Raw genomic sequence first — 57,135 nt, forward strand, 5'->3', positions numbered from 1 at the left:
GGTTATGGTTCAGTCTAAGATGATCATGCTCTAGCAATTGGGTGCATTCGGCACGTGCCGGCGCGCCGCTGATCTCGGCCGTTGGCGCAAGCACCCAGATCCTGGCCTCGCCGCCTTCGCGCGGCGGGGCCATTTTTTTTGTGCGGCAAAGCACAGGGTACGGGCATCCTATCCCCGCTGCTCTTGCTCTGTCCGACCTCTCCCTTTGCGCGAGAGGCGGGGGCGAAAGCGCCCTCCGGCAAGCTGTGACAGCCAGGGTCCGGACCCCTAAAAGGAATAGACCAGCGATGCCCTGCTGATCGTGGTGGTGCGGGTGCCGAAGTCCGGTGTCTTTTCGTTGCGGTAGCTCATCTGCAGGCGCGCGGCGAGCGGGCCGACGACCTTGGCGGTCAGAGCCGTCTTCGCCTCGGTCGTGCCGTAGCCCCCGCCTTCGATGACGACCGAGCCGCCGCTGCTGCTGGTCACCGATGGGCTCAACTGCCAGTCGAAGCCGACCGTGGCGCGCGCGCCGAAGGCCGTGTCGGTCATGCCGTCGAGACTCCTCGATTCCCGAGCGGAAGGGCCGCCCGCGATATTCAGCACCGCATCCTCCCCGAGATCGATCCGGCTGCCGAGGCCCAGGCTTTGGGTGAACCGATAGCGATAGCCGGACAATGGATCGCGCTCGAACGAGAGCAGCGCCTTGGCGAAGGTCGGACCGTCGGCGATCTCGCGGCCGACCTCGTAGGAGGCGAGGTAGCGTTCGACCGAAGATTGGCCGCTCGTCTTGTTGAAATCGACCGAGCCGATGAAGAGATGCGACCATGGACCGTGCGATGCGTTGAACTTGGCTGAAACGAGTGCATTGGCGGTGTCGGTGGCGGCGTCCGCATAGGAGAAGCCGAGCTCGATCTGCCCGTCCAGTTTCGCGGCCGCTTCCGCAGGCGGGGTCTCGTCGGCCGCCGCCGTGACAGTCGGCGCGCTGGCTGTCGGGGCTCCAAGCGATGGCGCCGGCTTCGCGGCCGCCTGGGCAGCTTCCGTCTTCGCCTTCAGTTCCGCAATCCGAGCGTCGATCTCGTCGATCGATTCCGGATAGGCGCGCTTGAGCGTAGCAGCGAGCGCCTCGCGGCCCGCTTCATTCTCGCGCTCCCATGTGCGAGACAGCAGGCTGGCCGCGTCCCCCGGCAGGGGATCGGCCAAGGCAGGAGTCGCCGCCATGCAGAGCCCGACCATCAGCAGCGCCGGTTTCATGTTTGAATCTCCGTGAGCGAGGGAATGACCTGGAAAAGCTCGTAAAGTGCAGGCCCTTCCTAGCATAGAGGCATAATAGCCGCCGATCCGCAACGCCCCGGCGACGGCTGGCCGTCTGGCTGCCTCCATTTGTCCCTCGGCGACTTTGCGGGAATCCGGGCGCAAGTTGCGCCGCACATCTTCGGCCTGAGCGCGCTCGTCATCCTCGACGTGGTCCTCGACCGGCCGGGCATGGCGAATGCGTGGCTCTCGCAGCCTCGACGCGTCCCGTGCGTTGGCATCGCGTTGGGCAAGGAGAGTGCGGCAATGGCGACGACGCTGCGGACCGGAGAGATGGTGCGGTGGAACTGGGGATCGGGGCATGGCGAGGGCCGGATCGTCCAACGGTTCGAGCGCCGGGTGCAAAGGACGATCGAGGGCGCCAAGGTGATCAAGAACGGCTCTTCCGAAAATCCGGCCTTCCTTCTCGAACAGGAGGATGGCGGCAAGGTTCTCAAGCTCTCGAGCGAATTGTCGAGGGGGAAATAGCCCGGCTATTCCGCGATCGCCGGCTGATGTTGCCCGCCCGGCGACTTCCGTTCTATTGAGGTCGGCCAATCACCGGCCGAAGGGAACCGCAATGAGGATTGCCGCCAAACTGACCGCCATCGCCGCGTTCGTGCTCGTCGCGGGCTGCGAGGTCAATGTCGACAACAATCTGGAAGCGAGCGTCGAGAATCAGGCGGATGCGCTTGGCCAGGATCTCGAAAGTGCCGCGTCCGATGCCGGCAACACGATTGAAGGCGCCGCCGATGCGGTCGGCGACCAGATGGACGCCATCGGCGACAATATCGATATCGACATCAATTTGAACGCGGACGGCGACGAAGCTGCCGCCAACACCCAATGAGGAGCGGGTTCCGACCCTGAAGCGGGCGCCCGGCAGCGCCCGTCTCGCTTCCCAAACATGACTGCGGTCGCTTCCATGCTGTGGCGCAGGCTGGATGGTTCCGGCCATGACGCCGCGATCCTCGTCTCCGGGGCCTCCGGCTGGATCCTGCAGGGCACTGCTGTTTTCGCCCACGAAGCAGGGGGTGCATGCCTTTCCTACCGGGTTGATCTGGATGGCGAATGGCGGAGCCGTGCCGGAGCCATTGAGGGGTTTGTCGGGACGCGTACAATCAGCCACGCAATCGCGCGGGAAGCGAACGGCTGGTCGCTGAACGGCAAGATCGTGGATGGAATCGGCCACCTCCTGGACCTCGATTACAGTTTCACGCCGGCAACGAATTTCCAGCAATTGCAGCGGATAGGGATCGGCGCCGGCGCCGCAGCCGAAATTCCCGCTGCCTGGTTCAACCTGGAAGATGAAAGCCTGACCGAACTGCCGCAGCGATACGAGCGGCAGAGCGATCGCCAATACGCCTATAAGGCGCCGAGCCTCGCCTTCGAAACGGACCTCGTCATAGCCCCGAACGGCTTCGTCAGCCTTTATCCTCCTTATTGGGAAGGAGCGTAGGCATCAGCCACGCCTCGCGCGGTGGTCGCTCTTTCGAATCTGGCCCCGTGCCGATCGAGAGTGCTGCCTTGGCTGGCGCGCCGGGATGGAGCGGAGCCAGTTGCACAGTGAAATCGGAAGGGAGGATGAGATGAGCATGGTTCGAGTCGGCGGTTTCGCGATTTCGCTCGACGGCTATGCTGCGGGGCTGGCGCAGAGCCTGGAGGATCTGCTCGGCAAGCGCGGCGAAGAGCTTCATCAGTGGATGTTTCCCACCAGAATGTTCCACGCCATGGTCGGCAAGGAAGGCGGCACGGAGGGCGTCGACAACGATCTGGCATATCGGCGATGGACGGCTTCGGCGCCTTCATTTTGGGCAGGAACATGTTCGCACCCAGCCGCGGGACGTGGCCCGATGATGGCTGGAAGGGCTGGTGGGGCGACAATCCGCCTTATCATGCGCCGACCTTCATCCTCACCCATCACCCCCGCGAGCCGATCGAAATGGAAGGAGGAACGGTTTTCCACTTCGTCACCGGCGGGATCGAGGACGCCTTGGACCAGGCGAAAGCGGCTGCGGGCGGGCGTGACGTGAAGATAGGCGGCGGTGCCGCCACCGTGCGGCAATATCTGAAAGCGTGCCTGATCGACGAATTGCATATCGTCGTCTCGCCGGTCCTGCTCGGCGGCGGCGAGCCGCTGTTCGCCGGCCTCGATTTGCCGGCCCTCGGCTACCGGGTTTTCCAGCGGCAGGAGGGCGAAGGCGCGACCCATTTCATGGTCGGGCGGAGGTGATGCAAGAAGGCGCCCCGACCGGAACCGGGACGCCTTCCCCTCGCAAGTGCGGTCGGTTCTGGGCCGACCGCCCTACTCTGTTAGCGGCAACGCATTCCGCCGCGGTCGATTTCGCGACCGAGCAGGGCGCCGGCGCCGCCGCCGATCAAGGTACCGACCAGGCTGGATCGGCCATTGTCGAGCGAATTGCCGATGAGCGCGCCGACCGCGCCGCCGATGATGAGTCCGGTCGTGCCGTCCGAGCGGCGGCAATAATAGCGGCCGTCGCGTCCGCGATAGATGCGGTCGTTTCGGCTCAGCCGGCGCTCGCGATAATAGCGGCCGTCCCGGTAATAATCGTCGGCATAATAATGGCTATAGCCGGGTTCGTACCGGTTGTAATCGTAACGGCGATAGTTGCGCCAGTCGCGGCGGACGTTGCGGCGATATTCTTGCCTCGCCTCGCGCAGGTCCTGGCGGCAGTCGCGCCGTTCCCGATTATATTCACGGCGACTGTCGGCGTCACGAAGGTCCTCGCGGCAATCCCTTTGGGCTTCGCGCACGTCGCGCTGATATTCGCGCTGGGCGCGGGTCTGGGCCTCCGCGGGCGCCGCGGCAAATGGCAAGGCCGCGCTCGCCATCGCGGCTGCAAGAATCATGTTACGCATAGTCCTACTCCTGAAACCGGCCCACATTTGCGGGCCATTGCTGAGAACGAAGAGCTGCGAAGGAGGTTTCATTAACCCGAAACAACGACTGGTTCAGAAAGAAATAGCGCTATTCACAATTACTTATGAGCCAAAGTAGTGACGCAGGATCAGGCCGGCCGCAGCGCAGGCGCCGAGCACGGGAAGCAATCCGGCGCGGAAACGGAACATGGCGGCCAGGGCAGCGATGGAAAGCAACAGAGCGAGCGGATCGATGCTGGACCAGACCGGCAGATCGAAGCGTATCGGCCCGAAGCTCCGCTGGGTCGATTGCCCGAAAAGATAATGAAGCGCGAACCAGCAAGCGAGGTTGAGAATTACGCCGACCACAGCGGCCGTGATCGCGGCCATCGCTCCGGCCAGTGCCCTGTTCGCGCGCAACCGCTCGACATAGGGGGCGCCCAGGAAAATCCACAGGAAACACGGGGTGAATGTCACCCATGTGGTGAGGAGGCCGCCGAGCGTCGCGGCGAGCAGTGGCGAGAGATCGCCGGGATCGCGATAGGCGCCAAGGAAGCCGACGAATTGGGTCACCATGATCAACGGCCCGGGCGTGGTTTCGGCGAGCCCCAGGCCGTCGAGCATTTCGCCCGGCCGGAGCCACCCGTAATTTTCCACCGCCGCCTGCGCGACATAGGCGAGCACGGCATAAGCGCCACCGAAGGTCACCACCGCCATCCTGGAAAAGAAGCCGGCAATGTGGGTGAAGACGCTGTCCGGGGCGAGCAGGAACAGCAACAGGAGTGGGGTCAGCCAGAGAATGAGCAGGATGGCGCCGATGCGGATCGCCCAGGCCCGGTGCGGGGCCGCATGGGCCGGGATCGCCACTCCGAGCGCGCTTTGCGCATCGGAAACGATCGACCCGCCCGCCTCACCGTGTCCGCTCGTGACGAAGGCCGACCTGCCGCGGTGGCTGGCGGCGTAGCCGACCAGACCGGCGCCGAGGACCACGATCGGAAAAGGGGTTTGGAAAAGAAAGAGGGCAAGGAAGGCAGCGGCGGCGGTGGCGCGGCGGGCGGGATTGCCCAAGGCGCGGCCGCCGATGCGGAACACCGATTGGAAAACGATCGCAAGCACCGCTGCCTTCAGACCGAAGAACAGAGCCGCGATCGGTCCGGTGCCGCCCCACAGCACATAAAGCCAGCTCAAGACCATGATCGCGACCAGGCCGGGAAGGATGAAGAGAGTGCCGGCGACCAGACCGCCCTTGGTCTTGTGGAGCAACCAGCCGATATAAGTGGCGAGCTGCTGTGCCTCGGGCCCGGGCAGCAGCATGCAGAAGTTGAGCGCGTGGAGAAAACGTTCCTCGCCGATCCACTTCTTTTCCGCGACCAGGATCCGGTGCATGACCGCAATCTGGCCGGCCGGGCCGCCGAAGCTCAGGGCGGCGATCCGCACCCAGACCCGCACGGCTTCGGCGAAGCTGGGGACGTTATTCAGTGCCGGGACGGGATCCGGATCAGCAACGGCCATCGCCCTTCATTCCTGTCCCCGGCAGCGTGCCAGCGTGCCGGCCTTATTTGGCGGCAGGCGAGCTGATCCGTTCGGAATGGATGAATTCGATGATCCAGCCCTTGCCGGCGCGGCGGAGGACGCCCGATTCCTGCCAGGTGATCGGCGTTTCGTCGATATTCCCGGGGTTGAGCCAATGGGCCCAGGCGAAGTTGCAATCGACATTGGCTTCCACCTTGTCGATGCCGAATCCGATCTTGCGGCCCTGCTTCTGCGCGCCCTCGATCATGTCGAGAAGCTCGGGCCCAGCGAAATGCTTGCCGACGTCGAAGGCGTGGAAGCCGGGCGTCGTCATCTTACGGGCATCGGCAATGTCGCCGCGCTCTATCGTGGCGAAGAAATTCTTGATCGTGGCTTCGACGTCGGCGGTATCCGACGCCTTGGTCGCGCAGGCCGGGGTCCCGGCCGTCGCCGGCACCGCCGTGACCAGCAAGACGCATGAGGCCGCCGTCAACATGGATTTGCGCATCATCTTCCTTCCAATCCTTCGTTGGGGCGAGGAAGCACGCGCCGGCGGGCGCCGTCAAGCGGCCTTGGCCATGACGCTAATTGGCGGGTGAGGGCGGGATCTTCTCCGAATGGAGGAACTCGAAGATCCAGCCGTTGCCGGCGCGGCGGAGCACGCCCGATTCCTGCCAGATGGTCGGTGCGCCGTCGATCGCGCCTTCATTGACCCAATGGGCCCAGGCGATGTCGCAATGGATGACGGTTTCGACCTTGCCGATGCCGAATTCGAGCTTCAGCCCCTGTTTCTGTCTGTCTTCGACCAGGTCGAGCAGCGCCGGACCTACGAAATGCGTTCGGGCGTCGAAGGAATGAAAGCGCTCGCTGGTCAGCTTGCGCGCTTCGGCCATGTCGCTGCGCGCGATCGCCGTCAGAAAGGTCTTGACCGTCCGCTCGACATCCGGTGCGTCCGAGGCCTTGGCGGCGCAGTCCACGCGCGCCTGGGCGATTGCCGGCAAGCCGAACAGTGCGGCCGCGATCAATATTGCCTTGCCCATCCCATCCCCCTTGGTGACGTCGCGAGCAAGCATCGGACGGAGGCAATAGTCAAGCGCGAGCCGATCGCGAAAAATCCTCTTGCACCGGCGCTACAGATGTAGCACAAGCTACAAATGTAGCGCCGGAAAGGTGAGAGATGCTCAGCAAGTTGCCGCCCCGCGAACGCCAGATCATCGACCTTCTCTATCAGCGGAGGGAAATGGCAGTCGCCGACATTTGCGCCTCGCTCGCCGATCGCCCGAGCGGATCCGCCGTCCGCACCATGCTGAAGCGGCTGGAAGACAAGGGCTATGTCCGTCGCACCGATTCCGACCGCGGCTATCTCTACAGCCCGGTGGTGGCCGACAGCGTTGCCCGCAAGACGGCGCTGAGCGAAGTGGTGCGCGTCTTCTTCAACAATTCGCCCGCCGGGGCCGCGACGGCCTTGCTGGGCATGTCCGATCGGCTGGATTCGTCGGAGCTGGACGCGCTCGAAGCCATGATTGCCCGCGCCCGCGCCGCCAAGGGAGAGAAATGATGGACTTTCTTCTGCCGCTCGCAGCCAAATCGTTGCTGATCGCCGGGGCGACCCTTGTGCTTCTGAAGCTGATGCAGAGGCGGTCGGCCTCGGATCGCAGCTGGATCGCCCATCTGGGCCTGACCGCCTTGCTGCTACTGCCGGCCGGAACCCTGATGCTGCCCACGCTCGATATCACAGGCCCCGCTTTTCTTACGGTCGCGGCCGCCGAACCGGTTCTTGCGGAACCGGCCCTGCCGGCGACTTCGACCGCTGGCCCAGAGGCTTTAACGGCCGCCTCACCTTCCGATGAAGGCTTGGCGTCCGTTTCGGCATCCCCTGCCGTTTGGGGCCTCTGGGCCTATTTCGTGCCGGTTGTCCTGCTTCTCCTGCTTACCCTTGTCGCCTTGCTGCGGCTGGGGGCGCTGAAGGCGCGGGCCAACGTGCTGGTCGACGGGCATTGGCTTCAGGCCCTTGCCCGGGCGCAGCGGCGCATGGGGTTCAAGAACGGCACCGCCTTGCTCACCAGCGATGATCTCGGTTCCCCGATCAGCTGGGGTTTGATGCGCCCGGTCATTCTGCTCAACAGCGGCGCGACCGAGGCACGGGGCGAGGCGGAAGCCATCATCGCCCATGAGCTCGCCCATATCGCACGGCTCGATTGGGCGAAACTGATGCTGGCGCGGGTGACGACCGCCTTGTTCTGGTTCAATCCCCTGGTGTGGCTGCTGGCCCGCGAGGCGCATCAGCTGCGCGAGGAAGCGGCCGACGATGCGGTGCTTGCTGCCGACATCGAGGACACCGATTATGCGAACCTGCTGGTTGGGATCGCCCGGCACGAATGCCGGGGTTTGCTGCTCGGCGCCCATGGCGTCGCGCCAGGGCGCGGATCGCTTGCGCGGCGCGTCAAACGGGTGCTCGACGTCGCGCTAGAACGCGCGCCTGGCGGCTGGCGCTGGAGCAGCGCAGCGGCCTTCTTCGCCGCAGGCATGGTGGTGCCCGTCGCCGCGTTGCAATTGGTGGCGCCGGCCAGGGCCGGGGCGTCCGCCGACCTCCAGTCCTTACCGATCGCGCGGCCCGCGCCGCGCGCCCTCGACATGGCCGCGCCAGTCGGGCGCGCTGACGGCGGGGCTATGGAGGCGGACCCGGAGCAAGCCCGGGACAACCATGTCCGCCTTGCGGAGCGCGATATTGTCCAAGCCGCGGCTCCTGTTCCAGATTCCAATCCCGGTCGCGACCGCGACCGCGATCTTGACCCTGATCCCGGGGCCAACATCATTTTCGACGCCGATGCCGGGATGATGCGGATCGAGGCTGATAGTGCTCGGATCGCGCTTCAAGGCCGGGCGTTGGCGCAGCGCATGGAACATGATGCGGCCAAGCGGGCGATCAAGCTGAAGGCGCTTGGGGCCAACCGGGAATATGTCGCGGCCATCCGGCGGTCCGCGCCCCAATTCCGCGACATGGAAGATGATGAGCTGGCATCCTTCAAGGCGTTGGGGGTGACGCCCGAATATATCGTGGCGATCCGCCGCATTGCCCCTGAATATCTCGACATCAGCGCCGGGGACCTGATGGCCTTCCGGGCGGTCGGCATCACGGCCGAGGAGGTCCGCCGCTATCGGCAGGCGGGCCGCCGCGCGCCGAGCGCGGACCAGATCGTGAGCATGAAGGTGATGGGCGTGAGGCCCGAGGACCTGGATCGCGACGACGGGTCGTAACAGCCGCGCCCGCGGCGAACTGAACTTCGAACATACTGAAATACAGGGGAAATCGAAACGCCCGCATCCGGGCGACGGGCGGACTTTGCCTGAAACTCAAGGAGAAGATCGATGTACCGACTGTTCGCATTCCTGGCCGTCTTGGCTTTTTCGGCCGCGGCCGTCACATCCGCCACCAGTCCGGACAGGCCCGACACCGTAAGTTTCACCCTGCAACCGGAAAGCACGAGCGGGCAGATCAAGGCCCGCTTCTACCGGGACGACAATCAGACATGGTCGACCCGATTTTCCGCGACCGACCTTAGCGGGTTGGACGTTGATCGCTTCCACGCAGCCGGCAGCGGTCCCGTGCAGGTCGCGCTCGTCCGCGAAGCCGGCCGCCTCGATTGCGCGGGCCGCGGCGGGGATTCGGAAGCGTCCGGATCGTGCCGCTTCGCCAGCGATCCGGACTTCCTGGCTTTCCTCGATCGCCACGGTATCGAGCGTCCGGACGACAAGGATGAATTCGCGCTGGTCGCGGTCGATGCTCGCCGGTCCTTGGTGGAAGCGCTGGACGCGGCCGATTATCCGACGCCCGATGTCGACAAGCTGATCGCGCTTGCGGCGCTCGGTGTCGATTCCGCTTATATCGCGGACCTGGCGCGCGCCGGCTATCGCCCCAGCACATTGGACGTACTGGTCCAGTTCAAGGCCTTGGGCATCAGCGCGGACTTCATCCGCGGCTTCGCGTCCGGTGGTTACGGGGATCTTTCACCCGAAGAGCTTGTCCAGTTCCGGGCGCTCGGCATCGATGCCGGCTATATCGCCGGCTTCGAGCGGCTCGGTTATCGGGATCTGGACGTCCACGAGCTCGTGCAACTGAAGGCCCTCGGCATCACGCCGGACGATGTCCGTTCTTTCCAACGCGACGGAGAGAGCCTGCCCTCGCCCGAGAAGCTCGTTCGCATGCGGGCACTCGGCCACATGTTCGGTGCGCGCCGTTAGTGGCCGGGCATTCGACTCCGGCTTTGCTCGGCACATGTCGCCCGCTATTATCGATCCCGGGTGCCTGGTTGGGACTCATGGCCCAGCCGCTGGCGGCGCAATTGCCGTCCGATCCCGCCGTGGCGATGCCGCCGGTGGTGTCGCAGGCGGGCGGGAGACAGGTTTTCACGCCTGCCGATTTCGCCCGTTTCGCGCCCAGGAATGCGCTCGACATGCTGCGCCAGGTGCCGGGCTTCACGATCCGTGAGGCCAAGGAGGAGAGGGGCCTGGGGCAGGCGTCGGAAAATGTGCTGCTGAACGGTCAGCGCGTGCCGAGCAAATCGGGCGGCGCCGTCGCCGAGCTGCAGAAGATCCCGGCCACAGGTGTCGAGCGGATCGAGATCGTCGACGCTGCGACGCTCGACATTGCCGGCCTGTCGGGCCAGGTCGCCAATATCGTCGCGAAGAGCCGCAAGGGCGGCGGCCAGTTCAACTGGTGGCCGGAATTCAGGGCCCGTTTCACCGATCCGCTCTTCACCCGCGGCGACATCAGCTATTCCGGACAGGCCGGCCGGCTCGAATATGCCATCGGCGTCAACAATCCGGGTAATCGCAGCGGCGCCGGCGGCGGCACCCGCATCCTGGATCCGCAGGGTGTTCCATTCGAGTTTCGCCACGATATCTGGCACACCCATAGCGACGAGCCGAAATTCAGCGCCCGCTTGACGCTCGACGGAACGGGTTCGTCCCTCGCCAATCTCAACCTCGCCGTCACGCCCCGCTGGTATGATTATTGGGAGACGGGCGAGCGTGTCCGGCCGGGCGGCGTCGACCAGCATCGCGATGTCCACCAGGAGCGCGACGGCTATACTTACGAGATTGGTGGTGATTATGCGTTCGATCTCGGCCCGGGCCGGCTGAAGCTGATCGGTCTCCGCAAGTTCGAACATGAGCCGCTGGTCACGACCGCCATCACCCGTTTCGCCGATTCGTCGCCCGCGACCGGGGACCGGGTGTCGCGCGACGGACGCTATGGCGAATGGATCGGTCGCGCCGAATATGGCTGGCGGATGGCGGGCGGCGACTGGCAGGTGTCGGCCGAAGGCGCGTTCAACCGGCTGGACAGCGTCACCCGCATCTTCCTCCTCGACGCGGACGAAGACTTCGTTGAAATTCCCTTCCCGGCGGGGACGGGCCGGGTCCAGGAGGATCGTTACGAAATGCTGGTGACGCACGGCCGGCCCTTGTCGCGTGCCTTGACCCTGCAGGCGGTGCTCGGCGCGGAATATTCGAAACTCGGCAGCGCAAGTGGCATCGGCAGCCTGACGCGCAATTTCATCCGGCCGAAGGGCAGCTTGTCCCTCGCCTGGCAGCCGAACGAGGATCTGGACGTAAGCCTCAGAATCCGGCGGCGTGTGTGGCAGCTCGATTTCTACGATTTCCTTGCCTCGGCGAACCTGATCGAGGGTCAGGTCAATGCCGGCAATATCGATCTCGTCCCGCCGCAAAGCTGGGAGCTGGAAGTGGAGGCGACCCGGAAGCTCGGCCGGTGGGGAACGACGAAACTGCGTCTCTATGGCAACCGGATCGACGATATCGTCGACATCGTGCCGATCGGCGTGGACGGGGAATCGCCGGGCAACGTCCACAAGGCCGTTCAACATGGTGTCGAATGGAAAAGCACATTCCTGTTCGACACGATCGGCTGGAAAGGGGCCAAGCTCGATACTCTGGTCCAATTCCAGCGATCGCGGCTGGACGATCCGCTGACCGGCGCGCGGCGCCGGATCAACAAGGATCTGGTGCGGATGATCGATCTCACCTTGCGGCACGATGTTCCGAACAGCTCCTGGGCCTGGGGCGGCAATCTCAACCATGGCCATTATTCGCTGACCTACCGGCTGACCGAATTCGGCCTGCTCGAGGAAGGGCCGGTCTGGCTCAATCTCTTCATCGAGCATAAGAATGTGTTCGGGTTCACGGTTCGCGCGCGTGCCGCAAACCTCCTCAACGCCCGCAGCCGCTGGGACCGCATCGTCTATACCGGCCGCCGCACCGGGCCGGTCGACTATATCGAGGACCGCAACCGGATGATCGGACCGATCTTCGATTTCTCGGTCCGGGGCAATTTCTAGTCATCCTGGTCAGGATCGATGGTCCGTTGCGACTATCGTCGTTGTGAGGCAGCTTGCGGCTCATGACACGGATCGAACAGAGAGCTGGCGTTACGGGCGCCGATGCCGTCACCTTCGCCGGCCCACTGCTCGTGTGGCGCACCGAAAAATATGGCGACATGGGCTATGTGATGATTACCGGGGCGGCTGCCGAAGCGATCACGGCACATGAACTGATGCGAAGGCTGGAGTTGGGGCGGCGGCGCGGCTTCGGCTCCGTCAAGGTGAATGCGATCGTCGGCGACAGTAGCTGGTCCACGTCCGTCTTCCCGCAAAAGAAAGGCAGCTGGTTCCTGCCGGTGAAGAAGGCCATTTGCCGCGTCGAGGGCTTGGAGGCGAATGACGAAGTCGCGGTGGAGCTCGAACTGCTTTAGTTTGAACACTTCGGACGCGGTGGAAGCGGCCGTCCCATTTTCTTGATGCACTTGCGCGCTACCTGCGCTAAGTGCCCATCCGTGGATCGTACGAACATCCTTCTTCCGAACCTTAGCGCCCGCCTCGGCGGCCTTGCGCTTGCGCGACTTATAGGCGGCCGCCGGGACTGACGGCTGCCCGGCGGCGGCATTTTGCCGAAGCCCTATTTTCAAGCACAAGTTCGAAGAAGGAGGCGCATCATGCTGCGCGACCCGTCCGTAAAATATCGATCATTCCCCACTATCGACATGCCCGACCGGCAATGGCCGTCGCGCACCATCACCAAGGCGCCGCGCTGGCTCTCGACCGATATGCGCGACGGCAACCAGGCGCTGATCGACCCGATGAACGCCGAGAAGAAGTTGCGTTTTTTCGAGATGCTCGTGCGTCTCGGCTTCAAGGAAATCGAGGTCGGCTTCCCGTCCGCCGGCGCGACCGAGTTCGATTTCATTCGTTCCCTGGTGGACGCGGATCGCATCCCCGACGATGTGTTCGTCCAGGTGCTGACGCAGTCGCGCCGCGACCTGATCGAGAAGAGCTTCGAAAGTCTCGCCGGTGCGCGCACCGCGGTCGTCCACCTCTACAATGCCGTTTCCCCGGCCTGGCGCCGGATCGTGTTCGGCATGGACCGCGAAGGCATCAAGCAGATCGCAATCGACGGCGCGAACATCCTGCGCGAGCAGGCGGAGAAATATCCCGAAACCGACTGGCGGTTCGAATATAGTCCGGAGACCTTCTCGACCGCCGAACTCGATTTCTCGCTGGAGGTTTGCGAGGCGGTGATGGACGTGCTCGAGGCGAGCCCGGAACGGCCGGTCATCCTCAACCTGCCGGCCACGGTGGAGGCCGCGACGCCCAACATCTATGCCGATCAGATCGAATGGTTCTGCCGCAACCTCACGCGCCGCGACAGCGCGATCATCTCCGTCCATCCGCACAATGACCGTGGCACCGGCGTCGCCGCCGCGGAGCTTGCCGTCATGGCCGGCGCGGATCGGGTCGAAGGCTGCCTGTTCGGCAATGGCGAGCGGACCGGCAATGTCGATCTCGTGACGCTGGCGCTCAACCTCTACACACAGGGCGTCGATCCGGGCCTCGATTTCTCCAATGTCAGCGAGGTCGTCGGCACCGTCGAATATTGCAACCAGCTGCCCGTCCATCCGCGCCATCCTTATGCCGGCGAACTGGTCTTCACCGCCTTTTCGGGCAGCCATCAGGATGCGATCAAGAAAGGTTTCGCGGCCCAGGCGCAACGCAACGACCGATATTGGGACGTGCCCTATCTGCCGATCGATCCGGAGGATATCGGCTGTTCCTACGAGGCGGTGATCCGGGTCAATTCGCAATCCGGCAAGGGCGGCGTCGCCTGGATCCTCGAGCAGGACAAGGGCCTGAAACTGCCCAAGCGGCTGCAGGCGGATTTCAGCCGTTACGTGCAGGAGAAAGCCGACGCGGTAAGCCGCGAATTGAACGCCGCCGACATCTGGGAGACGTTCGAGGCGGCCTATCATCTGGGGGGAGGCCAGCCCTTTCAGCTGATCGACTATCGCGAGGATTCAGGAGCCGGCGGTGCACGCAGCTTCGTAGGCCGGATCCTTTCCGACGGGCAGGAGCAGACGGTCAGCGGCCGCGGCAACGGTCTCCTCTCCAGCGTGCTCGCTGCCTTGCGCGACGGCTATGGCATCGAGCTTGAGATCGCCGATTATCAGGAACATGCGATCGGCCACGGCACCGACGTGCAGGCCGCCGCCTATGTCGAATGCAAGGGCTGCGATGGCCGCAACCACTTCGGCGTCGGCATCGATACCGACGTTGCGACGGCGTCGGTCAAGGCGATATTGAGCGCGGCCACGGCGGCGCGAGGCTAGAGCGCGCTGCCTCAGCGTGACGCAATTCACCCGCTCCAAACCTTTGTCATCGCATCGTGAAACGCCGAAAACCGGTACCCACTTTTCGGCACGATGCTTCAGACGGGATTCCTCCCCCGGGCGACTTGCATCGACCGGGGGAGGAGGATCAGCCCGGGAGGCGGCGCAGGATCGCCCACAAACGCGGTGACACAGGTCTCGCTTCGGCGCTATGATCGCATCATGCTCCTTCTCGACAAGGCGCTCCGGCGGCTGATCCGGCGCGGCCAGCTCAAGATCGTGGACCATGACGGCCGGACCTATTCCTATGGCACCGCCGATCCCGACCTCAATCCCGTTTCGATCCGTTTCACCGATGCCGGCGTGTCGCGGGGAATCGCGCGCGATCCGGGTCTCGGCGCGGCCGAGGCCTGGATGGACGGCCGGCTGCTGATGGAAGAGGGCGAGATACTGGATCTCGTCACGATCATCCGCCGCAATCGCCGCTGGGAGGAAAGGAAGGGCAAGGCCGGCTTCATGCGCCATGGCAGCAGGATCAAGTCCCGGCTGGAACAATTGAACTGGCATCGCCGCGCCCGCCGCAACGTCGCCCATCATTACGATCTCGGGGACCAGCTCTACACGCTCTTCCTCGACCGCGACATGCAATATAGCTGCGCCTATTTCACCGATCCCGCCAACGGCCTGGATCAAGCGCAGGAAGACAAGAAGGCGCATATCGCCGCCAAGCTGGCGCTGAAGCCGGGACAGCGTGTGCTCGACATAGGCTGCGGCTGGGGCGGCATGGCGCTCTATCTCCATGCCAAGACCGGCGCCGATGTGACTGGAATCACCTTGTCCGCGGAGCAGATCGCCACCGCCAGGCAGCGTGCGAGCGAAGCCGGCGTCGCCGACAAGGTAAGATTCGAGCTGATCGACTATCGCGACGTCACCGGGACCTTCGATCGCATCGTCTCGGTCGGCATGTTCGAACATGTCGGGCCGCCATTTTACCGCACCTTCTTCCGCAAGTGCCGGGAATTGCTCGCGCCGGACGGCGTCATGCTGCTGCATACGATCGGCCGGATGGGGCGACCGGGGACGACCGACCGTTTCACCGAGAAATATATCTTCCCCGGAGGCTATATTCCCGCTCTGTCGGAAATCGTCGGGGCCAGCGAGCGCGAACGGCTGATCATGACCGACTGCGAGACGCTGCGGCTCCATTATTATTACACCATTCGTCACTGGTACGATCGTACGAAGGCACACGAGGCTGCACTGGTCGACCTGTACGACGCGCGCTTCTACCGGCTCTGGCTCTTCTATCTCGCCGGCGCGATGACGATGTTCAGCGAAGGCGGCATGGTCAATTACCAGCTCCAATATGCGCTCAGCCGCCGCACCCTGCCGCTGACGCGCGATTATATGGGCGAGGCGGAAGGGGCATTGCGGACTTCCGCCTGGGCCAAGAATCCCCGTTCAAAATGACCTGCACTCATTTCGCTTGCGTCATGAATGGAAGGGGCAGAAACGGAAGTCTCCGCGAAGGCTGAGCGCGGGCCCGTCGCGCTCGGCGTTGAGAACCGTGTTTCGTCGACGCCAGCTCGGGGGAGGATGTCCATGGCTCGGACAAAGAGAGGCGAGATGACGTGCCGCCGTCGCAATATGGCGAGGATCACCCTGTTCGTTCCGCTGATTTTCCCCGCCGCAGCTATCGCGCAGCCGGGATTGTCGCGGCCCGTCTATGTCGCGGTTTCGGTTCCGCCGGTGCCGGCCCGTCTCTGCTCCGAAACGGAGAAGAACGAGGTGGTCCGCCGGTTTGCCCAGGAATCGGCGAAGGCGTTCGGCAATCGCGTGGAAGCCGACGAATATGCGATGCGGCTCAGCCAGGAATATGTGCGGCTGACGCAGGCTGGACGAGGAATTCAGCCGGAGCTTCAGGAAGCGCGCAACGCCGCCGCCGTAGAGGTGCGGGAGCGCGCACGCCTTGCCGACGAAGCCCTTGCCAGGCTGGAGGCCGTCGCAGCGCTGAAAGTCGCGGATTGCGGTAGCGGGGGCGATGCCGCTGTCGCGGCGGCTTCGCCGCCAGTCGATCCGGCCCTCGTCGCTGCGGCGGGGCAAGTGCCGACGGCCGCATCCTCGCCGGCGGAGCGACGCCGTGCCGCCGAAGCATTGTTGGCCAGGATCGCGCCGCTCCAGGTGGAATCGGCGGATGCCCGGCGCATTTCCCAGGGGTTGAAGCTGCTGCTCGACCGTGACCAGATCCTGCAGGATGCCGGCCTGGAAGCGGCCATCGCCGCCATAGAGCAGGCGGCGGCCGGTCCCGGCCGGAAGCGGGCATGGCAGGCGCTCGGTGCGGAAGTGCTCGACCGCGCCCGCCATTTTGCGGCGATGATGGCCGCCGGCGATTATGATGCCGAAGATGCAGCGCGGCTCTTGAACATGACCAAATATGCCGCGCAATTGCTGGACGATATCCGCAAGCCCGGAGGTGCCCTGACCGGGGACAATGCCGGCAAGGTCACCCAATTCCTCGCCGCCGCTTATGGCGCGGCTGCAGTCTATCACGGCACCGAGCAGGGCGATGCGCGCGTGATCATGGATGGGGTACGCGACCTCTTCAGCATGTCGCCGATACTGGCCTCGACCGTATGGACGGCGGTCGATGTGCCGGGGGAGGTCGCCGGCGCGATGGTAAACGTCAGCAAGAAAGGCATGGACCAGGCGTCGGAAGCGATGGACGAGATCACCGCCGCCATGGCGGGAGATCCGAACGCGGTCGGCCGCGCTATCGCCATCTCGCGCCAGCTCGAACAGACCCTGTCCGGCGCCAGCTATGGCAAGGCCATGCGGGAGGCGATCACCAGCCGCATCATCGACCGCATCCCGGGCCTTCGTGCCGTGGTGGCCTGGTGGGCGGCCGACGGCCATACACCGGTCGCGGCGGCACGGCCGGTAAGCATGAAGGTGGTCAGCGGCTTCCCATGGCATTGGTCGGCCAGTCATCCGACCGTCAACGACCGCGACATATTCGCCTGCGGCCCCAGCCGCTATCGCAGCACGGTCGGCGTCGACGGCACCGACATCTATGCCGATTCCTCGCCGCTCTGCGTGGCCGCAGTCCATGCCGGCGCCATCGACTGGCGGGGCGGCCGCTTCCGGGTCCGCTTCATGGCTTCGGACGGATCGCCACTGGTCGCCAGCCTGCGTCACGGCATCCAGAGCGGCAGCTATAGCGGCTGGCGTCGCCGGTTCATGGTCGAGCCGGTACGTTGACGGGGTTCGTGTCGTTCGGATTGCCCGTGGTGGACAGGACATGAAACGCGACCAGGAGCCTGGTCGTTCGAGGTGGAAGCGCTTTGCGCTTCCGCCGATGAAGAATTAGGCCCCATTCAAATCATAGTTAAGCCGATGCAGTCCGCCCTTCAGGTGAGCGGTTGGTCAGGCTTCGTCCGGATCAGCAAATCGTCGGTGACATGCATCAGCAGAAGTGGTTCGGCCGCCGTCTCTTCGATCGCATCGACGAAGGCGGCGCGGGTGGCGGGCTCGTCATAAACCATCTTGGCATCGAAGGCGGCGCGCCACGTGGCCTCGTCCGGCCATTCGGCGACCCCCACGAAGCGTCCGTCCGGCGTCCTGTGCAGGCGAGAGCCCAAGCTGCCATATCTGGCATTGATGAGCTCCGTTCCGCGGCGCCAGGCGGCGCGAAACTGCTCCTCCTTGCCAGGCTTCACGCGCCACCAATAGGCCGCCACGAACATGTCTCTCTCCCAGCGACGGAAGGTCGCATTGGAGAGGAAACGCGGCAAGTGCGGGTTGGCTTCTTCCGACGATCATCTGGATCTGCGATTGCTACCCCGCCTTGCGGGCATTGCGCATCGACCAGAGGATAAGACGGGTCAAGAGCAGCAGGCCGCCCCGGCTTTCCATCGTCCGGACCGTCGCTTCCGAATGGGCTGGGTCGCGATATGGCATTTCGAATCCCCCATATAATGTCTTGGCTCCTAACGGCGCGATGTTGCAGGGCCGTGACGGCGGCCAGCCTTGCGGTGCGCTTGCCGATCGACCGGATGAGCCTGCCGCCGCGCGCGCTTCGGCGCGATTTCGCCTTGGGCCTCATCTTGAGGAGAGCCACCCCATTGCGAGCGGATATCATTGGTGCGAATATCGTGGCGACGGACCGGGTGTGCCGGCCCTTCTTCCGGGGGGATGATCCATGAACCGTTATGATCTGCAATTCCTGTTGCTTGCCACCTTGTCGCTGATCGTCGGTGTCGTTCTCGGCATCGTCATGGCTGCGACGCAGGATTTCCAGCTGCGGCCGGTCCACGCCCATATCAACCTGGTCGGCTGGGCCTCGCTCGCCCTGTTCGGTCTCGCCTATCGCGTCTATCCGGTACTCGCGACGCGTCGACTGGCCAGACTCCATCTGCTGCTGTCGGGATCGGCGGCGGTGCTCATGCCGGGCGGTATCACCTTGGCCGTGCTCGTCCGGTCGGAAGCGCTGGCGATGATTGCCTCTGTGCTGTGGCTCGCCGGCGCGATCGTCTTCCTGTTCCAATTGCTGTCGCTCATGTCGGCGCCGGCACAAAGCCCCAGCCCGGCGGAATGAGGCCGAGAGGGATGCCGCCGGCGCGGCAGGTCCGTTGATCTTATTCTATCGACTGTCAGGCCTGGCGGCGCTTGGAACCGGACTGGTCGGCATCTTCGTTCCGCTGCTGCCGACAATTCCCTTCATCCTGCTCGCGGCCTTCTGCTTCGCCCGAAGCCATCCGCTCTGGGAGGCGCGTCTGCTTCGGTCGCGCTTCGGGCCCGCCATCATCGACTGGCGGGAAACGGGCGCGATCAGCCGGAAGGGCAAGGTAGCCGTCTTGTCGGTGTTCGGCTTGAGCGGAACGGCCGGATATCTGTCCCTGGAGGGCTGGCGGGCCCTGTTGCCAGTCCTGGCATGCGCCGTCGGAGCGATCTGGATCCTGACCCGGCCCACCGCCGTTTCGCGCCCTCCTTCGGACTGAACATTCCCTTCGGACTTCGCCGAAGGAAATGTCGAAGCCTGGCTCCATTCAAATGTTCGGACGACGACTCACGCTTCAGATCGATTCAACCTGCAACGATCATGGTCTATCGCGGCCTTTCCCGCCTCTCGCGGCGTTCTTCCGTCCGCGCGGCGCGTTCGGCGGCGCGGGCGGCCTGCGCCTGCTCGCGTGACGCGCGGGCCTGCTCGCGGGCCTGGCTCTGGGCAGCGCGCTGTTCGGACTGCGCCTGCTGCCGCTGTCGCGCCTGCTGCGCTGCGGAACGCTGCTGCTGTTGCTCGGCTTGGGCTGCCCGGCGCTGCTCCGTCTCCGCACGTGCCTGTTGCCGCCGGGCCTGCGCCTGCTCGCGTTCACGCGCCTGGGACGCCTGGCGCTCCGCCCGTTCGCGCGCCTGGTCCTGCTGGCGGGCCTGGGCGCGCGCGGCATTGGCGCGTTCGGTTTGGCGGACGGCTTGCCGTTCGGCCGCTTGCTGCCGGAGTTCGGCCTGGACCTGCTCGCGCTCGCGGCGGGCCGCTTCTGCGCGGTCTTGCTGCTGGCGTGCGGCTTCGCGCTGCTGTCGCGCGTCGACCTGCTGCCGGCGGGCCGTTTCGCGCTGTTGGCGCTGCGCCTGCTGCCGGGCCTCCGCCTGCTGGCGGCGATCCGCCTGGCGCGCGGCTTGCTGCTGGCGGGCAGCCTCCGTGGGACGGGCCTGCCTTCGCTCGGTGGCCCGTTCTTGACGCTGGGCCTTTTGTGCCTGCCGTTCGGCGCGTCGCGCTTCGGCCTGGACACGGGCTTCGTTGGCGCGCGGGTTGCCGGCGCGGATCTGGTCCTGCCGCTGCCGGGCGCTTTCGGCACGTTCGGTCTGGCGCTGCTGGCGGCGATCGGCGAGTGCTTCGCGCCTTTGCTCCGCGCGATCCTGCGCTGCGTTCCGCCGTTCGGCCTGCGCCCTTCGCGCAAGTTGGGCAAGCCGGGTGCGCTCCTCGGCGACCGCGCGGCGGCGGTCGGCTTCGTTGCCGTTAAAGCCGCGCGCGGGCGGTGCGAACCGGCGTTCGTCGCGGGCCCAACGTTCGCTGGTCCAGGCGGCCGGTATGGCGCGGGGCGGCGGAGGCGTCCGGAAATCCTGCTCGCGCCACGTGGCGAAGCGGACCCGGTCGGCGCGGCGGCGCGCCCGTTCCTGCTCCCAATAGCGGGATTGGCGCGCCGCATTGCGCTCGTGATAGGCCTGCCATTCGAGCTGGCGCTCGCGCGCCTGGCGCCAGCGCGATTGCGACTGGAAGATATCGTGCCGGCGTGCATTCCAGGATCCGGCGATCACCGGCCGGCGGTGGCGGGAGGCCCGATACATGTCGCGGCCCCGATAATAATAACGCGAGGCATAGAGCAGCCGCGGCCCGTAATCGTCATAGGGGACGATGCCGCCATAGGAATCGTAGACGATGGCGAGACGGCCATCGTCATAGCCATAGCCATAATAAGGATCGCGGACGAAATAGGGATCATCCTCGCCCGGCCGGTAATAATAATAGCGATAGCCGTCCTCGAGCGGCTCGGCGAAGGCGAGGCTGTCGTCATAGCCCTGCCAGCCCCACGGCTGGACATCGTCATAAGCGAAGCCGTAATCGGGCGGGGCCTCGCCGATCGCATCCGCATAGCCATAAGCATCGTCGGCATAAGCATAATATTCGCCCGGATCCGCCACCCGGACGGCCTGGATCGGATCGACCGCGGGCAGACCTTCCGCGCCCGGCGCGTAGGCGATCGGAGCCGCTTCACCCGGAACCAGCGGCAAGGTGGCGGGAAGGTCCGGCAGGACCGCTGCCTGGCTTTGATCGTCGGCCGAAGGCTGGGACGGATTGCATCCGACAAGCAGCAGGGCCGCCGCCAGGGCTGCGGCTGCGCTACGCCCATAAAGGCGCGAATGGATGGTCCTGATCATGGCGCTTCACTCCTTGTCGCCTCGAATAAGGGCCAGATTGGCACAATGTTCCTGAACTCGTGCTGGCGTCGCGGTTCATCCTGGAGTCCGTCTGCACAAAGAGCAGATTGGGGATCCGAAGTCGCATTCGTCATCCTCTGGCCGCATTGGCGATCAAGGGCTGGGACGTGATTGTCGGGCAGCGGTGAGCGATCAACGAGGAGCTGATGGCGGAGCCTTGTATCGGAATTTCATCGCTTACGATCCGGCCCGGAGGGCTTTGGCCGGGTCGCGGTTGAAAGCGATACCCAGCGAAAGACTTTCGGCGATGCGCGCCGCTCTGTCCTGGAGCGCCGCGGCACTTTCTGCATCGAGCAATTCCTCGGTCGTTTCCTTCCACAAGGCCAGCCAGCGTTCGAAGGACGCGTCGGAAATGGCATCCGCATGCTTGACGTGTGCCGGCACGGGTCTGCCTTTGTACCGCCCGCTGGTAAGCATCACCGAGGACCAGAAGGCCTGAAGCTTTTCAAGGTGCTCCGGCCAGTCCTGGATAGCATGATCGAAGACCGGGCCGATCAGCGGATCGCGCCGGACCTTTGCATAAAAAGCATCGACCAGCGCCTCGAGCGCTTCTTCGCCGATACCGTCATAGATTGGAGTTCCGTCCGTCATGAAGCGGCTGCTAAGCCGATTCGGGGCCGAGGACCAGCAACACGCAAGGTAAAGCTTGGCGTGGAGCGCGCCGCTGGGCGCATTCTCGACAACCCTATCCCACGCCTTCGGTTCGTTTCGCTACTGCGCCGGCTGATGCGTAATTGCATCCTTCCGTTTCGCTTTAAACAGAGATATTATAATTGATCAAACAAAGGGGAGGGAGGAAGGAATGACCGGAACAAAGGCCGCGAGCCTACAAATCGGGGGATTGCGTACATTGGCGGCGCGCCGGCCGCTTACGACATTCCTCCTCGCCGGACTTTTCATCATCTGGCCCGTGGCATGGCTGATCCCGCTCAGCGCACATGATGTCGTGCCCGGCTTCGGCGAATGGCTGCTGTCTCCATTGATCATCCTCTATTTTCTGATCGTCGTGGGGATCATCTGGGCTGCGGAAGGGAAAACAGGCGTTCTCGCCTTCCTGGCGCGCATCGTTCGATGGCGGTTCGGTATCGGCTGGTGGGTGGCGATCGCCGCGGGCCTTCCTGCCCTGGCAATTTGCTTCAATCTCGCCTTGGGCGCTTCTTTCCGGACCGAGGGATTGGGGGAAGTGCTCCTTCGCCAGGCCTGGGCGGCCGTCGTCACCGGCATGCTTCTGGTCAATCTGTGGGAGGAAGCCGTGTGGGCAGGTTTCCTGCAGACCCGCCTCGAACGCACCCGTCGGATCCTGCCGGCGGCATGGCTGGCCGCCATCCCCTTCGTGATCATCCACATCCCGCTTCAGTTCGTCGGGGCGTTCGACCTCGCCAGCGTCGCCATCGGCATATTGGCACTCTTCATATTCGCCTTGTTCTTTCGCCCGATGATGGCTTTCGCCTTGCGGGGCTCCGGCGACAGTCTCTTGGCGGTCGGCCTGTTTCACGCGGTCTTCAACATCACCAGTTCCCCGACCGGTCTTGTTGCCGCACTCACGCCCGGGGTCGATCCGGTGGGGTCCACCTTGTTTGCCACGGTCGTCATGACCGTCGGCATGGGCCTCGCCGTCCGCACGAAATTATCCCGCGCCTACCGTCTCGAAGTCCTGGAGGCGCGCTGACCGCACCTTCGTTGCGCTTCCGAAAAAGGTTGCTTGACTCCGGTCATCGACGGGAATCAGTTGTGCGGGCCGCAGCAGGGGACCGGCCATGAGCACATCGATCGTCGAAGGTGTCGTCGAAGAGGCGAAGCTGAAGCGGGCGCGGGGCGGCATCAGCATCTTCGACCATATCCGCTTTCAGCTGGACGATGGCGGTACCAGGACCATCAACAAGGCGGTGGTGGCGAAGGATGTGGCAGAGAAGCTGACGCCGGGAAGCCGGGGCCGATTCTATCTTTTCACTGCCTTCGACCTGAAGGGCGTGCACGGCGTCCGCAGCGCCGACGGAGCGTCGGTCTACGGATTTCCGGGCAATAATGAGAAAGTGTTCATATTGCTCGGGATCGTCAATATTCTGTGGATCGCGTTCCGCGTCGCCGTGGATGGGCAGGTGCCGTTTCTGGCCGTGGGCCTCATCATTCTCGCAATCGTCGGCTATGTGTTGATGAGCAAGGGCCGCAGGGAAGCCCGCAAGCAGTTCGATGACGACGAAAGCCAGGCGCCAGCCGCCGTGGATACCGCGCCGAGCGTGATCGGCTGATCTTCGTGAACAAGGTCCGTTCCTTTCGCGATCCTGCACGGCTTGCCGCCTGGTCGCGCTCCGTGCTGGTGTTGCAGATCGCGCTGGCGGTATCGGCAATGGCGGTCGCCATGCTGTTCGGGTCCGGTTTCAATGCCGCGGCGGGCGGGAGCGACCTTTACCATCTGATTCAGCTGGTCATGCTGCTGTTCTTCGTCCTCGGGGGCGGGGTCGTGCTGCGCTGGATCTATGTCGCCAATGCCAATGCCCATGCGCTCGGCGCCGAAGGCATGGCGACATCGCCGGCTCTCGCCGTTGGCTGGTATTTCCTTCCGATCGCGAATCTCGTGCTGCCCTACCAGTCGATGCGCGAGATCTGGAAGGCGAGTGGGCCGGAGCGCGACTGGGAAGCAGCACCGTCTTCGCCATGGATCTTCTGGTGGTGGATGTTCTGGTTGCTATCCTGCATCGCGAGCATTCTTTCCAACCGTCTCGCAGAATATTCCTACGAGGAAGACATGCTGCGGATCACGGAGGCGCTGGCGATCCTGTCCGATCTCGCGCTCATTCCGGCCAGCCTGCTGCTGATGAGAATCGTCGGGCGGATCACCGGGATGCAGCGGGTCAGAGTCTTCGGCGCCCGCCGCGAACGGATCGACGGGCGAGGGTAGGTCTGAACGCTGCAGCCGTTTTCGTGACTGGTTGCGCTACCGGCCATGCAGGCCCGTTGCGGTCCCAACTTCGCGGTTTGTCGCCGGACCTGGCGATCTCGATGCAGGCCTCAGGGCTCCAGTTCGACATTGTAACCGCTGGCGAAGCCCAGGATCTTCGCGGCTTCGGAAACCGTCTTGCCCTTGAAACGGACGGTGCGCGGGCCGATCCGCTCGACGATCGGGAGCCAGGACAGCATTTCCGCCGGACGATAATAATGGAAGGTCACGTCGATATTGGCGGGACCTGCGATCTTGAATGGTTTGTAGCTGGAGATGCGGCTTACCGAGCGACGGGCGGCGTCCTTGATCAGCTTGCGGGCGGCGGCGGGCGTCAGGCTCTCCGCCGAATGGAAGCCGATGGCGCGTTTCACCGCCACGCCCTCCGCCTTCAGCGGCGCCAGTTCATCGACGGTTGCGTCGTCGCCGGTGACGAGCAGGATGGGAACGCCATATTCGCCGGCGACGGCGGCGTTGATATAGCCTTCGGCGGCGGGAACGCCGTTCAGCTTGACCTCGGAAAAGCGGGCACTGGAGATGGTGTGGGCGCGTACCCCGCGCATGTTGGACGCGCTGGCATGATAGCCGATGAACATGGCGCCGTCATACCGGCCACGGTCGATCCCCTCCATCATTCCGAACGGCCGGCCCTGCCCGCGGATCAGGGTCACGTCCTCGGGCAGTTCGTCGATCAGGATGTTCTCCATGCCCCCATGAGAATCGACGATGACGAATTCGGTGGCCCCGGCCTCGCGTGCGCCTTCGATCGCCGCCAGGATCTCTCCGACCATGATCTTGCGGGTGGCCGCATAATCATTGCCGTTGCCGATGATCTGGTTCGGGGAGACGGCGCCGGTCAGGCCTTCCATGTCCACCGAGATGTGGATGCGATAGCCCTGAGCCGGCGTCTGGGCGTTCGCCGCGCCTTGGATCGAGCCACCGGCTAGGATTACCGTAAGCGCGAGCAGGAGATGGCGCGCGGATGATTGCAGATTTCGGATCTTCATCTTGTTTCCCCGTTCGAGATCGTTTGATTCGACCCTAAAAGCCAGGCGCCAAATGTCCAGCAGCCAGGCTTCGGAAAGCCCGATTGGGAGAATCTTGGCACGATCGGGATGATTTCCCTTGTGTATTATATTGGTAACACAATAGATCGGAATGGACTCGGAAGCGATGGGCGGTCGCGGCAAAATCGCCCAACTCTCACTGGAATCGCGATTGACCCGGCGGATCTCTTTCGCTATTTAGCTAAACAACGAAACAACTCCGGTGCGCGTGACGACACGGGCCCCGGCCGGCAAAAGGAGCAAGAGGTGAAGAAATTGAAGATTGCGGCATTGGTCATTTCGGCTTCGGCCGTTGCCACCGTGGCTGCTCCGGCGGCGACTTTCGCGCAACAGGCGGCTCCGGCCGCCGCCCCCGCGGTCCGTCCGCAGCATCCGGTCAGGCCTTATCCCTATAAGGAGGTCGAAGCCTCCTATGACAATAAAGCGCGGCCGGGCGTCCATCTGGCGGGCACGCTCACCGTCCCGCAGGGCAAGGGTCCGTTCCCGGCCGTCCTGCTCATCACCGGGTCCGGCCCACAGGACCGGGACGAGACCATCTTCGGCCACAAGCCGTTCCTGGTCCTGTCCGATCATCTGACCCGGCGCGGTATTGCCGTGCTGCGGGTCGACGATCGCGGCATCGGCGGTTCCACCGGCGCCGGGCCGAACGATACCAGCAATGATTTCGCGACGGACGTGCAGGCGGGCATCGACTGGCTGAAGACACGGCCTGAGGTGGACGCAAGCCGGATCGGCCTGGTCGGCCATAGCGAGGGCGGACTGATCGCCCCGATCGTCGCCAAAGACAATCCCGACGTCGCCTTCGCGGTCCTGTGGGCCGGCACCGGGGTCAGCGGCGCCGACGTCATCGTCGAGCAGGTCCGCGCCGTCACTGCTTCGACCGGCGCATCGGCGGAAGCCGTCACCGCCGCCGCCAACCAGCAGAAGGCGCTTGTCGATGCGATCCTGGCCGCCCCGGACCAGGATACGGCCTATCAGTCGGCCCTGCAGATCGTCACCGCGGCAGGCCAGACCGAGGAGCAGGCCGGTCCGGGCATCAAATTCCTGACCGGAGCATGGTTCCGCAATTTCCTCGTCTATGATCCGGCGCCGACACTGAAGGCGCTGGACATACCGGTGCTGGCCTTGCTCGGCGGCAAGGACGTGCAGGTCCTCGCGTCGCAGAACGGACCGGCGATGAAGGCCGCGTTCGCCGGCAATCCAAGGGCCAAAGTGATCGAGCTGCCCAACCTCAACCACCTGTTCCAGAACGCGACTAGCGGAAGTCCGATGGAATATGGCACCATCACGGAAACGATGGATCCCGCCGCGCTCAAGTTGATGGGCGACTGGATCGTCGAAGTGACCGGCGCGGGAGCCAATGCCGGGCAGTGATCACAGCCAAATGAATTGTATTATCCTGATCCGGAGTCTATATGCTCCGGATCAGGAGTTAAAATGGCCTCTGCCGCTTCCTATCCTGCCGGTCGGTTCCGGCCTTCGCCGCTGGTCGATCTCACCGCGAAATCGGACCGCGAGCGGCTGAGTCCTGCCGCGATAAGGACCTTCTTCAACATAATGGAGCATTGGGAGGTCCGCGACGAATATGCGCGGCTGCTTCTGGGCGGGATTTCGAACGGCCCCTATTATGCCATGAAGAAGGATCCGGAACGTGTGCTGGATACCGATCGTCTGCTTCGCATTTCCTATCTGGTCGGCATCTTCAAGGCGCTGAACATCCTTTATTCTAAGAAGCTGGCGGATGCCTGGATGACGCTTCCCAATTCCAATCGGATCTTCGGCGGCCAGACCCCTCTTCAATATGTGGTGAAAGGCGGCCTTCCTGCCCTGCAGACGGTCCGCCGGCTGCTCGACGCCCGCCGTGGCGGGATATGAAGGAACCGCCTGTCCGGCTCATCCGCCAATATGATACGCACAGGCTGATCCCTTCAAAATATGGCGCTGGCGGCGACAGCGTCCTGGTCCGCGTGGCATCGGGCGACGACGACCTCCAGGCGATCTTCGATCTCGATCACGCCACCAACGACCGGCTGCTTGGGGAAAACGACCTGCTGCCCGGCATCGACACGCACGAATTGCTGTTCGCCCTTCCTTATTCCAGCATCGTCAATGCCGCTTTCTGCCATGCCCAACCGCTCGGGAGCCGCTTCAACGGTCCCGACCGTGGGGCATGGTATGCCGCCTTCGAGCTCCATACGGCGCAGGCCGAGGTCGCATTCCACAAGGAAGTGGAGCTGGCGGAAATCGGCTGGATGGAAGAGGCGATCACCTATGACGACTATCTTGCGGACTTCAGCGGTGACTTTCACGATTTGAGGGGAGCTGCGGAATTCGACGCCTGCCTGAATCCCCTTTCCTATGTCGCCGGCCAGGATCTAGCCGAGCAATTGCTTGCCGCCGGATCCCTGGGCATTGCCTATCCCAGTGTCAGGTCGAAAAAGGGCAGCTGCCTGGCCTGTTTCCGTCCGGCGCTCGTCACCAACGTGCGCAAGGCATCGACCTGGCGGTTTTCGTGGGATCTGAATGGCAGGCGCGTGGTCGAAGAGGCGACGGTCTGAATAGGACGCCCGAAAGCCCGTTTACATCGGACCGCGGCGCCGATAGGAGGCCCGCCATGTCCAAGACGGCCACCATCACTATTACCCGCAAACCGACCCGCAGCAGCGGGGCGGTGTCGGGTAGGCGCATGGTTTAAGCGCGACCGGACAGAGCCCCGCTGAAGCGCGGGGCTCCGATCATCGAGATCTGCTCCGCGCTCCGCCACGATCAGGAGACGCATGAGCATGAGCAACGATCTTTCCCCTTCCCATAGACCCAATGTCGGCATCGTCGGCGCCACCGGCCTGGTCGGCGAGATGATGCGCGACCTGCTGGCCGAACGCGATTTCCCGCTGTCCTCGCTGCGCCTCTTCGCCTCGGCGCGATCGGCCGGTAAATCCATCGCGTGGAACGGCCGCGAGATCGTTGTCGAGGATGCGGCGACGGCCGATTATGCGGGGCTCGACATCGTCTTCTTCTCGGCCGGCGGATCCACCTCGCGGGAATTGGCGCCGAAGGTCGCCGCAGCAGGTGCGGTCGTAATCGACAACAGCTCGGCCTGGCGCTCCGACCCGCAGGTCCCCTTGGTCGTCGCCGAGGTCAATGCGCATGCGCTGCGCGACCTTCCCAGGGGCATCGTCGCCAATCCCAACTGCACGACGATGGCGGCCATGCCGGTGCTGAAGCCCTTGCACGACCAGGCCGGTCTCAAGCGGCTGGTGGTGAGCACCTATCAGGCCGTGTCGGGCGGCGGCGTGGCCGGTGTCCGCGAACTCGAGGACCAGATCAGCGCGGCGAAGGACGGATCGGCCGCTCTTGCGCGCGACGGCGAGGCGCTGGATTTTCCGGCGCCGGTCAAATGGGCCGTGCCGATCGCCTTCAACGTGGTGCCGCTCAATTATGAAGTCGTCGAGGACGGCTATACCGAGGAGGAGGTCAAGCTCCGCGACGAAAGCCGGAAGATATTGGAGATTGCGGACCTGCCCGTTTCCGGCACCTGCGTGCGCGTGCCGGTTTATTCCGGCCATTCCCTGTCCATCAATGCCGAATTCGACCGCGCCCTGCCGGCAGCGCAGGCAATGGAAATCCTGGCGCAGGCGCCGGGGGTGGAGCTGACGGAGGTGCCCAACCCGCTGGAGGCGACCGGCCGGGACCCGGTCTTCGTCGGCCGCGTCCGCGCCGATCCGACCGTCGAACATGGGCTCGCCTTGTTCCTCAGCAGCGACAATCTCCGCAAGGGCGCTGCGCTCAACGCCGTGCAGATCGCAGAGGAGCTGGTGCGGCAGCGCGCATGAGGGCTTGAAGGCTGACGTGGAGTGCCTGGCGGGCGACCGGGAAAGCGTCCGTTTTTCCCATTGACGGGAAGGCGTGCTTGCCGGATCGATCGCCCTGCACGCCGTATCCGGCGCATCCGTCTGTCCCCTGCAAGGAGCTTCCATGGCCCGTCATAAAGCTGCGCTTGTCGCTGTGACCCTTTTCCTCGCCGCATGCGGGAAGCAGGCCGAGGAGCCCCCCAGGCCCGTCCCCGCCAGGTCGACGCCGTCGGAAACCGCGGAACGTGAAGCCAAGACGCTCGCGCCCGCTTTCCCGGGGCAGACGCGGGCGCCGACCCTCCACTTCGCCGATGTCGCCTTCACGGTCGAGGAGGTGGCGACCGGCCTGGATTCTCCCTGGGCAATGGAATTCCTTCCGGATGGCCGGATGCTGGTGACGGAAAAGAATAAAGGCTTCCGCTTCGTCAGTCCCGACGGCAAGATCTCGGAGCCCGGAAAGGGCGCGCTTGCTCTCGACACCGAAGCCCAGGGCGGGCTGCTCGACGTTGCGCTGGATCCGGACTTCGCGTCCAACCGGCTCATCTACTGGACCTTCGCGGAGCCGCGGCAGGGGGGTAGCGGCACGGCGTTGGCGCGAGGGCGTCTGTCCGTCGGGGAGCGTCCCGATCTCACCGGTGTCGAAGTGATCTTCCGGCAGATGCCGACCATCGAATCCCCGGGCCATTACGGATCGCGCATCGCCTTTGCCCCGGACGGATCGATGTTCGTGACCTTGGGCGATCGTTACGTGCTGCCGGGGCGGATGCAGGCACAGGATCCGAGCAGTCATTTCGGCAAGCTCATCCATATCAACCGCGACGGCTCCATCCCGGCCGGCAATCCCTTCGTCGGCAAGGACGGCGCGCGATCCGAAATCTGGAGTTCCGGCCACCGCAATGTGCAGGGCATCGCCTTCCGGCCCGGCACCGACCAGCTCTGGACCGTCGAACATGGGCCGCGCGGCGGCGATGAGTTCAACCTGATCGAGAAGGGAGCCGATTATGGCTGGCCGACGATCACCTATGGGATCGAATATGACGGCAAAACCATCGGCGAAGGCATTTCCGCCAAGGAAGGGATGAAGCAGCCGGTCTATTATTGGGATCCGGTAATCGCGCCATCCAGTCTGCTCTTCTACGATGGCGACATGTTCCCGGCGTGGAAGGGCAGCGCCTTCTTCGGCGGCCTGGCCAGCACCAAGCTGGTCCGGCTGACGCTGAAGGGGAATAAGGTGGTCGGCGAGGAATGGCTCCTCGCCGATCGGGAACAACGCATCCGCGACGTCCGGCAAGGCCCGGAAGGAGCGATTTATCTCCTCACCGACGAGGGCAAGATCTTGAAGGTCGCCGCTGCGGGGAAGTGATGGAAAGGCCGGCATGAGGATGGACCCGTTCACAATCCGATGGGCCGGCCCCGCCGATCATGAGGCGCTGGGCGAGGTCGTGTTCGACGCCGTGCGGAACGGACGCAGCTTCTACGACGAAGCGCAGCGAAAGGCATGGGCCGCGGCGCCCCCCAAGGGCGAGGCATGGGACGCGCGGCTCGGCGCGCAAGAGATCGTCGCGGTCGAGGCTCCGGGGCGCATCGTCGGCTTCATGAGCCTGGCCGGGCATGGCTATGTCGATTTCGCCTATATCCGGCCCGAAGCGCAGGGAAGCGGCCTGTTCGCGCGGATGCTGGCAATGATCGAGGGTCGGGCCAGGGCCAAGGGCGAGACCCGGCTTTGGGTCCATGCCAGCCTGATGGCGGAGCCCGCCTTTGCCGCCCATGGCTTCGCGCTGGTGCTGCGCGAGCGGGTGACGATCGGCGATCAGCTTCTGGACCGCTGCGAGATGGAGAAATATCTCGATCCTCCGGGCGTCGGATGATCCTGTCGCGCCGGCCGGACGGCCGCGCCTCGGCGCCCGTCCTGGAACTGGCTGGCGCGCTGATTCTGGTCGTGCTGGTCCTGTCGCTGCGTCCGACGGGCTTCGGCGGCGGCGGCGTGGACGACCAGCGATATTTCGACGCCGCTTCGGCCTGGAGCGGGCAGGGGCCAGGCGCGGCCGACAGCCATTGGACGCTGCGCTGGCCGTTCGTCGCGCCGCTTGCCGGCCTGTTCAGCGTCGCGGGTTCCTCCATTCCGGTGGCCTTGCTGCTGCCATGGGTCGCGGCGCTCGCAATTTGCGCCATTTCGTTCCTCGCCGCGCGTCGCCTGTTCGGACGGCGCGTCGCCTGGCTTTGGCTCGGCTTCTTCGCGAGCCTGCCCTTGTTCAACCGGCTGGGGACGAGCTTGTTTCCCGAAATGCTGGAATTGCTGTTCGCCGCCTCATCGCTCTGGTGCTTCTTCATCGGCCGCGATTCCGAACGCCCGCAACCCTGGTTTCTGGCCGCCGGCGTGACGGCGGCCTTGGCGATTCTCACCCGCGAGACTTCGGCTTGGCTGATCCTGGTCTTTGCCGTCTTTCTGCTGTGGAGGCCGGGGGCGAAGCGAGTCTCCTATCTGTGGATCCTCTGCCCCGCTCTTGCCTTGCTGGCGGGGGAACTCGTCTGGTTTCAGGCGGTCGCCGGCGACCCCTTGCATCGCATTCGGCTCGACCTGGGCCATATCAAGGTCCCCAGTACGCAGATGGCCGGCGGGATGAGCGCGGAAAGCAGTGCCGTCCTCAATCCGGCGGTCGGCGCTTCCTGGCGGCCGCAAGGCCTGTTCGACCTGCATTGGGCGCTCAATCCGTGGCTCAACCTGCTGGCGGATCCGAAATTCGGGTTGTTGCCGCTCGCGACGCCCGTCTTGGCCTGGTTCGCATGGCGCGACGGCAACGATTTGGCGCCGGAAGAGCGTAAAGTGCTCCTGGCCCTGGCCCTCATCGCCCTATCGGCCTTCGGCTTCGTCACCTATGTGCTGATGCTGTCCCAGGACCAGCGATATTATCTGCCGGTGCTGTTCGCCTGCGCGATGGCAGCGGCGCTGCTGGCCGACCGCGCGCTGGGAACGTCTCGGAAGTGGGCCGCCGGCATCGTGACCGCGGCGACGATCGCCACCAGCCTCTTCCTCGTCCTGCACCTCAATCGCTATGATGATCATGCCCGCCTCGCGCTCCCGATCCTGCGCGAGCTCCGCCAGCCGGTACATGTTCCGGCGGATGCGTTGGCGAAACTCAACCAGCCGCTGCTGGACGCCCGCCTTTCAGGAAGGGTCGCGAGCGCGCCGGCTCCGCCCGGCGCGCTCGCCATGTCGTTCGATATCGGCCTTCGCTGTACCGATCCGTTGCCGGCGGGCACGATTTTTTGCACCGAGACGCAGCCCACGCCGCTTATCCGAGCTGGCCGATGGGCCGCGCCGGGTTGGAGAATGCCGTTCGCCTTCGGTCAATCGATCGAACGGATGGTGCTGGCCCGGTCGCCCTGACGTGTCAGTTAATCGCGTTCTCGGTCGCATTGGCGGCCGACTGGACATCTTCGCCCGCGCCCTTGACCGTGTTGCAGGCGGCGAGCGCGATCGCGCTCGACATTACAATGATCGTCATGAGTTCCTTGATCTTCATCGGACGTCTCCTTGGCTAGAGCCTGTGATCGACCGAATGATCGTCGCCCGTTTCCGTTCCATGAAGATCGATGCAGCTGCGCCATGCGGGCGGGCGGGCGATCCGGGAGCGATGGCTAGTCCTTGCTTCCCTTCGCAAGGCCTATCGCGAGGCCAAGGGCAATGCCGATGCCGATTCCCATGGCGATATTGTCGAGTGCGATCCCGATGGCGACGCCCAGGGCGATGCCGACAGCCAGGAATCGCGTGTCGAGCTTGGACTTCATCGGATACGCCTCCTCATCGGGCTGAATAGGCGACGATCTTCAGGCGCTCGCCCGGCTTGACCGGATCGTCCTCGGCGCGGCCGTTGAGCATCAGGAAGCGGGCAAGCTTGTTCTCGCTGGCCATGCGGGCCGCGAGGCTCCGAACGGTGTCGCCGGGGCCGGCGCGGACGATGTTGATGAAACGGGGGCGAAGCGACCGGGCCTCGGTTTCGGAAAGGATGCGGAAGGAACGGAACAAGGCATCGGTCGCTGCGGCGGGCGGCGTCGAAGGACCGGAAATGAGGATGAAATGATAGGCATGGCCGTCGCCCGCATCATAGATGGCGAGTGAAAGGGCGACCGGGCCGTCCGGCGTCTGCACCATGACCGGCAGGAACAGGGTCGGCAGTCCATTGACGGTCGAATATCGGGGCTCGCCGGGATCGGCTGCGGTCTCCTTGAGCAATTGGCTCAACACCCTGTCAGCATAAGCGGGAAGCCCGCCTGGTGGAATTGGCCCCCCGGCAAACTCTCCCCGCAGCCCGTCCGGCCCTTCGATCAATATCGCCTGCGGGCTGTTGGTGAGGGTGAAGCCCGGCGGTGCCTCGAACGCGATCCGCATTTCGGGATGGGCGAAGCGGCGGCCGATGACGAAGCCTTGGGCAGGATCGTCACCGTAAAGGAGCCCGTCCAGCTCCTTCAGGTAAGCGGCCTCATTTTCCGGTAGTTCGTCTTCGGCGACGCCGGTTTTCCGGGCTTCGTCGCGGGCCCGCTCGATCCGGTTCTGCGTCAGCGGATGGGTGCGGCCCCATTCGGGGATGGAACGGGCCTCGTCCTGCCCGCGCGTGCGTGCCAGGAATTCCTCCTGCCGCCCGATCGCATTCAGCATGTCGCTGGCCGCATAAGGATCATAGCCGGCCTCGATCAGATAGGAGAGGCCGCGATCGTCGGCCTCATATTCGCTCTTTCGGGAATAACGCAGCGTGAAATAGGTGGCGGCTTCGCCGGCGATGCGGGTCAGCCGATCGGAACCGGTGAGAATGCCCACGGCGAGCACCCCGAGCCCGCGCCAGATCGATCTGTTCTGCTGCCGCTGGACGTGACGGCCGGTGATGTGCCCGATCTCATGGGCGAGTACGGACGCCAGCTCGGCCTCCGAATTGACGATACTCATCAGCCCGCGGGTGACATAGATGAAGCAGCCCGGCACGGCGAAGGCGTTGACGACGTCGCTGTTGACGAGGGTGAAGGTGCACTGCCCATCGAGACCGGCCGCATCTGCCATCTTGCCGCCCAGCCGCGCGACATAAGCGGATTCCTCCGCCTGATAGGGGCCACCGAATTCGGCGAGCAGCTGCGGATGCTGTTCGGCCCCGAACGCGCGGTCCGCCTCCGACACGATCGGCCCTTGATCATCGCCCGCAGCATCGCAGCCGGCGAGCAGCAGGGCGAGGGCAGGGACGAGGAGGGAAAGGGGGCTACGCATGGACCTGTAATGATTGATGGGGACCCTCGGTTTCCCGTGCAAGGGCGATCGCCCGTCCGCGCTGCAATTCCGGGCAAGGTTCGGACCTTGATCCGCCTTCGACGCAAGCAGGATGCCGGCCTCTTAGCGCCGGGCAGGAAGCCAATATAGATTACGACGTTGCCAACCCTTTCAGACTTCGGAAGAACAATGCGGCCTCCACCGAAACAGTATGCCGAGTGTCCAAACCGGCGAGCAAGACGATCAGTGAAGATGTCCTGGCTGTGGACCTTCGTCGCCAGCTCATGTGAACGCCCCGTTGCTGGCCGCTGATACCCCGAACAGACGCTTAGTTTCGCGTTTCGCCAAATTGCTTTCGAGTGTGTCCGAACAGCCATCTTCTCGATTGACCGGCCCCGCGTGGCAGCCTCATTCCTGAGGCACTGGGCTGCGAGCCGGCGAACAATTTCATTCAAGCACGCATGCCCCGTCGAGAATCCGGGGCTTGTTCCCGGCCTTGCCGCGTCAGGGCGACCACGCAATCCGGCGCTTCCGGTCCCGATCGGTGGCCCGTGAAAGACGAAGAAGTCGAAAGAGGAGTAAGAGAATGACGGGGGCAAAATTCTGGTTGGCGGGTGTCGCTTTCCTGCCGGGCATCGTTCATGCGCAGACTGTGGAGAATGTCCGGGAGCCGGTCGGACCGGACAACGACATCGTCGTCACCGCACAGCGCTACGAGCAGCGGCTCCAGGACGTGCCGATCTCCATTACTGCGGTCACGGACGAGGAGATACAGGCGCGTAACGCGAAACTGCTCGCCGACCTGCAATATGCGGTCCCCGGCTTATCGATGTTCGGTTACGGCGTCGGCGCGAGCTATACGCAGCTGCGCGGCGTCTCGAATATCAGCGGCGCCGCCACGGTCGGCATCTATTATGACGAGACCCCGTTCACGCTGTCTTCGGTCGGCCTCGATCCCAGCGCCAAACTGCTGGACATGGAACGCGTGGAGGTGTTGCGCGGGCCCCAGGCGACGCTCTACGGCGAGGGCTCCATGGGAGGCACCATTCGCTACATCCCGGAGGCGCCGCAGCTTGATCGCATCGGCGGCTGGGCCGAAGGCCAATGGTCGGATACCAAGGACGGCGCCAACAATTATGTGCTGGAGGGTGCGGTCAACCTGCCCATCGTCACCGATAAGATTGGCGTGAGGATCGCCGCCAGTTACGAGCGCGTCGGTGGCTGGATCGACAGTGTCACAACGGGCGAAAGAGACATCAACTCCGCGGACCTCTATACGGTGCGCGGAACGCTGCGGCTGAAGCCGACCGATCGCCTGGATGTCTCGCTGCTCGGCCTGTACCAGAAATCGGCTCAAGACAATCAGAACTTCGGCGTCGATCAAACGACTATGGCGGCGCTCGAAACGCCCCTTCGCGATCGTACGATCTTCATCCAGGCCAAGGCCAGCTACGATTTCGATTTCGCGACCCTGACGGGCATCGCCGGCTATATCGATCGGGACAATTCCAACACGCTCGATATCACATCGCTTTATGGTCCGTTCCTGCCTTTGCTCGGCATACCGCCCGGATTCATAACCGCCATCGGCCTCGAAACCGTCTCCGAGTTCAAAGTCTATAATGGTGAATTGCGCCTCGCTTCGCAGGGCGATGGGAGATTGCGCTGGGCTCTGGGCGCGACCTTCCGCAATTTGGAGCAGACCACGACACAAAGCTCGACGACGGCGCCCAACAGCTTGCCCTTCGTCCTGCTTCTTGCCGGAGGGCCGCTCGAGAACAAATCCCATGCCGTATATGCCGAGCTTGGCTACAAGATCGTGCCCAACCTCACAGCGACGGTGGGCGCGCGCTATTATAGCGAGCACAAGACGCAGCGCATCGAAAGCAGCAATCTGGGCGCCACGTCGCTCGATATCGGTGACGGAAAGTTTCATTCGTTCAATCCGCGCGTCAACCTCAGCTACGAATTTTCGCGCGAGGCGATGATTTACGCGAACGTCGCCAAGGGCTTCCGAAGCGGCGGCTTCAACCTGACCTCGGCCGGCGGCGGCGTGATCCCCGTTCCGCCGACCTACGAACCTGACGAAATCTGGACCTACGAAGCAGGCGGCAAGCTCGCTTTGGCCCGCAACAGGCTCGTCCTCGATGCAAGCGTCTATCGCAGCATCTGGTCGGACGTGCAGGCCGTTACCACCGCACCGGGCAGCGCATTGGTCTATATCACCAATTCGGGCCGGGTGACGGGGTGGGGCGTCGACTTCTCGGCGACCGCACGACCTGTCAGGGCGCTGACTCTCAGCGGCACGTTCGGTTGGAACAATCTGGCATATACGACGACCACCGCCGACAAGTTCGAGGGCGATCCGGTCGATGGCGCGGCACGCCTTTCCTATTCGGCATCCCTCGATTATCGGCCGATGCTCACCCAGGCCATGACCGGTATCTTCCGGATCGACTTCCAGCATGCGGGGCGCGGCCAGATCACTGTCCGCAACTATGTGCCGGCGCTTATCCGCGAGCGGCCGGAGCGTGATCTCCTCAATGTCCGCGCCGGGGTTGGTTTCGGACCAGTCGAGCTGACGGTCTTCGCCAACAATCTGTTCAACGAAAAAGCGCCGATCCTTATCGGTCCGTACGGCGCGATCGCCGAGAATATCGAGCAGCGCCCGCGAACCATCGGCATCAGCGCCAGTACCAGGTTCTGACGCCTCGCTTCGGATCGGCAGCGACCGACGTGCGACAGGCGGCACGATCGGTCCACCGGTCTCGATGCATCACGCTGCCGGCGGATTTCCGCTGAAGCCGTCAGGGTTGCCGAAGGAGATTGTCGAACCTTGAGACAGCACATTTTTTCGTATGGACAATCTGGAAATGAAAGCGGCCGACATGTCAGCGCGGTGCGAAATGGATGAGGAAATCGCCGCTCGCTACCAAGCGGCCGAAGCCCTGCTCGACGTGAAGCTCGCGCCGCTGGTGCTCAATGAGAGCGTGCATCCGCATTGGGTGGGGCCGCGCACATTCTGGTATCGGCGTCAGCGGCCGGACGGCGCCGAATATGTCCTGGTGGCCCAAGGCTCGTCATGTCCCGCCTTCGATCATACTGCAGCCGCTGTGGCGTTGCGCGCCGTCACCGGCACCGAATTGGACCGATGGGCGCTTGTCGTCGATGAGATCACGCCCGATGGCGATGTCGTGCTGATTGCGAACAATCGTCGCTGGCAATTCGCAGGAGGAACGGTCGTCGATCTCGGCCCGCTCGAGGTGCCGCAGCCTGAGCTGCTGCTTTCGCCTGACAAGAGCCGCGCGCTGGTGGCGCACGATCACAATCTATATCTGCGCACCCTGAAAAATGGCGATGAGCGCCAGCTGACCGATGATGGGGCGCCAGACTTCGCCTGGGGGAAATATCCCGATTCCGGGCTGCTCGCCGTGGTGCGCCAACGCAGTGGATTGCGCTTTCCCCCGTTCGGGTGGTCATGGTCGCCGGACGGCGCCTTCATCGTCGGCGGTCGCGTCGACGAGCGGCATATCGAGCCATATTCGTTCCTGGAGTCGGTCCCCCAGGACGGCAGCTTCAGGCCCAAGGCCTACCAGGTCCGGCAGCCTCTTACAGGCGAACCGAACGCGACGTTCAGCGCATGCGCCATCGAGGCGGCGACCGGCCGGCAGATTCCGTTCAATCTTCCTGCCGAGCTGATGTCGGAGCTTTCCCTTGTCGAGCCGGTTGCATGGTCGGCCGACAATCGGCGGCTGTTTTTCGCCGCGGCGCTTCATGGGCCTCAGGAAGCCCGGCTGATGGAGGTCGACGTGACCACTGGTGCCGTCGATACGATCATCGCCGAACGGGTCGACGGATTCATCAATCTCGGCTGCGAATTATACGCGAATCCGAATGTCCGGATCCTCGGCGGTGGCCGGGAGGCGATCTGGTATTCGCAGCGGAGCGGCTACGGCCACCTCTATCGCTACGACCTTGCGACTGGCCGCATGGTCAATCCGGTCACATCGGGGGACTGGGTCGTTCGGGATATCCTCAAGATCGATGAAAGGATCGGACGGATATTCTTCACGGCATCGGGCCGGGAAGGCGGGGATCCCTATCTCCGGCGCGTCTATCGGGTAGATCTGGACGGAACCGATCTGACCCTGCTGACACCGGAGGAGGCGGACCATAGTCTGAACGGCGCGCCCTCCACCATGATCGCGCTCCTTTTCGGCATATCGGCCCCACCTGCAATGGTATCGTCGGACAGCACTATGTTCATCGACACCTATTCGACCGTGTCGACGCCCAGCATCTCGGTTCTGCGCTCGACGGAGGATGGCTCGATCGTGCGGACGCTGGAGTCCGCGGATGCCAGCGCCCTGTTCGCCACCGGCTGGCGTGCTCCGGAGCCATTTGTCGCCAAGGCGGCCGACGGCATCACCGATCTTCACGGTGTCATATACCGGCCGCATCAACCCGAACGCGATCCCGCGCCCGTGATCGAGGCGATATATGGCGGGCCCCAGATGACGGTGACGCCCCGGAACTTTGCGGCGGCGCGTCGGCCGCTGGCCGGCTATGGCCGCGCGGCCTTTGCCGCACTCGGATTTGCGGTGGTCGTCGTCGACGGCCGCGGCACGCCCCTCCGCTCAAAACCGTTCCACGATGCCGGTTACCGCGCCTTCGCGGATATCTGTCTCGACGATCATGTGGCGGTGCTGCGCCAGCTTTGCGAAAGGGATGCGACCCTGGATGGGGAGCGCATCGGCATCTATGGGCACAGCTTTGGCGGTTACGTCTCCGCGCGCGCCATCCTGCGCCATCCCGACGTCTACAAGGTGGCCGTCTCGATGGCCGGCATTCACAACTTTCACGCCATCTACCGCAGCATATCCAACATCACGGCAGCACCCGATTATGGCGATGGTTCGACCAGCAAGCCCGATCGTCGGGCAATCCCCGACAATTATCGGGCGCTTGATAATGCTCTTCTGGCTGAAAACCTGCGCGGTAAATTGCTGCTGGTCTATGGCGACATGGACGAGAATGCCTATCCGGCCATGACACTTCAATTCTGCGATGCTCTCAACCGCGCCAATCGCAGTTACGACCTGCTCTATCTTCCCAATCGCATGCATGGCTTTACCGCCGAGCCCTATCTCGTGCGCAGGATTTGGGACTATTTCCTCGAGCACCTGATGGGCGAAAATCCGCCGACTAATTATGCGATAGGTGAAGGATGACCGAAAGGGCCCGCTACATTGTCAATTCCGGCCCCAAGTCCCCGGTAAAAGGGCTGAAAGCGGCGGTCACAACCGACAACGCCATCGTCACCGAAACGATGGTGAAGATTTTGAAGGCGGGCGGGAACGCGGCTGATGCCGTCACTGCCGGCGCCATGGTGCAGGCGGCCGTCGAGCCGTTCATGACCAACCATGCCGGCCTCGTCACAATGCTCTATTATGAAGCGAAGACGGGCGCGATCCATCAGCTCGACAGTGTCGGGGGCCATGCATCCGGCTTGCCGCCATTCAAGCCGGTGCCGCCGGGCATGGGACCCTATGCATCGTTGCCGCCCTCCGCGATCATCCCGGGATTCATGCCGGGTCTGAAGGCCATTCACGGCCGGTTCGGCACGAGGCCGTGGACCGAGCTTTGCGAGGATGCCGTGCATTGGGCAGAAACGGGCCACGCCGTTTCTTCCTTCGAATATGGCATGAATATATTCGCCGAGAAATTCATCACCTATTTCCCCGAAGGCCGGGACTTCTATCAGCCGGGCGGCCATTTCCCCAATGTCGGGGATATTTTCACTCCGCCGGGCATGGCCGCTACGCTGCGCGGCGTGCGCGACGAGGGTCCGGATCATATGATCACCGGCCAGTGGGCGGAGGCCTTCGTCGCCAAGGGCAACGCGCTCGGTTGGAAGGTCACGATGGACCATATGACCGAGACCCCGCCGCGCTGGGTCGAACCGCTCCGCTTCGGATATAACGAATATGAGCTGGTCTTCCTCGGTCCGCCCCAGGCGCAGGGCTTCTTCTCGGCAGTGACGCTTGGCATATTGAAGCATCTCGGCATCCGCGACATGGAGCCCGGCTCGGCCGAATATTTCTGGGCCATGGGGAATGCGCTGCGGCACGGGGCGCGTCATTGGGAATATGCCCATGACGACCAATTTTTCGACGTGCCGCGCGACGCTGTGCTCGACGATTTCTATCATGCGCATCTTGCGAAACTCATCCGCGGTTCCCGCCCCAAGGTCGATCTCAGCGACCATGTCCGGCTTTCGGGCGACAGCGCTTCGAGCAGCGCCGATTATCTGTCGCAGTTCGGAGGGTCCGGCGGCAAGCCGCGGCTTGCGAAACATCAGGAAAAGCAACCCACCGGGAGTTGCGAAATCGCAGTGGTCGATGCCGAAGGAAATTGGTGCCAGTTCATGGATACGCTCCAGGCCTCCGGGATTCCCGGTCAGGTGGTGGGCGGCATTCCCATGGTGGGCAGTCATGCCACCTTCGGCCATCTCCACAGCTCGATGGATGCCACGCTGATGAAGGGAGCCAAGCAGCGATCGGTCATCGGCAACACTTTGGTGCTGAAGGATGGCAAGCCGGTCTTCTCGGCGGGCTCGCCCGGCAATATCCATTGTACCCTGCCGCAGGTGCTGGCCTATCTGCTCGATTTCAAGCTCGACCCTTATGCCGCCGTCGATGCGCCGCGCATGCTGCCGATGACCGAGGACCGCAGGGTGATCGTCGAGGATCGGCTGAAAGTCGGCGTTGTGGAGGACCTGCACAAGCTCGGCGTGCGTGTCGGGGTGGTCAGCGGATACGACTGGCACATGGGCGGGTTCGCGGTGATCGCTCGTGACGAAGCCAGCGGGACTTTGACCGCCCTCGCCGACCCGCGCCGATGCGGCGTNGGACCGCAGGGTGATCGTCGAGGATCGGCTGAAAGTCGGCGTTGTGGAGGACCTGCACAAGCTCGGCGTGCGTGTCGGGGTGGTCAGCGGATACGACTGGCACATGGGCGGGTTCGCGGTGATCGCTCGTGACGAAGCCAGCGGGACTTTGACCGCCCTCGCCGACCCGCGCCGATGCGGCGTGGCCGACGGGATCGCCGCGTAGAAGGCGCGTCACGGCGCGTTCGGGCCCGTGCGGTTTTCCGCGCACAAAGGCAGCTCGGCTAAGCTCCCGAGCCGCGGCGAGCGCAGCCATGCCGTTGGCGATCTGGGTAGCGGAGAGATTCATCACTTCCGCTCTGCAGGCGTTTTGGCGGAGCTCGAAAGCCTTAGGCGACGCTCGAAAGCGGTTGCAGCCTATATTCCTGCCACAATTCTGTCCGGCGTCTACCAGCTTAGAAAGGCCCTGACGCGCGGATCATTGGCAGGGGGAAATATGAGAACCGATATATTGATCGAGCGAAATGGCCGGGATTCGCTGGCCGTGCGAACCAAGATGATTTGTCATGCGTCGGCAAGCCTTTTCGCGCTCTGTCTCGCGTCGACGGGCGCGGAGGCTCAATCGGGATCATTAGCGTCGGTCCAGCCGCAGGCGCAGGCAGACGCACAGACCCAGGACCAGCTGGCGACTGCGGCGTCGGATGAGGCGCGTGATTCCAACTCGGGCGAGATCGTGGTGACGGCGAGCAAGCGCGGCGAGAAGCTGCGCGACGTGCCATCGGCGATCACTGTGCTTGATGGCGATGAACTCGCAAACCTGGGAGTGCAGTCGGTCCGAGATTATGCGACGCTTACGCCGGGCCTGACGATAGCGGATGAAGGCACGCCGGGCTCTGGAAAGGTCTTCATCCGCGGCATGAACACCGGTGCTCTCCAGCAATCTGCGACAACAGTCTACTATCTGGACGACGTGCCGTTCACTCCAAGCTCGGCCAACGGTGGGGGGGCTTTTGTCGCGCCGGACCCCGAACTGGTTGACCTCGACCGGATCGAAGTGCTGAAGGGCCCGCAGGGCACTCTCTACGGTGCTTCCAGCCTCGGCGGTGTCATTCGCCTGATCTCGAAACGGCCCGACCCATCGGGCTTTTCAGGCAATGCGCGGGCGGAGCTTACGACGATCGATGGCGGTGGCACCGGCTATTCGCTCAGCACGTCTCTCAACGTCCCTCTGGTCACCGATCGGCTCGCTGTGCGCCTGACCGGCTTCTACCGCCACGCGCCAGGCTATGTCGACAATGTCGGCACCGGTACCAGGAACGTCAACGAGAGCATCTCCCAGGGCGCCCGCTTGGCGATCGGCTGGACGCCGAGCGATCGGCTGACCATCGACGTCGTCGGCATGATCCAGGACACCGACACCAAGGGCCTTGCCCTGGAACATGATTTGCCCGGCACGTTCACGCCCCTTTACGGCGCGCGCAAATATAGCAACTTCTTCGATGCCCCGGCCACCGTCCGTTACCGGCTGGCTTCAGTCACCGGCAAATATGACGTCGGGGTGGGCCAAGTGATCGCGACTGCAGCCTATCTCAAGACCGAATTGCATACCGAGGCCGATTTCACGACCTCATATGCGCCTCTCATTCCGCTGTTCACGTTGCTCGGCTACCCTTATCCGGCGAATACCGGCTTCGCTTATGAGAGCACAATTCCCCAGAAGAAGAAGACTGCGGAGTTGCGATTCGTATCCAATCGGCTTGGGCCGGTCGAGTTCATCGTCGGCGGCTTCTACACTCACGAAAACGTGTCGCTTTCGACCGATATCGTTGCCCGCGACATGGCTACGAACAGCCTGCTGCCTGGGCCCTTGGGCTCCTTTATCTCGTCTCCAATCGAGGATAGATATGAAGAAATCTCCGCCTTTGGAAACTTGACCTTCTACCTGACCGACAATCTCGACATCACCGGAGGATTACGGTTCGCGCACTATAAGGAAGACTTTTCGCTCTCTTATAGCGGCGTATATTATGACGCATTTCTTGGTGGTCCGCAGCAGATCCCCAGTCTCAACGCCAGCGAGGACAATCTTACGTATCTGGCAACGCTGCGGTGGCGGCCGACCAGCACCCTCAGCGCCTTCTTGCGTGCGGCGAGCAGTTTTCGACCCGGCGGGCCACAGCCTTCTTCGCTCCCGCCGCCCGGTGCGCAGACCCAGATCAACCCCGACACCGTCTGGAATTATGAGGCCGGGATCAAGGCCGACTTCCTGGACAGGAAATTGAGTATTCAGGCTTCAGTCTATCATATCGATTGGAAGGATATTCAGCTCTATACCATTTTCGCAAATCAGATCGTGCTGGCCAATGCCGGCGCCGCCAAGGTGGACGGTTTCGAACTCCAGGCGGTGGCACGGCCAACGCGACTGCTCTCCATCGGCGGCAATGTCGGTTACACCCATGCGCGTATCACCGAGATCGATCCCGGTGTGAGCGCCTATGTCGGCGCGTTCGCGGGCGATCCAATGCCGCGGACCCCCCGCTGGACGGGTTCTGCCACCGTCGACCAGATCATACCGATTGGTGATGACCTGGAGGGGCAATTGGGTGCGACGGCGCGGCTGCAATCGCACACCTTCACCTCCTATCCGAGCAGTGTCACCAGTCCTAACGTGCGGCTACCGGGGATCACCACCTTCGATCTGCGCGCGAGTGTCCGATACCAGCGCTATCAGCTCCAGGTTCGAGCCGAAAATCTCTTCAACGAGAAAGGGATAATCAGCTATAATCCCGGTGGCGGCACGGTGCCGGCATCGGCATCCTTGATCCGGCCGCGCAGCTTTACCTTGTCACTAAGTGCGGCCTTCTAAACCCTGCGTCCGGTTGGCCGCCGTTCGATCGGAGTGGGCCTGTCCGTTGCGCTTGAGCGGCCGACAGGCCCATAATCCTTTCGCCATTCGATGATTGCGGCAGGTGACGAAATCCAGCGCGCCAAGAGAGGCAAAAGATGCGATAGAGATCTGGTCTTGCGCCTTGCATGTTCGCGCCTTGACGCTGGCCGGATGGCGGGCGAAGGTCTCTAAAGGACGGTGCCCATGAACAGTCAGACTCGGATCGTTTCGAATGCGGTCTTGGCGCGGCGCTTCCCGCCGCCATTCGTCGACGCTGTGCGAATTTTCAAGCGCGACGCGATCCAGGATTATGCCATCGACTCTGCGGATGGCGCGGGCGACTTGCTGAACGGCCTCATGCCGCAGAGCGATCATGTTCCTTATTGCTGGCGCAGTGGGATTCTGGGAAGCGGTCGGTATGAGTTTTGCGGCCTGGCCGACGGCTTCTTCATCACATTCGGCGAATTGGAGGTCGACAGACCTCAATCCGTATATCTGTCTTTGCCGGATACGTTGAGAGTCTATGTTTCCAGCAATGGCGATGGCGAATATGTCTCGTCGCAAGGAGACCTGCTGAGTTTGCAGGCTCCGAACGCAGCCATAATGATAGATCCGGCCGGCGCACCCACCACCGAGGTAGGCTTTGTTGGACGGGTCCGATATGCGTGTGTCTATATTCACAGAGAAGCGCTGAAGACGCTCTACGCGGGTAACGACCATGAGCTGCCCGCTGAGCTCCAGACGTTCCTGCAAGGTGATTTGCAACGAACCATCGCACGCGCCTTGCCATTAAGTGGCGAGGTCCTGGGCTGTCTCGACGATGTGCACGCCTGTGCGCTGGAAGGCCATCGGCGCCAATTGTACCTCCAGTCGAAAGCCGTCGAAATCATCTGTCACGCGCTCGAGGCGCTCGAACATAGCGACAGCTTCGGGTCGGTGGAAGCGACACGGCGGACGGCGCGAGGGGTATTGAAGGCCCAACGTCTTATCGCGCAAAAGTTCGTAAAACCCCCATCCTTGGAAAGCCTCGCACATGAAGTGGGGCTGAGCCGGAGCAGGCTCTGTACGGGATTTCGTCAGATCCTCGGCCAGTCGGTATTCGATTACATCCAGGATCTTCGCATGCAGCAGGCGCTGACGATGCTGAACGCGTGCGAAATCTCGATTTCGCAGATCGCCTACGCCGTGGGCTACAATCGCGCCTCCAGTTTTTCGGTAGCGGTGCAGCGCTATTTTGGTGCGACACCGTCTGAACTCCGCCAACGTGGCATGCTTCCACCCGTTAAGTGATTAACGACATTGCCTGCTGCTGTTCTTCAGCGCCCCAGGCGCCAATGATATCGGAGCGTCGAAGCCAAACCCGCATCGACGAGTGATCCGCAAAAGCGGCTCTCGAGCGCTGCCGGCAATGTCACCCTGGCGGGTAACGTCCGAGCGTTCCCATGCGGATTTTCGAGTTCGGCCAATGACTTTCGACAGCGGCTGAAAGTCTCGGCCGATTCTTGATATGGGCGACAGTATCGGCTTTACCCTTGGACGAAGGAGAGGCCTTTAGCTCTTGGCTCACCCGTCAAGAGCCTCGCGATCCAGTGTCACGTGTTCGGCAAACACATCCGGACGCCGGCAACGGCACCGCCTGTCATCGGTCTTCACCTGGCCAGGAGGGGGAAGGAGCCGGCAGAGCTATCTGGTCTAATGATCTGGCCGATCGGGAGCGATGCCACTCGCGTGCTTGGCCGTGCAATCCGAGATTTGGAAGGGACCTGATGCCCACAGCCATCGCAACCACTATTGTTGGCCTCACTCTGGCGGGGAGCTCCACACCCACTACGGTTGAAATGTCGCAGCGCTATGCCCGCGCGACAGCGTCGACCGCTGCGGCGCTCGCCCCTCTGGTGCTCAATGCGAGCGTCAGCCCGCATTGGCTCGACGATGGCGGCTTCTGGTATCGGCGCGCGCTGGAAAGCGGGGGCGAATTCCGTGTCGTGCACGCGTCGGGTGCCAAAAGCATCGCATTCGACCATCCGCGTCTTGCTGCGTCGGCCTCCCGGGCGGCGACCGCGACCATTGGATCCTTGACGTTGAACGTGACCGGGCTGGAACCCGGGCGATCGGTCGAACTGACTGTGGACGGGAAGATCGTGCGCTGCACCCTGACGGACTATCGCTGCGCCGCGCCCGTCGTGCCCGAGGCCAAGAACCCGCGCCAGACCCTGTCGCCCGACGGCCGCAAGGCCGTATTCGTAAAGGACCACGACCTGTGGCTCAGGGATATCGGCAGCGGCCGCGTTAGCCCCCTGACCACCGACGGCGAAGCCTATTTCGCTTGGGGCAAGCTGCCGGACCTGTCGCTGCTCACCCTCGTCAACGAGCGTCACGCTTTGCCGCTTCCGCCCTGGGGCGCGAGCTGGTCGCCGGACGGCCGTTTCCTGGTGGCAAGCCGCATCGACGAACGGCCGATCAAGCCCTATCCCTTCTATGAGGGGGCACCGCAGGACGGCAGCTTCAGGCCGATCGCGCGGACCGTTCGCATCCACCTGCTGGGTGAGCCGGCGCCGGTGTTCAGCGGGATGGTGTTCGACACGGTCACCGGAAAGCGCGTGCCGATCGCGCTGCCCCAGGATTTCTCCAAGACCAATATGATCGACATCTTCGGCTGGTCCGCGGACGGCAAAAGCTTCTACGCGGTGCTGCCGGGTAAGGATCGCGACCTGGACCTGAAGGAGATCAACGCCGAGACAGGGGCGATCCGCACGCTCGTGACGGAGAGCGCCAAAGGCTTTCTCGGGCTGAACTCCGAAATGTACAACGCCCCCAATGTGCGCCAGATCAAAAGCGGCCGGGAGATCCTCTGGTATTCGCAGCGCAGCGGCTGGGGCCACCTCTACCGGTACGACCTCCGGACCGGAAAGCTGCTGAATGCGGTCACGCGCGGCGAGTGGCTGGTGCGCGACATCCTGCATGTCGACGAAGCCCGCCGCCGGATCGTCTTCACCGCATCTGGCCGCGAGGGTGGCGACCCCTATCGCCGCCGCGTCTATCGGGTGAATTTCGACGGCTCGGACCTGCTTCTGCTGACTCCCGAGGATGCGGATCACACTATCGCGGGCCAGGCGACCGGCGCTTTCGCTTTGTTCTTCGGGATCCCGAAAACCGCCTCGAAGGTCTCGCCGGACGGTGCCAGCTTCATCGATACCTGGTCGACACCCGATACGCCGCCGATAACGGTGCTGCGCCGCACCTCCGACGGCGGCGTCATCGCAAGATTGGAGAGCGCCGACATATCGGGCCTGACCGCCTTGGGCTGGCGGCCGCCGGAGCATCTCGTGGTGAAAGCCGCGGACGGCAAGACCGACCTCTACGGCGCGATCTGGTGGCCGGATGAGGCCATGGGCGACCGTGTGCCGGTGATCGACAATCTCTATGGTGGGCCGCAAAGCGCGATCGTCCCGCACGGTTTCACCGCCTCGGGCTGGAACGATTCCTTCGCGATGACCAAACTGGGCTTCGCCGTCGTCACCGTCGACGGACGCGGCACGCCTCTGCGCTCCCAAGCCTTCCAGGACGAGAGCTTCGTGAATTTCGGCGACACGATGGTTGCGGACCATGCCGCCGTCCTGGAGCAATTGACGGCGCGTTACCCGAGACTCGACAAGGACAAAGTGGGCGTCACCGGCCATAGCCTGGGCGGCTATGTCTCGACCCGCGCCATGCTGCAGCGCCCTGACCTGTTCAAGGTCGGCGTTTCGTCCGCCGGCTCGCAAATCTATGAGGCCTTGTACGGAACGTCGGGTGTCTTCCAGACGCCCGATTATGGGGACGGACGGGAGTTGAAGCCCCGGCCCGACGCGTCACCGGCAAATTATCGCGCGATGAGCAACGCACCCTTGGCGGCCAATCTGCGCGGACGGCTGCTGATCGGTCATGGCGAGCTGGACGAGAATGCGCTGCCGGGAACGACCCTGCAGTTCATCGATGCCCTCATCAAGGCGGGGCGCCGCTACGACCTCGTCTATCTCCCAAACGTGACCCACCGCTTCGGCTCCGGCGGCGATTACTTCACGCTTCGGCGCTGGGATTATTTCACCGAGCACCTGCTGGGTGTCGAGCCGCCGCTGCCACCTTACGATTCCACGAGCCCGCGCCGCTGAACCCGGTCGACGACCCGACTCAGCGCCAAACCTCCGCGCAGACGCGGAGCCAGTTGGATCCGAGGACCGCGAGCACATCCTCGTCCTTATAGCCAAGCGCCAGGAGGGCATCGACGATCTCGGGAAGCCGCTCAGGTCCGATCTGCTGGATGCCGCGCGTCGTGTAGCAGCTCTCCGGCCATTTGTCGGCACTTCGCTGAACGAGCTGTTCCAGGGCCGGCATGTCGAAGACATAGTCCAGGCCGAAGCCGACGTGGCCGGCGCCGACCAGTTGCACGACGTGGTCGATCTGTCGCACGAAGGCCTGCGTAGAGCTGTCGTTGCCGCCCAGGAAGATGCCGAGGCCAGTCAGCCCGAACACGCCGCCCGTAGCCGCAATCGCGCGGATCTGCTCGTCGGTGTAGCAGCGTGGATGATCGTTGAAGGTCTTGAGATTGCCGTGGCTGACGATCACCGGTGCGCTCGATGCCGCGATCGCGTCCATCGACGATCGGTAGCCGGTATGGGCAACATCGACGATCATGCCGACCCGGTTCATCTCGGCCACCAAGGCATGGCCGAAACGGCTGAGAGCGCCGTCGCCGAGTTCATGGCAGCCGTCAGCGACGAAGTTTTTCTGATTATAAGCCATCAACATGTGGCGGATGCCAAGCTTGTAATAGAGACCGACAAGCGCAAGGTCGCGCTCCACCGGTCGTGATCCCTGGAAATGCAAACCCAGCGCGATCCTGCCCTGCTGCCTCGCGCGCAGGATGTCGTCTACCGTCTCGATCAGGATGCAATCGTCACGCGCCTCGATCGCGCGCCGTTCGGCGGCGATCGTCCGTATCGTCGCCGTCATATCCTCGTCATCGGTCGTGATCGTAAGCGACACAAAGGCCCAGCCGGCTGCGCGGTAACGGCCCGGCATCGCTTCACGCAGGCTTTGATCGCCGGGTTCGCCCGACCAGGGCAACGTCATGTCGCACGGCATTGCCTCGGCGATGAGCCGACTGGTCCTGACATCCATCGAGTGATCCTTTCACCGGGTTGAAGCCGACGTCTCCCCGCCACCGATATGGTCCGTGGGCTGATTCTTCGGGCGGTCGAGGAGACACAGCTGGCGTCATGTGCATAATCAGCGCCGCTTTCGAGCGTCGCCCAAAGGCTTTCGAGCTCCGCCACAAACGACGAGCACCGCTTCGACACGATCGGCGATCGCTTGACCCGCGCTGGAATTCGCCTCGAATGATCCATGCCGACGAGGGATTGGGCCGCGCGCGAAAGCCTTCCGGCACCGATCGAAAGCGACCGGCGCTATGGTTTACGCAAATTCGACTTGTCCCTCGCGAATCTGCGGTCCCGACCCAATTGCCGCCGTGTCCGAGATTTTTTGCCCTTGGGGGCGGCAGAGAGAAAGAAATTGCATGGACATTGATAGACGCGCGGCACTGACTGCATTGGCGGTTTCCGCCGCAACCGCAACGACGTCTGCCCTCGCTACCATTGGTTCGACGACGATGGCGGGGACCGGCATACGCGTCGATCCTTCTCAGCCGGCGCCAGTCCGCTCACCGTTGGTGCGCCCTGATGCCGAGCAGTGGGACATGAAGTCAAAATTCACTGGCCGGGTCTACCGCATCCTTGTGGCCAAGCCGCCGGCTGCGGCGCCGAGGCCTCCGGGAGGGTATCCGGTGATTTATCTGAACGATGCTGACTTCGATTTTCACACCGCCGCCGACGCGCTGATGGTGCAAAGCATCGCTTTGGAAGTGAAGCCCGCTTATGTCGTCGGCGTCGGCTACGGCAAAGGTTGGGAGACGGCCTCGCGCACACGCATGGCCGACTTGCTTCCTTCCCCTCCTGATCCCGCCACCCTTGCCGCCTTCGAGACCTCACCATTGACCAAGGGCGCGACCTACGCCCAAGCCGACCTCTTCCATCAATTTCTTACCGAAGAACTGCGACCGCAGATCGAAGCAGCTTACCCGGTCGACCGCCATGACTCCATCTTATGGGGCCATTCCTTTGGCGGCCTCTTCGCGCTGCACATCCTGTTCAACTATCCCGAGGCTTATCGGACCTATCTGGTCAACAGCCCATCGATCAATTGGAACAATGGCTCGATTCTGAAGGACGAGGTCAATCTCGTGGCACAGCTCGCGGCTGGCAAGGTCGCGCCGCGCGTCTTGTTGACGGCGGGGGAGTTCGAGGAGAAGCTGGCCGACCATGTAACGATACCCTCAGGCGCGACGCGTGAGCAAATGCAGGCGATGCTGACCGCCTTCGGCATGATCACGCATGCGGTTGGCTTGGCCGACCGGCTGAAAGCCGCAAAGGCCCCCGCTGGAACTCAAGTCGAGGCTATCGTCTTCGACGGCGAAACGCACCTGAGCGTCATCCCTGGGGCAATCAGCCGCGGTCTTCGCTTTGCGCTGCCTGTCTGAGCGGAGTGCATCCAGCCTCGCCTTTCCCTTATTGAGAGATGGATTCGGGACGCAGTCGAGATATGAATAGCGAGTGCCTAGTTGCGCCGCGCAGCGGCTAGTTAACTGGCGAGGTGCAACGCCGCCGCAGTTCCGTCGGCGTGGCGCCGAAATGACGCTGCACGGCGACCGAGAAGCTGGACGCGCGATTATAGCCGACCGCATAGGCGATTTGTGAAATCGAGGCGTCTCGCTCGCTCAGCATCGCCAGCGCCTGCTGCATCCGCAGGTCCTGCGTATAATCGAATACCGACTGACCCAGGATCTGGCGGAAGCCGGCGCACAGCCCGCTGCGGCTCAGGCCGACCTCATGGGCGAGATTCTCCAGCGACGGGGGGGCAGCGAAATTCTCCGCGAGCAGGCGCTGGGCCTTCATCACGCCCCGCGCCGTCAGCATCGTGGCTTCGGCGGAACCGAAGCCTTCCGCATGTTCCAGCGCCTCGATCGCCTGGCACAATATCTCGACAGCTTTCGACTGGAGGAAGAGACGCCGGCGCAGTCCCTCCAGCGGGCAGGCGTGCACATCCTCCAGACAGCGCAGCAAGGCGGCCCTCAAGGGGAGACTCCGCGCGAGCGTGCGTTGCAATCCGCCCTCCAGGAAGAGCTGGAGAATATCGGGCAGTTCGTGTTCACCGCCCGCATAGAGAGTCTTGAGGGCCTCGCGATGGATGGACAGGCCAATGTACCGGTTACAGCCGGCAAAGGTCGCTTCGACCGCCGCTTCGCCGGCAGGTGTGATGAAGATCGACGTATTTGCTGCTTCCAGGCTCAGGATGTCGCCTTCCGGGAAGACATATTCGCTATCGCCATTGCTGGCCACATGCACCTGCAGCGAATCCGAATAGGACATGTAGAGCGATAGGGGTGCGGCGAGGTTCACATCGCCGAACACGATGAAGAAGCCGTCCGACAAACCGCAAAACTCATATTGCCCAGCTCCATAATGTCCGATCGACTGCAGTCGATAATGGCGGTTGTCGCTGAGCGGCATGAAAGCTTCGACCAAATCGCGCCGTTCATCCGACTGGTGGATGACCTGATCCTCCAGCGTGTAAGGCATGACCAACGTCGCGGCATCCTTGGCCGGAGCCGGGTAGCGTCGACCCGGCACCGGGCGCGAAAGGGATTGCGACTGAGGGTGGGAGCATGTCGTCATATCGGAATGCTGCGCATGGCCGCCGTCTTCCGTCAAGGCGGCGGCAGGGCGCCCCGCTCGCGGATGCCCGGCTGTTGGAGGCAGTGCCATGTTCCTTCTCGCGCTCGTCACCTTCACCCTGAAGCCCTCCGATCGATCAAGCGGCCGAGCGATTCCGGCAACATGTCCGAACGCAATTTGGCGATGTTCGAAAGCGGTTTGGCGACATTCGAAAGCGCCGTCGTCTAGCACCTGAGGTCCGGGAAGCTTCGGCGGCACGACGGAGGCGCCGGGGTGGGGGACGTGGGGATAGGCTCGGTAGCTGTCTGCATGGCCGATTTCACGGGGTTTGCCGCAGCGATACTCCGTGACCAGCCGAAGGAGCGGATCCCATCCTCAATACCGCCATGAAAGGACAATAGACGCATCATGACTGCGCAGATCACCTTGGAGATACAGGCCGAAGCGAGCGGACATGTCACCGCACGGCGGGAGCAAGTCTGGGAAGCGGTGGCGGATCTGGTCCACAGGCCGAACCTGACATCCTGCGAGATCCTCTCGGGCGCATGGCCCGCGGAAACCGCGCGTGCGCGCGTCGCGATGAACAGGGACACCTTCGAGATGGCCCGCACCGAAACCGTCATAAGATGCGTTCCCGAGAAGCAATTGCTGGTGAAAATCGAGGCGCCGGAATGGGGATCGACCGCATGGCTCGATCACCGGATCGAGGGCGATGGCGATGGATGCCGTCTCACCATAAGCGCGATCGCTGTCGCGGTCTTTCCGGAGGGTGCTGGACCGGCATCGAGAGAGGAATATGCGGCGATGACTCTGAAGGGGCTGGAGGACGCGGTGGCGGAATATCGGAAGCGCATCGAAGCGAAGCGGATGTGAGCAAGACGGCGCGGGAGGAAGCCATGAAAAGCCTGACAGCGGCCGACGGAACAGAGATCTGGTTCGCCACCCATGGCGATCCGCTCCGTCCGGCGCTATTTCTGGGGCCGCATTTCTACGCCTCCTTCGGGCGCACGGACGGGGACGATACGGATAAGTGGATCGATGGATTGAAGGAGGATTTCTTCCTGATCGTCGCCGACTATCCGCGCGGGTTCGGACGTACCGGCAATCCCCTCGGGATGGATTTCACGCCCGGCATCGCGGCCGCCGAATATGAGCGCATAGCCGAGGCGGCCGGCGTCGAGCGCTTTGGCTGGGTCGGCTACAGCTATGGCGGCGCGATCGGCGTTCAGGTGGCGTGCCGAAGCGATCGCGTGTCGGCGCTCGCAGTCGGAGGATTTCCGCCACTCGACGCGCCCTACCAGGACATGGTCGATATCACGACCAGGATGGCGACGGCCATGGAGGCCGCGGGGGGCGTGGATCCAAAGCTGCTCTGGTCCTCCGTCGGTTTCTACTCACCACTCCCGCAATGGCCGGAGGACGAGGAGATGGCGAAACTTGAGATACCGCGCATGGCGTTCATGGGGACGGAGGATATCGGCGTTCCGCTCCACGGCGTGGACCTCCCCCTTGCAGCCATATTGCGCGAGGCCGAACCGGCGATGAAGAGGATGGGCTGGCAGGTCGCGTGGCTCGAAGGCCAGGATCATGTCACCACGATAGAGGCGGCAGTGTCGCTGCCGGCGGTGCGCGACTTCTTCCGCAAATCGCTGCTGTCCAACTGAACGGGCGACCTGTTCATCTTCTGGAAATCCGGGAGATGGTGTTTCCGTCACAGCGAAGTGACGCGGAAAGGAAGCCAAGCAGCGGCACTCGCTCGGCTTAGGCGTCCGCGCAGGATGGTGGGAGAGCGAATTGAAGACCGTATCCAGTTTCCTGCGAGGTTTGATCTCGTTGGTAGCCTTGCCGGGGCTCTTCCTCCTTGCGGGACTGGCATTGCCTGCCTCCGCCCAGCCGGCCGATCCGGCGCCATCGCCGGCCGCGCAGCCTCCCGCCGGGGTCTCCGAGCAGGTCGTGAAGCTTGGCAGCGGCGAATGGCAGGTGACGGGGGCACTGACCATGCCTGCGGGAACGGGCCCTTTCCCCGCGATCGTCCTCGTCCACGGCTCCGGTCCGGGCACGCTCGACATGAATGTCGGCGGAAGCACTATCTTTCGCGATCTGGCCTGGGGGCTCGCCGCGCGGGGCATCGCGGTGGTGCGCTATACGAAGCGAACGACCGAGCATCGCGATCATTTCAAATCCCTCCGCAAGCCGCCTACGCTCGAGGAGGAATTCATCGAGGATGCTTCGAGCGCCGCGATGCTTCTGAAGAACACGCCGCGCGTCGATCCCGACCGCGTCTATGTGTTCGGCAACAGCCAGGGCGGAATGGTGGCGGCCACCATCGCCAACAGGAACGGACTTGCCGGGGCGGTGGTCATGGCCAGTTCGCCAAGGCCGATCGGCGACATATTGATCCAGCAGGCGGATTACGTGACGGGCATTGCGACGGATCCGGAGCAGAAGAAGCGTGCCGCTGAAATCCGCCGCAACGGTGAGCGGATCAATGCTCTCACCGCGGCCGATGATGCCGACGAGATCATCCACGGCAGTCCCGTCTGGTATTGGCGGGATATGGCGGCGATCGATCCGATCGGACAAATGAAGCGGCTGACCGACCGGGGAGGCCGCGCGCTGATCATGCATGGCGACCGCGATTATCTGATAACCGCCGAGGATTGGGCCGCCTGGAAAGAAGCGCTGGAGGGACGGCGGGGTGTGACTTTGAAGGCCTATCCCCGGCTCAACCACATCATGCAGGAAGGCGAGGGGAGAATGACGCCCGACGAATATGAATGGACGCGGCCCGTTTCCTCCCAATTCATCGACGACATCGCCGGATGGCTGCAGGCGGGCAACGGGCCGTAGCGGCGTCGTCACGACGCGACCCGTATCACCGTTCGCACAGGCAGGCCGCCCGGCGCGAATGGACAAATCCTTCTCTTGTCACCATTGTCGCTCTGGTCGAGCGTCGTACCGGCGCCATTCCATCGCGAAGGGGGAGAGAATGATTGTTCCGGTGCCGCGGCCGCTTGCCGCTTGCGATGCTGCCCGATGAGCCAGGACTTCATCGCCCTCGTCAACACGGTCTTCGTACCGGTCGGGCTGATGCTGATCATGTTCAGCCTGGGCCTGACGCTCGCCTTGCGTGATTTCAAGCTGGTGCTGCTGAATGGCCGGACGGTTGCCGCCGGGCTTGGCGGCCAGATGGTGATGATGCCCTTGCTCGGCCTTGCCGTCGGGAGCCTGTTCGGGCTCGGCCCGGAGCTTGCGCTCGGCCTGTTCATCATCTCGATCTGTCCGGCGGGCACGACCTCCAACGCCTTGACCTTCGTCGGCGGCGGCAATGTCGCGCTGGCGGTGGTGCTGACGGCCGTGACGTCCATCCTCACCGTCTTCACCATACCATTGCTGCTGAGCTGGGCCTTGCCTTTCTTCCTGGCAGGGGGCGGCGGCAAGGTGCCCGAACTCTCCATCCTCGACACGATGAAGCAGCTCTTCACGATCACGGTGCTGCCGATTGCCGTCGGCATGATCGTCCATCGCTTCGCGCCCGAAGCATCGGCGAAGATGGCGCGCTGGCTGCGGCCGACGTCGCTTGTGGTGCTGCTCGGCGTCATTGCCTTCTCGGTCGCCGTCAGTCTCGACATGGTGCTGCTCAACCTGGTCGCCGCGGGCCCTGCGGTCTGGACCCTGAATGTCGTGGCAATGGGTTGCGGGCTGTTGATCGCCAAGGCGATTGGCGCCCGCAGCCGGGACGCGATGACCCTCGCCATCGAGGTCGGCGTCCAGAATGCGACCATGGCCATCTTCCTCACGTTGACGGTGCTCGGCAATCTGGAACTGGCGGTCACGCAGAACATCTATGGCGTGCTGATGATCCTCAACGCCTTCCTGCTGATCCGCTGGTTCAGCCGGCGGATCGCAGCCGAAAGGGCGTCGGAGGCGTGAAGCGGGTTTGATCTTCGGCGCTTGCGACCATGGGTCCTTCCGCAGAAAAGGGTCAGGTGTCCGCCGGATTCGGCGGCGAACGAAGTTCAGAGCGGCAATGATAGTGGGAGCGGATCGAGATGATGGGCAAGAGCGGATTTAGGACGATATTAGCGGCGACGGTCGCGGCGGTGGCGATCGGGTTCGCTTCGCCCGGCACGGCCACGCTGGCGCAGCCGGCGGCGTCCAGCGTGGCGCAGGCGGCCGATGTCGTCGTCCGGGGCGGCACCATCTATGACGGCAGCGGCGGTGCGCCCTATCGGGGCGACGTCGTGATCAGGGGCGACAAGATCATAGAAGTGGTCAAGGGCCGGTTCCCGGGCCGCGGCGCGCGCGAGATCGACGCCACCGGCCTCGCCGTCGCGCCGGGCTTCATCAACATGCTGAGCTGGGCGACCGAAAGCCTGATCGTCGACGGCCGCGCCATGTCCGACATCAAGCAGGGGGTGACCCTGGAAGTGTTCGGCGAGGGTTCGTCGATGGGGCCGATGTCCCCGGAGATGAAGCGTCTGGCGGTCCAGCGGCAGGGCGACATCAAATATCCGATCGAATGGACCAGCTTCGGAGAATATCTCGATTATCTCGTCAAGAAGGGGGTGTCGCCAAATGTCGCCTCCTTCATCGGCACGGCCACCATCCGCCAGCATGAATTGGGCGAGGGCGATGTCGATCCCGATACGGCCCAGCTGCAACGGATGCGGGCCCTGGTCCGTCAGGGGATGGAGGAAGGCGCGATGGGCGTCGGATCCTCGCTCATCTATGCGCCAGGCACGTATGCCGAAACGCCCGAACTCATCGCGCTCGCGACGGAATCCGCAAAATGCGGCGGCATGTATATCAGTCACATGCGATCGGAGGGCACCAAGCTGGTCGAGGCGGTCGACGAGCTGATCGAGATCAGCCGGGCGAGTGGCGGGCCGGCCGAAATCTACCACCTGAAGCAAGGCGGCCGCGACAATTGGCACAAGCTCGATGCGGTGATCGAACGGGTCGAGGCGGCACGGGCAAAGGGCCAGCGCATCACCGCCGACATGTACACCTATATTGCCGGGTCGACCGGTCTCGATGCGGCGATGCCGACCTGGGTCCAGGCGGGCGGCTACGAAGCATGGGCCAAACGTCTCCAGGATCCCGCGACGCGTGCGAAGGTCATGGCGGAAATGAAGACCCCCGGCGA

General features: G+C 63.6%; 52 protein-coding genes (1 of these 52 only partly in view). 36 read left to right on the plus strand and 16 right to left on the minus strand.

The genetic code is table 11. From position 1 onward, the window contains the following. Positions 1–267 precede the first annotated feature (267 nt). Positions 268–1,230 carry a DUF481 domain-containing protein gene (locus tag RQX22_RS16450; RefSeq protein ID WP_315727861.1) on the minus strand — a complete coding sequence of 321 codons (963 nt, stop codon included), beginning with the start codon at positions 1,228–1,230 and terminating at the stop codon, positions 268–270. A gap of 129 nt (positions 1,231–1,359) precedes the next feature. On the opposite strand from RQX22_RS16450, the gene RQX22_RS16455 reads away from it, so the two are divergent. The 3 genes from RQX22_RS16455 (at position 1,360) to RQX22_RS16465 (ending at position 2,728) form a co-directional block, all read left to right on the plus strand. Beyond that, positions 1,360–1,758: a hypervirulence associated TUDOR domain-containing protein gene (locus RQX22_RS16455; protein ID WP_315727862.1), complete on the plus strand. Its 399-nt coding sequence runs from the start codon at positions 1,360–1,362 to the stop codon at positions 1,756–1,758. A gap of 91 nt (positions 1,759–1,849) precedes the next feature. Beyond that, positions 1,850–2,119 carry a hypothetical protein gene (locus RQX22_RS16460; protein WP_315727864.1) on the plus strand — a complete coding sequence of 90 codons (270 nt, stop codon included), beginning with the start codon at positions 1,850–1,852 and terminating at the stop codon, positions 2,117–2,119. Positions 2,120–2,176: 57 nt separating this feature from the next. After that, positions 2,177–2,728 carry a putative glycolipid-binding domain-containing protein gene (locus tag RQX22_RS16465; RefSeq protein ID WP_315727866.1) on the plus strand — a complete coding sequence of 184 codons (552 nt, stop codon included), beginning with the start codon at positions 2,177–2,179 and terminating at the stop codon, positions 2,726–2,728. Here the strand turns inward: RQX22_RS16465 and RQX22_RS16470 are convergent. Then, positions 2,694–2,966, minus strand: a complete 273-nt coding sequence (locus RQX22_RS16470; RefSeq protein WP_315727868.1) for a hypothetical protein — start codon at positions 2,964–2,966, stop codon at positions 2,694–2,696. The genes RQX22_RS16465 and RQX22_RS16470 overlap by 35 nt on opposite strands. 125 nt (positions 2,967–3,091) lie before the next feature. Here RQX22_RS16470 and RQX22_RS16475 point away from each other — a divergent pair, with 125 nt between their 5' ends. After that, positions 3,092–3,502, plus strand: a complete 411-nt coding sequence (locus RQX22_RS16475; protein ID WP_315727870.1) for a dihydrofolate reductase family protein — start codon at positions 3,092–3,094, stop codon at positions 3,500–3,502. 80 nt (positions 3,503–3,582) lie between these two features. Here RQX22_RS16475 and RQX22_RS16480 read toward each other — a convergent pair whose 3' ends face one another. The 4 genes from RQX22_RS16480 to RQX22_RS16495 form a co-directional block, all read right to left on the minus strand. After that, positions 3,583–4,149, minus strand: a complete 567-nt coding sequence (locus RQX22_RS16480; protein WP_315727872.1) for a glycine zipper 2TM domain-containing protein — start codon at positions 4,147–4,149, stop codon at positions 3,583–3,585. A gap of 123 nt (positions 4,150–4,272) precedes the next feature. Then, a complete protein-coding gene (chrA, locus tag RQX22_RS16485; RefSeq protein ID WP_315727874.1) occupies positions 4,273–5,661 on the minus strand; it encodes a chromate efflux transporter in 1,389 nt (462 codons plus the stop codon). A 43-nt stretch (positions 5,662–5,704) separates the two neighbouring features. Next, positions 5,705–6,172, minus strand: a complete 468-nt coding sequence (locus tag RQX22_RS16490) for a nuclear transport factor 2 family protein (protein ID WP_315727877.1) — start codon at positions 6,170–6,172, stop codon at positions 5,705–5,707. A gap of 73 nt (positions 6,173–6,245) precedes the next feature. Then, a complete protein-coding gene (locus RQX22_RS16495) occupies positions 6,246–6,734 on the minus strand; it encodes a hypothetical protein (RefSeq protein ID WP_315727878.1) in 489 nt (162 codons plus the stop codon). Between the two features lie 104 nt (positions 6,735–6,838). Here RQX22_RS16495 and RQX22_RS16500 point away from each other — a divergent pair, with 104 nt between their 5' ends. The 8 genes from RQX22_RS16500 (at position 6,839) to RQX22_RS16535 (ending at position 17,596) form a co-directional block, all read left to right on the plus strand. Then, entirely contained in the window at positions 6,839–7,219 is a 381-nt protein-coding gene (locus tag RQX22_RS16500; protein WP_315727880.1) for a BlaI/MecI/CopY family transcriptional regulator, read from the plus strand. Beyond that, positions 7,216–8,919, plus strand: a complete 1,704-nt coding sequence (locus RQX22_RS16505) for a M56 family metallopeptidase (protein ID WP_315727882.1) — start codon at positions 7,216–7,218, stop codon at positions 8,917–8,919. The genes RQX22_RS16500 and RQX22_RS16505 overlap by 4 nt, the downstream gene beginning before the upstream one ends. A gap of 111 nt (positions 8,920–9,030) precedes the next feature. Then, on the plus strand, positions 9,031–9,903 hold the full coding sequence (locus tag RQX22_RS16510) for a hypothetical protein (RefSeq protein ID WP_315727884.1): 873 nt from the start codon (positions 9,031–9,033) through the stop codon (positions 9,901–9,903). A 77-nt stretch (positions 9,904–9,980) separates the two neighbouring features. Beyond that, complete coding sequence (locus tag RQX22_RS16515; RefSeq protein ID WP_315727886.1) at positions 9,981–12,017, plus strand: TonB-dependent receptor plug domain-containing protein; 2,037 nt, start codon at positions 9,981–9,983, stop codon at positions 12,015–12,017. A 62-nt stretch (positions 12,018–12,079) separates the two neighbouring features. Further along, positions 12,080–12,430 (plus strand): DUF1905 domain-containing protein, encoded by a 351-nt coding sequence (locus RQX22_RS16520; protein WP_315727888.1) that lies wholly within the window; start codon positions 12,080–12,082, stop codon positions 12,428–12,430. Positions 12,431–12,670: 240 nt separating this feature from the next. Further along, positions 12,671–14,338, plus strand: coding sequence for a 2-isopropylmalate synthase (gene leuA, locus RQX22_RS16525; protein ID WP_315727890.1), 1,668 nt, complete (start codon positions 12,671–12,673; stop codon positions 14,336–14,338). Between the two features lie 222 nt (positions 14,339–14,560). Continuing rightward, positions 14,561–15,808, plus strand: a complete 1,248-nt coding sequence (locus tag RQX22_RS16530) for a cyclopropane-fatty-acyl-phospholipid synthase family protein (RefSeq protein WP_315728047.1) — start codon at positions 14,561–14,563, stop codon at positions 15,806–15,808. 156 nt (positions 15,809–15,964) lie between these two features. Next, positions 15,965–17,596: an LCCL domain-containing protein gene (locus RQX22_RS16535; RefSeq protein ID WP_315727892.1), complete on the plus strand. Its 1,632-nt coding sequence runs from the start codon at positions 15,965–15,967 to the stop codon at positions 17,594–17,596. 149 nt (positions 17,597–17,745) lie between these two features. Here the strand turns inward: RQX22_RS16535 and RQX22_RS16540 are convergent, their stop codons facing one another. Beyond that, complete coding sequence (locus RQX22_RS16540; protein WP_315727894.1) at positions 17,746–18,081, minus strand: antibiotic biosynthesis monooxygenase family protein; 336 nt, start codon at positions 18,079–18,081, stop codon at positions 17,746–17,748. A 91-nt stretch (positions 18,082–18,172) separates the two neighbouring features. Then, complete coding sequence (locus RQX22_RS16545) at positions 18,173–18,295, minus strand: hypothetical protein (protein ID WP_315727896.1); 123 nt, start codon at positions 18,293–18,295, stop codon at positions 18,173–18,175. A gap of 241 nt (positions 18,296–18,536) precedes the next feature. Here RQX22_RS16545 and RQX22_RS16550 point away from each other — a divergent pair, with 241 nt between their 5' ends. Beyond that, the gene (locus RQX22_RS16550) at positions 18,537–18,932 is read left to right on the plus strand and encodes a hypothetical protein (RefSeq protein WP_315727898.1); all 396 of its coding nucleotides are present in this window, start codon (positions 18,537–18,539) and stop codon (positions 18,930–18,932) included. 34 nt (positions 18,933–18,966) lie between these two features. Next, entirely contained in the window at positions 18,967–19,335 is a 369-nt protein-coding gene (locus RQX22_RS16555) for a YbaN family protein (protein WP_315727900.1), read from the plus strand. A gap of 106 nt (positions 19,336–19,441) precedes the next feature. Here the strand turns inward: RQX22_RS16555 and RQX22_RS16560 are convergent, their stop codons facing one another. Both RQX22_RS16560 and RQX22_RS16565 read right to left on the minus strand, forming a co-directional pair. Then, positions 19,442–21,268, minus strand: coding sequence for a hypothetical protein (locus RQX22_RS16560; protein ID WP_315727902.1), 1,827 nt, complete (start codon positions 21,266–21,268; stop codon positions 19,442–19,444). A 237-nt stretch (positions 21,269–21,505) separates the two neighbouring features. Continuing rightward, positions 21,506–21,919 (minus strand): group III truncated hemoglobin, encoded by a 414-nt coding sequence (locus RQX22_RS16565; protein WP_315727904.1) that lies wholly within the window; start codon positions 21,917–21,919, stop codon positions 21,506–21,508. A 211-nt stretch (positions 21,920–22,130) separates the two neighbouring features. On the opposite strand from RQX22_RS16565, the gene RQX22_RS16570 reads away from it, so the two are divergent. The 3 genes from RQX22_RS16570 to RQX22_RS16580 all read left to right on the plus strand — a co-directional run bounded on the left by RQX22_RS16570 (position 22,131) and on the right by RQX22_RS16580 (position 24,227). After that, positions 22,131–22,997 carry a CPBP family intramembrane glutamic endopeptidase gene (locus RQX22_RS16570; protein ID WP_315727905.1) on the plus strand — a complete coding sequence of 289 codons (867 nt, stop codon included), beginning with the start codon at positions 22,131–22,133 and terminating at the stop codon, positions 22,995–22,997. Between the two features lie 88 nt (positions 22,998–23,085). After that, positions 23,086–23,577, plus strand: a complete 492-nt coding sequence (locus tag RQX22_RS16575) for a hypothetical protein (RefSeq protein ID WP_315727907.1) — start codon at positions 23,086–23,088, stop codon at positions 23,575–23,577. Between the two features lie 5 nt (positions 23,578–23,582). Then, positions 23,583–24,227 (plus strand): DUF4328 domain-containing protein, encoded by a 645-nt coding sequence (locus RQX22_RS16580; RefSeq protein WP_315727909.1) that lies wholly within the window; start codon positions 23,583–23,585, stop codon positions 24,225–24,227. Positions 24,228–24,337: 110 nt separating this feature from the next. Here the strand turns inward: RQX22_RS16580 and RQX22_RS16585 are convergent, their stop codons facing one another. Continuing rightward, positions 24,338–25,273, minus strand: a complete 936-nt coding sequence (locus RQX22_RS16585) for a M55 family metallopeptidase (RefSeq protein WP_315727911.1) — start codon at positions 25,271–25,273, stop codon at positions 24,338–24,340. 306 nt (positions 25,274–25,579) lie between these two features. Between RQX22_RS16585 and RQX22_RS16590 the strand changes: the two genes are divergently transcribed. The 7 genes from RQX22_RS16590 (at position 25,580) to RQX22_RS16620 (ending at position 32,572) form a co-directional block, all read left to right on the plus strand. Continuing rightward, complete coding sequence (locus RQX22_RS16590; RefSeq protein ID WP_315727912.1) at positions 25,580–26,707, plus strand: alpha/beta hydrolase family protein; 1,128 nt, start codon at positions 25,580–25,582, stop codon at positions 26,705–26,707. A 63-nt stretch (positions 26,708–26,770) separates the two neighbouring features. Then, a complete protein-coding gene (locus RQX22_RS16595) occupies positions 26,771–27,208 on the plus strand; it encodes an MbcA/ParS/Xre antitoxin family protein (protein ID WP_315727914.1) in 438 nt (145 codons plus the stop codon). After that, positions 27,205–27,891 (plus strand): RES family NAD+ phosphorylase, encoded by a 687-nt coding sequence (locus RQX22_RS16600; protein WP_315727916.1) that lies wholly within the window; start codon positions 27,205–27,207, stop codon positions 27,889–27,891. The genes RQX22_RS16595 and RQX22_RS16600 overlap by 4 nt, the downstream gene beginning before the upstream one ends. Positions 27,892–28,116: 225 nt before the next feature. Continuing rightward, the gene (locus RQX22_RS16605; RefSeq protein WP_315728049.1) at positions 28,117–29,166 is read left to right on the plus strand and encodes an aspartate-semialdehyde dehydrogenase; all 1,050 of its coding nucleotides are present in this window, start codon (positions 28,117–28,119) and stop codon (positions 29,164–29,166) included. Positions 29,167–29,308: 142 nt separating this feature from the next. Further along, complete coding sequence (locus RQX22_RS16610; protein WP_315727917.1) at positions 29,309–30,547, plus strand: PQQ-dependent sugar dehydrogenase; 1,239 nt, start codon at positions 29,309–29,311, stop codon at positions 30,545–30,547. Between the two features lie 13 nt (positions 30,548–30,560). Further along, positions 30,561–31,052 (plus strand): GNAT family N-acetyltransferase, encoded by a 492-nt coding sequence (locus RQX22_RS16615; RefSeq protein WP_315727919.1) that lies wholly within the window; start codon positions 30,561–30,563, stop codon positions 31,050–31,052. Beyond that, positions 31,049–32,572 carry an ArnT family glycosyltransferase gene (locus RQX22_RS16620; protein WP_315727921.1) on the plus strand — a complete coding sequence of 508 codons (1,524 nt, stop codon included), beginning with the start codon at positions 31,049–31,051 and terminating at the stop codon, positions 32,570–32,572. Before RQX22_RS16615 ends, RQX22_RS16620 begins: the two co-directional genes overlap by 4 nt. Before the next feature lie 4 nt (positions 32,573–32,576). Here the strand turns inward: RQX22_RS16620 and RQX22_RS16625 are convergent, their stop codons facing one another. From RQX22_RS16625 to RQX22_RS16635, 3 genes are all read right to left on the minus strand, one after another. Next, positions 32,577–32,708: a VENN motif pre-toxin domain-containing protein gene (locus RQX22_RS16625; RefSeq protein ID WP_315727923.1), complete on the minus strand. Its 132-nt coding sequence runs from the start codon at positions 32,706–32,708 to the stop codon at positions 32,577–32,579. A gap of 115 nt (positions 32,709–32,823) precedes the next feature. After that, on the minus strand, positions 32,824–32,973 hold the full coding sequence (locus tag RQX22_RS16630; protein WP_315727925.1) for a hypothetical protein: 150 nt from the start codon (positions 32,971–32,973) through the stop codon (positions 32,824–32,826). Positions 32,974–32,986: 13 nt separating this feature from the next. Then, positions 32,987–34,438, minus strand: a complete 1,452-nt coding sequence (locus RQX22_RS16635) for a M48 family metalloprotease (RefSeq protein ID WP_315727927.1) — start codon at positions 34,436–34,438, stop codon at positions 32,987–32,989. 586 nt (positions 34,439–35,024) lie between these two features. Between RQX22_RS16635 and RQX22_RS16640 the strand changes: the two genes are divergently transcribed. The 6 genes from RQX22_RS16640 to RQX22_RS16665 all read left to right on the plus strand — a co-directional run bounded on the left by RQX22_RS16640 (position 35,025) and on the right by RQX22_RS16665 (position 48,365). Further along, the gene (locus tag RQX22_RS16640; protein ID WP_315727929.1) at positions 35,025–37,145 is read left to right on the plus strand and encodes a TonB-dependent receptor; all 2,121 of its coding nucleotides are present in this window, start codon (positions 35,025–35,027) and stop codon (positions 37,143–37,145) included. Between the two features lie 181 nt (positions 37,146–37,326). Continuing rightward, complete coding sequence (locus tag RQX22_RS16645) at positions 37,327–39,669, plus strand: S9 family peptidase (protein WP_315727930.1); 2,343 nt, start codon at positions 37,327–37,329, stop codon at positions 39,667–39,669. Between the two features lie 98 nt (positions 39,670–39,767). Further along, positions 39,768–41,480: a gamma-glutamyltransferase gene (locus tag RQX22_RS16650; RefSeq protein WP_458309545.1), complete on the plus strand. Its 1,713-nt coding sequence runs from the start codon at positions 39,768–39,770 to the stop codon at positions 41,478–41,480. A gap of 343 nt (positions 41,481–41,823) precedes the next feature. Next, the gene (locus RQX22_RS16655; RefSeq protein ID WP_315727934.1) at positions 41,824–44,193 is read left to right on the plus strand and encodes a TonB-dependent receptor; all 2,370 of its coding nucleotides are present in this window, start codon (positions 41,824–41,826) and stop codon (positions 44,191–44,193) included. A gap of 261 nt (positions 44,194–44,454) precedes the next feature. Further along, positions 44,455–45,504 carry a helix-turn-helix transcriptional regulator gene (locus tag RQX22_RS16660; protein WP_315727935.1) on the plus strand — a complete coding sequence of 350 codons (1,050 nt, stop codon included), beginning with the start codon at positions 44,455–44,457 and terminating at the stop codon, positions 45,502–45,504. 476 nt (positions 45,505–45,980) lie between these two features. After that, a complete protein-coding gene (locus RQX22_RS16665; protein ID WP_315727937.1) occupies positions 45,981–48,365 on the plus strand; it encodes a S9 family peptidase in 2,385 nt (794 codons plus the stop codon). 19 nt (positions 48,366–48,384) lie between these two features. Here RQX22_RS16665 and RQX22_RS16670 read toward each other — a convergent pair whose 3' ends face one another. After that, on the minus strand, positions 48,385–49,374 hold the full coding sequence (locus tag RQX22_RS16670; RefSeq protein WP_315727939.1) for a dipeptidase: 990 nt from the start codon (positions 49,372–49,374) through the stop codon (positions 48,385–48,387). Positions 49,375–49,771: 397 nt separating this feature from the next. Here RQX22_RS16670 and RQX22_RS16675 point away from each other — a divergent pair, with 397 nt between their 5' ends. After that, positions 49,772–50,791: an alpha/beta hydrolase gene (locus RQX22_RS16675; protein ID WP_315727940.1), complete on the plus strand. Its 1,020-nt coding sequence runs from the start codon at positions 49,772–49,774 to the stop codon at positions 50,789–50,791. Positions 50,792–50,888: 97 nt separating this feature from the next. On the opposite strand, the gene RQX22_RS16680 is transcribed toward RQX22_RS16675, so the two are convergent. Continuing rightward, positions 50,889–51,986, minus strand: coding sequence for a helix-turn-helix transcriptional regulator (locus RQX22_RS16680; protein ID WP_315727942.1), 1,098 nt, complete (start codon positions 51,984–51,986; stop codon positions 50,889–50,891). Between the two features lie 408 nt (positions 51,987–52,394). On the opposite strand from RQX22_RS16680, the gene RQX22_RS16685 reads away from it, so the two are divergent. From RQX22_RS16685 to RQX22_RS16705, 5 genes are all read left to right on the plus strand, one after another. After that, positions 52,395–52,859, plus strand: coding sequence for an SRPBCC family protein (locus tag RQX22_RS16685; RefSeq protein WP_315727943.1), 465 nt, complete (start codon positions 52,395–52,397; stop codon positions 52,857–52,859). 23 nt (positions 52,860–52,882) lie between these two features. Then, positions 52,883–53,650 (plus strand): alpha/beta fold hydrolase, encoded by a 768-nt coding sequence (locus RQX22_RS16690; protein WP_315727945.1) that lies wholly within the window; start codon positions 52,883–52,885, stop codon positions 53,648–53,650. 130 nt (positions 53,651–53,780) lie between these two features. Further along, on the plus strand, positions 53,781–54,836 hold the full coding sequence (locus RQX22_RS16695; RefSeq protein ID WP_315727947.1) for an alpha/beta hydrolase family protein: 1,056 nt from the start codon (positions 53,781–53,783) through the stop codon (positions 54,834–54,836). A 186-nt stretch (positions 54,837–55,022) separates the two neighbouring features. Then, entirely contained in the window at positions 55,023–55,919 is an 897-nt protein-coding gene (locus RQX22_RS16700) for a bile acid:sodium symporter family protein (protein ID WP_315727949.1), read from the plus strand. 119 nt (positions 55,920–56,038) lie between these two features. Next, on the plus strand, positions 56,039–57,135 hold the 5' portion of the coding sequence (locus RQX22_RS16705; protein ID WP_315727951.1) for an N-acyl-D-amino-acid deacylase family protein. The gene runs 664 nt beyond the window's last position; 1,097 of the gene's 1,761 nt are visible here — the first part of the coding sequence; it begins with the start codon at positions 56,039–56,041; the stop codon falls past the right edge of the window.

Source organism: Sphingosinicella rhizophila (assembly GCF_032378825.1).
In the GTDB taxonomy this organism is placed as follows: domain Bacteria; phylum Pseudomonadota; class Alphaproteobacteria; order Sphingomonadales; family Sphingomonadaceae; genus Allosphingosinicella; species Allosphingosinicella rhizophila.

What these genes read in the sequence shown, in the direction of transcription:
- RQX22_RS16530 (WP_315728047.1), top strand. Translation starts at nt 14,561, where the DNA reads ATGCTCCTTCTCGACAAGGCGCTCCGGCGGCTGATCCGGCGCGGCCAG.
- RQX22_RS16570 (WP_315727905.1), top strand. Translation starts at nt 22,131, where the DNA reads ATGACCGGAACAAAGGCCGCGAGCCTACAAATCGGGGGATTGCGTACA.
- RQX22_RS16655 (WP_315727934.1), top strand. Translation starts at nt 41,824, where the DNA reads ATGAGAACCGATATATTGATCGAGCGAAATGGCCGGGATTCGCTGGCC.
- RQX22_RS16510 (WP_315727884.1), top strand. Translation starts at nt 9,031, where the DNA reads ATGTACCGACTGTTCGCATTCCTGGCCGTCTTGGCTTTTTCGGCCGCG.
- RQX22_RS16560 (WP_315727902.1), bottom strand. Translation starts at nt 21,268, where the DNA reads ATGATCAGGACCATCCATTCGCGCCTTTATGGGCGTAGCGCAGCCGCA.
- RQX22_RS16540 (WP_315727894.1), bottom strand. Translation starts at nt 18,081, where the DNA reads ATGTTCGTGGCGGCCTATTGGTGGCGCGTGAAGCCTGGCAAGGAGGAG.
- RQX22_RS16475 (WP_315727870.1), top strand. Translation starts at nt 3,092, where the DNA reads ATGTTCGCACCCAGCCGCGGGACGTGGCCCGATGATGGCTGGAAGGGC.
- RQX22_RS16495 (WP_315727878.1), bottom strand. Translation starts at nt 6,734, where the DNA reads ATGCTTGCTCGCGACGTCACCAAGGGGGATGGGATGGGCAAGGCAATA.
- RQX22_RS16640 (WP_315727929.1), top strand. Translation starts at nt 35,025, where the DNA reads ATGACGGGGGCAAAATTCTGGTTGGCGGGTGTCGCTTTCCTGCCGGGC.
- RQX22_RS16595 (WP_315727914.1), top strand. Translation starts at nt 26,771, where the DNA reads ATGGCCTCTGCCGCTTCCTATCCTGCCGGTCGGTTCCGGCCTTCGCCG.
- RQX22_RS16505 (WP_315727882.1), top strand. Translation starts at nt 7,216, where the DNA reads ATGATGGACTTTCTTCTGCCGCTCGCAGCCAAATCGTTGCTGATCGCC.
- RQX22_RS16620 (WP_315727921.1), top strand. Translation starts at nt 31,049, where the DNA reads ATGATCCTGTCGCGCCGGCCGGACGGCCGCGCCTCGGCGCCCGTCCTG.
- RQX22_RS16565 (WP_315727904.1), bottom strand. Translation starts at nt 21,919, where the DNA reads ATGACGGACGGAACTCCAATCTATGACGGTATCGGCGAAGAAGCGCTC.
- RQX22_RS16575 (WP_315727907.1), top strand. Translation starts at nt 23,086, where the DNA reads ATGAGCACATCGATCGTCGAAGGTGTCGTCGAAGAGGCGAAGCTGAAG.
- RQX22_RS16500 (WP_315727880.1), top strand. Translation starts at nt 6,839, where the DNA reads ATGCTCAGCAAGTTGCCGCCCCGCGAACGCCAGATCATCGACCTTCTC.
- RQX22_RS16690 (WP_315727945.1), top strand. Translation starts at nt 52,883, where the DNA reads ATGAAAAGCCTGACAGCGGCCGACGGAACAGAGATCTGGTTCGCCACC.
- RQX22_RS16645 (WP_315727930.1), top strand. Translation starts at nt 37,327, where the DNA reads ATGTCAGCGCGGTGCGAAATGGATGAGGAAATCGCCGCTCGCTACCAA.
- RQX22_RS16630 (WP_315727925.1), bottom strand. Translation starts at nt 32,973, where the DNA reads ATGAAGTCCAAGCTCGACACGCGATTCCTGGCTGTCGGCATCGCCCTG.
- leuA (WP_315727890.1), top strand. Translation starts at nt 12,671, where the DNA reads ATGCTGCGCGACCCGTCCGTAAAATATCGATCATTCCCCACTATCGAC.
- RQX22_RS16490 (WP_315727877.1), bottom strand. Translation starts at nt 6,172, where the DNA reads ATGATGCGCAAATCCATGTTGACGGCGGCCTCATGCGTCTTGCTGGTC.
- RQX22_RS16680 (WP_315727942.1), bottom strand. Translation starts at nt 51,986, where the DNA reads ATGACGACATGCTCCCACCCTCAGTCGCAATCCCTTTCGCGCCCGGTG.
- chrA (WP_315727874.1), bottom strand. Translation starts at nt 5,661, where the DNA reads ATGGCCGTTGCTGATCCGGATCCCGTCCCGGCACTGAATAACGTCCCC.
- RQX22_RS16700 (WP_315727949.1), top strand. Translation starts at nt 55,023, where the DNA reads ATGAGCCAGGACTTCATCGCCCTCGTCAACACGGTCTTCGTACCGGTC.
- RQX22_RS16515 (WP_315727886.1), top strand. Translation starts at nt 9,981, where the DNA reads ATGGCCCAGCCGCTGGCGGCGCAATTGCCGTCCGATCCCGCCGTGGCG.
- RQX22_RS16615 (WP_315727919.1), top strand. Translation starts at nt 30,561, where the DNA reads ATGAGGATGGACCCGTTCACAATCCGATGGGCCGGCCCCGCCGATCAT.
- RQX22_RS16635 (WP_315727927.1), bottom strand. Translation starts at nt 34,438, where the DNA reads ATGCGTAGCCCCCTTTCCCTCCTCGTCCCTGCCCTCGCCCTGCTGCTC.
- RQX22_RS16625 (WP_315727923.1), bottom strand. Translation starts at nt 32,708, where the DNA reads ATGAAGATCAAGGAACTCATGACGATCATTGTAATGTCGAGCGCGATC.
- RQX22_RS16470 (WP_315727868.1), bottom strand. Translation starts at nt 2,966, where the DNA reads ATGAAGCTCTTCGCCGCGCTTGCCGAGCAGATCCTCCAGGCTCTGCGC.
- RQX22_RS16605 (WP_315728049.1), top strand. Translation starts at nt 28,117, where the DNA reads ATGAGCAACGATCTTTCCCCTTCCCATAGACCCAATGTCGGCATCGTC.
- RQX22_RS16535 (WP_315727892.1), top strand. Translation starts at nt 15,965, where the DNA reads ATGACGTGCCGCCGTCGCAATATGGCGAGGATCACCCTGTTCGTTCCG.
- RQX22_RS16465 (WP_315727866.1), top strand. Translation starts at nt 2,177, where the DNA reads ATGACTGCGGTCGCTTCCATGCTGTGGCGCAGGCTGGATGGTTCCGGC.
- RQX22_RS16585 (WP_315727911.1), bottom strand. Translation starts at nt 25,273, where the DNA reads ATGAAGATCCGAAATCTGCAATCATCCGCGCGCCATCTCCTGCTCGCG.
- RQX22_RS16610 (WP_315727917.1), top strand. Translation starts at nt 29,309, where the DNA reads ATGGCCCGTCATAAAGCTGCGCTTGTCGCTGTGACCCTTTTCCTCGCC.
- RQX22_RS16675 (WP_315727940.1), top strand. Translation starts at nt 49,772, where the DNA reads ATGGACATTGATAGACGCGCGGCACTGACTGCATTGGCGGTTTCCGCC.
- RQX22_RS16545 (WP_315727896.1), bottom strand. Translation starts at nt 18,295, where the DNA reads ATGCCATATCGCGACCCAGCCCATTCGGAAGCGACGGTCCGGACGATG.
- RQX22_RS16685 (WP_315727943.1), top strand. Translation starts at nt 52,395, where the DNA reads ATGACTGCGCAGATCACCTTGGAGATACAGGCCGAAGCGAGCGGACAT.
- RQX22_RS16550 (WP_315727898.1), top strand. Translation starts at nt 18,537, where the DNA reads ATGAACCGTTATGATCTGCAATTCCTGTTGCTTGCCACCTTGTCGCTG.
- RQX22_RS16665 (WP_315727937.1), top strand. Translation starts at nt 45,981, where the DNA reads ATGCCCACAGCCATCGCAACCACTATTGTTGGCCTCACTCTGGCGGGG.
- RQX22_RS16670 (WP_315727939.1), bottom strand. Translation starts at nt 49,374, where the DNA reads ATGGATGTCAGGACCAGTCGGCTCATCGCCGAGGCAATGCCGTGCGAC.
- RQX22_RS16520 (WP_315727888.1), top strand. Translation starts at nt 12,080, where the DNA reads ATGACACGGATCGAACAGAGAGCTGGCGTTACGGGCGCCGATGCCGTC.
- RQX22_RS16450 (WP_315727861.1), bottom strand. Translation starts at nt 1,230, where the DNA reads ATGAAACCGGCGCTGCTGATGGTCGGGCTCTGCATGGCGGCGACTCCT.
- RQX22_RS16480 (WP_315727872.1), bottom strand. Translation starts at nt 4,149, where the DNA reads ATGCGTAACATGATTCTTGCAGCCGCGATGGCGAGCGCGGCCTTGCCA.
- RQX22_RS16600 (WP_315727916.1), top strand. Translation starts at nt 27,205, where the DNA reads ATGAAGGAACCGCCTGTCCGGCTCATCCGCCAATATGATACGCACAGG.
- RQX22_RS16460 (WP_315727864.1), top strand. Translation starts at nt 1,850, where the DNA reads ATGAGGATTGCCGCCAAACTGACCGCCATCGCCGCGTTCGTGCTCGTC.